Source organism: Natrinema hispanicum (assembly GCF_900111485.1).
In the GTDB taxonomy this organism is placed as follows: Archaea; Halobacteriota; Halobacteria; order Halobacteriales; family Natrialbaceae; genus Natrinema; species Natrinema hispanicum_A.
This window is the reverse complement of sequence record NZ_FOIC01000001.1, coordinates 281,583-338,162: the sequence shown is the minus strand read 5'-3', so window position 1 is coordinate 338,162 and position 56,580 is coordinate 281,583. Positions and strand designations below refer to the sequence as shown.

General features: G+C 62.5%; 56 protein-coding genes (2 of these 56 running past the window's edge). 31 read left to right on the top strand and 25 right to left on the bottom strand.

Going from position 1 to position 56,580, the window contains the following annotated elements; genetic code table 11:
- Positions 1-103: the final stretch of a hypothetical protein gene (locus tag BSG09_RS01685; protein WP_092929424.1), read on the top strand. 452 nt of this gene lie to the left of the window's left edge; the window shows 103 of its 555 coding nt (coding positions 453-555); its start codon lies off the left edge, out of view; its stop codon occupies positions 101-103.
- A gap of 61 nt (positions 104-164) precedes the next feature.
- Positions 165-815: a molybdenum cofactor guanylyltransferase gene (locus BSG09_RS01680; RefSeq protein ID WP_092929480.1), complete on the top strand. Its 651-nt coding sequence runs from the start codon at positions 165-167 to the stop codon at positions 813-815.
- Positions 816-824: 9 nt separating this feature from the next.
- Here the strand turns inward: BSG09_RS01680 and yqeC are convergent, their stop codons facing one another.
- Positions 825-1,571 (bottom strand): selenium cofactor biosynthesis protein YqeC, encoded by a 747-nt coding sequence (yqeC, locus tag BSG09_RS01675; RefSeq protein ID WP_092929422.1) that lies wholly within the window; start codon positions 1,569-1,571, stop codon positions 825-827.
- 127 nt (positions 1,572-1,698) lie between these two features.
- Here yqeC and BSG09_RS01670 point away from each other — a divergent pair, with 127 nt between their 5' ends.
- A complete protein-coding gene (locus BSG09_RS01670; RefSeq protein ID WP_092929420.1) occupies positions 1,699-2,280 on the top strand; it encodes a flavodoxin domain-containing protein in 582 nt (193 codons plus the stop codon).
- 108 nt (positions 2,281-2,388) lie between these two features.
- Positions 2,389-2,739 (top strand): winged helix-turn-helix transcriptional regulator, encoded by a 351-nt coding sequence (locus BSG09_RS01665; protein WP_092929418.1) that lies wholly within the window; start codon positions 2,389-2,391, stop codon positions 2,737-2,739.
- A gap of 34 nt (positions 2,740-2,773) precedes the next feature.
- Here the strand turns inward: BSG09_RS01665 and BSG09_RS01660 are convergent, their stop codons facing one another.
- The 3 genes from BSG09_RS01660 to BSG09_RS01650 form a co-directional block, all read right to left on the bottom strand.
- Positions 2,774-3,706 carry a glycosyltransferase family 2 protein gene (locus BSG09_RS01660; protein WP_092929416.1) on the bottom strand — a complete coding sequence of 311 codons (933 nt, stop codon included), beginning with the start codon at positions 3,704-3,706 and terminating at the stop codon, positions 2,774-2,776.
- Between the two features lie 56 nt (positions 3,707-3,762).
- Positions 3,763-4,209 (bottom strand): UPF0179 family protein, encoded by a 447-nt coding sequence (locus tag BSG09_RS01655; RefSeq protein ID WP_092929414.1) that lies wholly within the window; start codon positions 4,207-4,209, stop codon positions 3,763-3,765.
- Positions 4,210-4,304: 95 nt separating this feature from the next.
- A complete protein-coding gene (locus BSG09_RS01650) occupies positions 4,305-4,736 on the bottom strand; it encodes a DUF5820 family protein (protein ID WP_092929412.1) in 432 nt (143 codons plus the stop codon).
- Positions 4,737-5,428: 692 nt separating this feature from the next.
- Between BSG09_RS01650 and BSG09_RS01645 the strand changes: the two genes are divergently transcribed.
- The 7 genes from BSG09_RS01645 (at position 5,429) to BSG09_RS01615 (ending at position 15,551) form a co-directional block, all read left to right on the top strand.
- Positions 5,429-7,501, top strand: a complete 2,073-nt coding sequence (locus BSG09_RS01645; RefSeq protein WP_092929410.1) for a PrkA family serine protein kinase — start codon at positions 5,429-5,431, stop codon at positions 7,499-7,501.
- A 1-nt stretch (position 7,502) separates the two neighbouring features.
- The gene (locus BSG09_RS01640) at positions 7,503-9,791 is read left to right on the top strand and encodes a PrkA family serine protein kinase (protein WP_092929408.1); all 2,289 of its coding nucleotides are present in this window, start codon (positions 7,503-7,505) and stop codon (positions 9,789-9,791) included.
- On the top strand, positions 9,782-11,110 hold the full coding sequence (locus tag BSG09_RS01635) for a YeaH/YhbH family protein (protein ID WP_092929406.1): 1,329 nt from the start codon (positions 9,782-9,784) through the stop codon (positions 11,108-11,110). The genes BSG09_RS01640 and BSG09_RS01635 overlap by 10 nt, the downstream gene beginning before the upstream one ends.
- A gap of 47 nt (positions 11,111-11,157) precedes the next feature.
- Positions 11,158-13,188, top strand: a complete 2,031-nt coding sequence (locus BSG09_RS01630; RefSeq protein WP_092929404.1) for a SpoVR family protein — start codon at positions 11,158-11,160, stop codon at positions 13,186-13,188.
- A gap of 92 nt (positions 13,189-13,280) precedes the next feature.
- Positions 13,281-14,306 carry a HEAT repeat domain-containing protein gene (locus BSG09_RS01625; protein ID WP_092929478.1) on the top strand — a complete coding sequence of 342 codons (1,026 nt, stop codon included), beginning with the start codon at positions 13,281-13,283 and terminating at the stop codon, positions 14,304-14,306.
- A 64-nt stretch (positions 14,307-14,370) separates the two neighbouring features.
- Complete coding sequence (locus tag BSG09_RS01620) at positions 14,371-14,760, top strand: secondary thiamine-phosphate synthase enzyme YjbQ (protein ID WP_092929402.1); 390 nt, start codon at positions 14,371-14,373, stop codon at positions 14,758-14,760.
- Between the two features lie 56 nt (positions 14,761-14,816).
- Positions 14,817-15,551 (top strand): SDR family oxidoreductase, encoded by a 735-nt coding sequence (locus tag BSG09_RS01615; protein ID WP_092929400.1) that lies wholly within the window; start codon positions 14,817-14,819, stop codon positions 15,549-15,551.
- Between the two features lie 146 nt (positions 15,552-15,697).
- Here BSG09_RS01615 and BSG09_RS01610 read toward each other — a convergent pair whose 3' ends face one another.
- Complete coding sequence (locus BSG09_RS01610) at positions 15,698-17,050, bottom strand: sodium-dependent transporter (protein WP_092929398.1); 1,353 nt, start codon at positions 17,048-17,050, stop codon at positions 15,698-15,700.
- 157 nt (positions 17,051-17,207) lie between these two features.
- On the opposite strand from BSG09_RS01610, the gene BSG09_RS01605 reads away from it, so the two are divergent.
- Together BSG09_RS01605 and BSG09_RS01600 are read left to right on the top strand one after the other, a co-directional pair.
- A complete protein-coding gene (locus tag BSG09_RS01605) occupies positions 17,208-18,752 on the top strand; it encodes an acyl-CoA carboxylase subunit beta (RefSeq protein WP_092929472.1) in 1,545 nt (514 codons plus the stop codon).
- Position 18,753: 1 nt separating this feature from the next.
- Positions 18,754-19,110, top strand: a complete 357-nt coding sequence (locus BSG09_RS01600; RefSeq protein ID WP_092929396.1) for a hypothetical protein — start codon at positions 18,754-18,756, stop codon at positions 19,108-19,110.
- 196 nt (positions 19,111-19,306) lie between these two features.
- Here BSG09_RS01600 and BSG09_RS01595 read toward each other — a convergent pair whose 3' ends face one another.
- Positions 19,307-19,906 (bottom strand): methyltransferase family protein, encoded by a 600-nt coding sequence (locus tag BSG09_RS01595; RefSeq protein WP_092929394.1) that lies wholly within the window; start codon positions 19,904-19,906, stop codon positions 19,307-19,309.
- Between the two features lie 186 nt (positions 19,907-20,092).
- The gene (locus BSG09_RS01590) at positions 20,093-21,235 is read right to left on the bottom strand and encodes an SPFH domain-containing protein (RefSeq protein ID WP_092929392.1); all 1,143 of its coding nucleotides are present in this window, start codon (positions 21,233-21,235) and stop codon (positions 20,093-20,095) included.
- Between the two features lie 163 nt (positions 21,236-21,398).
- On the opposite strand from BSG09_RS01590, the gene BSG09_RS01585 reads away from it, so the two are divergent.
- Positions 21,399-23,234 carry an acetyl-CoA carboxylase biotin carboxylase subunit gene (locus tag BSG09_RS01585; RefSeq protein WP_092929390.1) on the top strand — a complete coding sequence of 612 codons (1,836 nt, stop codon included), beginning with the start codon at positions 21,399-21,401 and terminating at the stop codon, positions 23,232-23,234.
- Positions 23,235-23,403: 169 nt separating this feature from the next.
- On the opposite strand, the gene BSG09_RS01580 is transcribed toward BSG09_RS01585, so the two are convergent.
- Positions 23,404-24,537: a TIGR04053 family radical SAM/SPASM domain-containing protein gene (locus BSG09_RS01580; RefSeq protein ID WP_092929388.1), complete on the bottom strand. Its 1,134-nt coding sequence runs from the start codon at positions 24,535-24,537 to the stop codon at positions 23,404-23,406.
- Between the two features lie 148 nt (positions 24,538-24,685).
- On the opposite strand from BSG09_RS01580, the gene BSG09_RS01575 reads away from it, so the two are divergent.
- Both BSG09_RS01575 and BSG09_RS01570 read left to right on the top strand, forming a co-directional pair.
- Positions 24,686-24,997, top strand: a complete 312-nt coding sequence (locus tag BSG09_RS01575) for an Htur_1727 family rSAM-partnered candidate RiPP (RefSeq protein ID WP_092929386.1) — start codon at positions 24,686-24,688, stop codon at positions 24,995-24,997.
- On the top strand, positions 24,994-26,211 hold the full coding sequence (locus BSG09_RS01570) for a TIGR04347 family pseudo-SAM/SPASM protein (RefSeq protein ID WP_092929384.1): 1,218 nt from the start codon (positions 24,994-24,996) through the stop codon (positions 26,209-26,211). Before BSG09_RS01575 ends, BSG09_RS01570 begins: the two co-directional genes overlap by 4 nt.
- 92 nt (positions 26,212-26,303) lie before the next feature.
- Here the strand turns inward: BSG09_RS01570 and BSG09_RS01565 are convergent, their stop codons facing one another.
- Complete coding sequence (locus BSG09_RS01565; protein WP_092929382.1) at positions 26,304-26,714, bottom strand: MoaD/ThiS family protein; 411 nt, start codon at positions 26,712-26,714, stop codon at positions 26,304-26,306.
- Between the two features lie 433 nt (positions 26,715-27,147).
- Between BSG09_RS01565 and BSG09_RS01560 the strand changes: the two genes are divergently transcribed.
- Positions 27,148-27,429 (top strand): HalOD1 output domain-containing protein, encoded by a 282-nt coding sequence (locus BSG09_RS01560; protein ID WP_092929380.1) that lies wholly within the window; start codon positions 27,148-27,150, stop codon positions 27,427-27,429.
- Between the two features lie 154 nt (positions 27,430-27,583).
- Here BSG09_RS01560 and BSG09_RS01555 read toward each other — a convergent pair whose 3' ends face one another.
- Positions 27,584-28,336: a ribonuclease H-like domain-containing protein gene (locus BSG09_RS01555; protein ID WP_092929378.1), complete on the bottom strand. Its 753-nt coding sequence runs from the start codon at positions 28,334-28,336 to the stop codon at positions 27,584-27,586.
- Positions 28,337-28,434: 98 nt separating this feature from the next.
- Between BSG09_RS01555 and BSG09_RS01550 the strand changes: the two genes are divergently transcribed.
- The gene (locus BSG09_RS01550) at positions 28,435-29,178 is read left to right on the top strand and encodes a DUF7547 family protein (protein ID WP_092929376.1); all 744 of its coding nucleotides are present in this window, start codon (positions 28,435-28,437) and stop codon (positions 29,176-29,178) included.
- Here the strand turns inward: BSG09_RS01550 and BSG09_RS01545 are convergent.
- The 3 genes from BSG09_RS01545 to hflX form a co-directional block, all read right to left on the bottom strand.
- Positions 29,175-29,534, bottom strand: coding sequence for a nucleic acid-binding protein (locus BSG09_RS01545; RefSeq protein WP_092929375.1), 360 nt, complete (start codon positions 29,532-29,534; stop codon positions 29,175-29,177). The genes BSG09_RS01550 and BSG09_RS01545 overlap by 4 nt on opposite strands.
- Complete coding sequence (locus BSG09_RS01540) at positions 29,531-30,691, bottom strand: thiolase family protein (RefSeq protein WP_092929372.1); 1,161 nt, start codon at positions 30,689-30,691, stop codon at positions 29,531-29,533. Before BSG09_RS01540 ends, BSG09_RS01545 begins: the two co-directional genes overlap by 4 nt.
- 132 nt (positions 30,692-30,823) lie before the next feature.
- Positions 30,824-32,125, bottom strand: coding sequence for a GTPase HflX (gene hflX / locus BSG09_RS01535; RefSeq protein WP_092929370.1), 1,302 nt, complete (start codon positions 32,123-32,125; stop codon positions 30,824-30,826).
- 382 nt (positions 32,126-32,507) lie between these two features.
- Between hflX and BSG09_RS01530 the strand changes: the two genes are divergently transcribed.
- The gene (locus BSG09_RS01530) at positions 32,508-32,822 is read left to right on the top strand and encodes an FUN14 domain-containing protein (RefSeq protein WP_092929470.1); all 315 of its coding nucleotides are present in this window, start codon (positions 32,508-32,510) and stop codon (positions 32,820-32,822) included.
- Positions 32,823-32,837: 15 nt separating this feature from the next.
- Here BSG09_RS01530 and BSG09_RS01525 read toward each other — a convergent pair whose 3' ends face one another.
- The 7 genes from BSG09_RS01525 to BSG09_RS01490 all read right to left on the bottom strand — a co-directional run bounded on the left by BSG09_RS01525 (position 32,838) and on the right by BSG09_RS01490 (position 40,303).
- Positions 32,838-33,563, bottom strand: a complete 726-nt coding sequence (locus tag BSG09_RS01525; protein WP_092929368.1) for a ribosome assembly factor SBDS — start codon at positions 33,561-33,563, stop codon at positions 32,838-32,840.
- A 146-nt stretch (positions 33,564-33,709) separates the two neighbouring features.
- Complete coding sequence (psmA, locus tag BSG09_RS01520; protein WP_092929366.1) at positions 33,710-34,468, bottom strand: archaeal proteasome endopeptidase complex subunit alpha; 759 nt, start codon at positions 34,466-34,468, stop codon at positions 33,710-33,712.
- 4 nt (positions 34,469-34,472) lie between these two features.
- A complete protein-coding gene (locus tag BSG09_RS01515) occupies positions 34,473-34,958 on the bottom strand; it encodes an Rpp14/Pop5 family protein (RefSeq protein WP_092929364.1) in 486 nt (161 codons plus the stop codon).
- The gene (locus tag BSG09_RS01510; protein ID WP_092929362.1) at positions 34,955-35,587 is read right to left on the bottom strand and encodes a class I SAM-dependent methyltransferase; all 633 of its coding nucleotides are present in this window, start codon (positions 35,585-35,587) and stop codon (positions 34,955-34,957) included. Before BSG09_RS01510 ends, BSG09_RS01515 begins: the two co-directional genes overlap by 4 nt.
- Positions 35,571-36,275, bottom strand: a complete 705-nt coding sequence (locus BSG09_RS01505) for an RNase P subunit p30 family protein (RefSeq protein WP_092929360.1) — start codon at positions 36,273-36,275, stop codon at positions 35,571-35,573. The genes BSG09_RS01510 and BSG09_RS01505 overlap by 17 nt, the downstream gene beginning before the upstream one ends.
- Before the next feature lie 348 nt (positions 36,276-36,623).
- Positions 36,624-37,442: a transcriptional regulator TbsP gene (gene tbsP / locus BSG09_RS01500; RefSeq protein WP_092929358.1), complete on the bottom strand. Its 819-nt coding sequence runs from the start codon at positions 37,440-37,442 to the stop codon at positions 36,624-36,626.
- Positions 37,443-38,155: 713 nt separating this feature from the next.
- Positions 38,156-40,303, bottom strand: coding sequence for a hypothetical protein (locus BSG09_RS01490; protein WP_092929354.1), 2,148 nt, complete (start codon positions 40,301-40,303; stop codon positions 38,156-38,158).
- A gap of 261 nt (positions 40,304-40,564) precedes the next feature.
- On the opposite strand from BSG09_RS01490, the gene glyA reads away from it, so the two are divergent.
- Together glyA and BSG09_RS01480 are read left to right on the top strand one after the other, a co-directional pair.
- Positions 40,565-41,812, top strand: coding sequence for a serine hydroxymethyltransferase (glyA, locus tag BSG09_RS01485; protein ID WP_092929352.1), 1,248 nt, complete (start codon positions 40,565-40,567; stop codon positions 41,810-41,812).
- 276 nt (positions 41,813-42,088) lie between these two features.
- Positions 42,089-42,982 (top strand): bifunctional methylenetetrahydrofolate dehydrogenase/methenyltetrahydrofolate cyclohydrolase, encoded by an 894-nt coding sequence (locus BSG09_RS01480; protein ID WP_092929350.1) that lies wholly within the window; start codon positions 42,089-42,091, stop codon positions 42,980-42,982.
- Here BSG09_RS01480 and BSG09_RS01475 read toward each other — a convergent pair.
- Positions 42,979-43,701, bottom strand: a complete 723-nt coding sequence (locus tag BSG09_RS01475) for a DUF7117 family protein (RefSeq protein WP_092929347.1) — start codon at positions 43,699-43,701, stop codon at positions 42,979-42,981. The genes BSG09_RS01480 and BSG09_RS01475 overlap by 4 nt on opposite strands.
- 389 nt (positions 43,702-44,090) lie before the next feature.
- Here BSG09_RS01475 and BSG09_RS20585 point away from each other — a divergent pair, with 389 nt between their 5' ends.
- The 4 genes from BSG09_RS20585 to BSG09_RS01460 all read left to right on the top strand — a co-directional run bounded on the left by BSG09_RS20585 (position 44,091) and on the right by BSG09_RS01460 (position 47,762).
- Positions 44,091-44,237, top strand: coding sequence for a hypothetical protein (locus BSG09_RS20585; RefSeq protein ID WP_008010059.1), 147 nt, complete (start codon positions 44,091-44,093; stop codon positions 44,235-44,237).
- 449 nt (positions 44,238-44,686) lie between these two features.
- Positions 44,687-44,962, top strand: coding sequence for a PadR family transcriptional regulator (locus tag BSG09_RS01470; protein WP_008010057.1), 276 nt, complete (start codon positions 44,687-44,689; stop codon positions 44,960-44,962).
- Positions 44,963-45,065: 103 nt separating this feature from the next.
- Positions 45,066-46,364 (top strand): MgtC/SapB family protein, encoded by a 1,299-nt coding sequence (locus BSG09_RS01465; protein ID WP_092929345.1) that lies wholly within the window; start codon positions 45,066-45,068, stop codon positions 46,362-46,364.
- 39 nt (positions 46,365-46,403) lie between these two features.
- Positions 46,404-47,762, top strand: coding sequence for an aminotransferase class III-fold pyridoxal phosphate-dependent enzyme (locus BSG09_RS01460; RefSeq protein ID WP_092929343.1), 1,359 nt, complete (start codon positions 46,404-46,406; stop codon positions 47,760-47,762).
- A 20-nt stretch (positions 47,763-47,782) separates the two neighbouring features.
- On the opposite strand, the gene purD is transcribed toward BSG09_RS01460, so the two are convergent.
- The 4 genes from purD to BSG09_RS01440 all read right to left on the bottom strand — a co-directional run bounded on the left by purD (position 47,783) and on the right by BSG09_RS01440 (position 51,340).
- Positions 47,783-49,075, bottom strand: coding sequence for a phosphoribosylamine--glycine ligase (purD, locus tag BSG09_RS01455; protein WP_092929341.1), 1,293 nt, complete (start codon positions 49,073-49,075; stop codon positions 47,783-47,785).
- Positions 49,076-49,202: 127 nt separating this feature from the next.
- Entirely contained in the window at positions 49,203-50,015 is an 813-nt protein-coding gene (locus tag BSG09_RS01450; RefSeq protein WP_092929339.1) for a hypothetical protein, read from the bottom strand.
- Positions 50,016-50,141: 126 nt separating this feature from the next.
- A complete protein-coding gene (locus BSG09_RS01445) occupies positions 50,142-50,756 on the bottom strand; it encodes a hypothetical protein (RefSeq protein WP_092929337.1) in 615 nt (204 codons plus the stop codon).
- Positions 50,753-51,340, bottom strand: a complete 588-nt coding sequence (locus BSG09_RS01440; protein ID WP_092929335.1) for a hypothetical protein — start codon at positions 51,338-51,340, stop codon at positions 50,753-50,755. The genes BSG09_RS01445 and BSG09_RS01440 overlap by 4 nt, the downstream gene beginning before the upstream one ends.
- A gap of 133 nt (positions 51,341-51,473) precedes the next feature.
- Here BSG09_RS01440 and thyA point away from each other — a divergent pair, with 133 nt between their 5' ends.
- The 6 genes from thyA to acnA all read left to right on the top strand — a co-directional run.
- Entirely contained in the window at positions 51,474-52,490 is a 1,017-nt protein-coding gene (thyA, locus tag BSG09_RS01435) for a thymidylate synthase (RefSeq protein WP_092929333.1), read from the top strand.
- Entirely contained in the window at positions 52,487-53,029 is a 543-nt protein-coding gene (locus BSG09_RS01430) for a dihydrofolate reductase (protein ID WP_092929331.1), read from the top strand. The genes thyA and BSG09_RS01430 overlap by 4 nt, the downstream gene beginning before the upstream one ends.
- Positions 53,030-53,094: 65 nt before the next feature.
- On the top strand, positions 53,095-53,253 hold the full coding sequence (locus BSG09_RS21075; RefSeq protein WP_217650111.1) for a hypothetical protein: 159 nt from the start codon (positions 53,095-53,097) through the stop codon (positions 53,251-53,253).
- A 504-nt stretch (positions 53,254-53,757) separates the two neighbouring features.
- Positions 53,758-54,144, top strand: coding sequence for a calcium-binding protein (locus BSG09_RS01425; protein ID WP_223174675.1), 387 nt, complete (start codon positions 53,758-53,760; stop codon positions 54,142-54,144).
- 656 nt (positions 54,145-54,800) lie between these two features.
- Positions 54,801-55,403, top strand: coding sequence for a twin-arginine translocation signal domain-containing protein (locus BSG09_RS01420; RefSeq protein WP_092929327.1), 603 nt, complete (start codon positions 54,801-54,803; stop codon positions 55,401-55,403).
- 247 nt (positions 55,404-55,650) lie between these two features.
- Positions 55,651-56,580, top strand: partial view of an aconitate hydratase AcnA gene (gene acnA, locus BSG09_RS01415; protein WP_092929325.1) — the beginning only. Its footprint extends 1,806 nt past the window's final position; the window shows 930 of its 2,736 coding nt (coding positions 1-930); it begins with the start codon at positions 55,651-55,653; its stop codon lies beyond the right edge, outside the window.

Sequence of the window (56,580 nt, the reverse complement as noted above, 5' to 3'; positions counted from 1 at the left end):
ATCACAGTACGAAACCTACCTCGAGTGCTGTCGCTCGGTGGCTAAGCGACTCGACTGCGAGCTGTGGACGCTGTACCGGGCGCTCTGGCGGCTGTCGGCGTGAGCGGCGACGATGGGACGAGTACGACCGGAGCCTTTTGGCATCGCTCGACGAACAACCGATCATGCCCCTCGAGACCGGTCGAACCGAGCGCACAGGGGTCGTCCTCGCGGGCGGCCACTCGACGCGCTTCGGCCAGAAAGACAAGGCCGTCGCCGACCTCGCCGGGACGCCGATGATCCGCCGTGTCGTCGACCGGCTCGAGCCGCTCGTCGACGAACTGGTCATCAACTGCCGGGACGAGCAGGTGTCGGCGATCGAAACGGCACTCGACGGCGGCCCCGACGTCACGTTTGCGGTCGATCCGGTCCCCGACCGCGGCCCGATGGCGGGGATCATGACCGGCTTGCGTGCGGCCACGGGGGAGTACGCCGCTGTCGTCGCCTGCGATATGCCCTTCGTCGATCCCGACCTCATTGCACATCTCTTCGACCGCGCGGCCGGTCACGATGCTGCGGTCCCGCGACTCGACGACCAGTGGTTCCAGACCACGCAGGCCGTCTACCGGGCCGCACCGATGGCCGCCGCCTGCGAACGCGCACTCGAGCGCGACAAGCGAAAGGTCATCGAACCGCTGTTCGACCTCGACTATGTCGTCGTCGACGAAGCCGAGATTCGCGATCAGGCACCGCTTTCGACCTTCGAGAACGTCAACACTCGCGAGGAGTTCGAGGCGGCCGCTCGGCGACTCGCGAACGACGGCACAGACCGCTGATCCCGTGTCTTAGCGCTCGAGCACTTGGATCACCGGGTCGTCGTCGATCAGTCGTGCCAGGACCACGCGGGAGACGGCTGGCGCTCGCTCGAGCAGCGCCGTCGCGATTTCTTCGGCGTCCCGCCGGTGAGTCGCGTCGTCGACCTTATTGAGCAGTGGGACGACGATTGCGCCGTCCGGGACCCCTTTCAGTCCGCCGCGATCGCTTGCGAGCACGTCGGCGACATCCACGGGTCGGATCGTCTCACCGAGTTCGCGTCCCGTAATCGCCGCCACGTGCTCCGGTCGGTGGACGATGTCGGCCGAAAGGGGCTTTCCGACTGCCTGGACGCTTGCGATTGGGACCACCGTCGTGGTGCATTGGGGAAGTTGCGGTTCGTGCTCGCCCGGCGCTTTGAATTCACGCGTCCGCGCCCCGTCGGCTTTGACTAGCACGATGTCGGCGACATCGGCTGCCGCGAGTTCGTCGATCACCTCGGGGTCGTAGCCCACGTACCGATCCTCGCCCTCCCGATCTGGAACGACGCCGACCGGCCATGCGTCCGCGCGCTCGAGTGCTGTCACCGGTTCGTCGGTCACGACGACGTTCTCGACGTGGCGGTCGAAAATCGGGATCCGAACCGTCGCCGTCACGACTGCCCGGCGGCCCGCGCCACTGGCCCGCACAGCCAGCGTATAGAGGGTCGTCTTCTTGCCGCCGGCACCGACAACGGCGACAACGCCGGATTCGGCCCGAAGCGCCTCGCAAATATCCATAGCGGTGTTACCACAAACACCGTCTAATCGTTTGGGTCCACATCCGGTCGCGGCGACCGCCGTCAGCGGGGCCAGTTCGCCGACCGCCTTTATGAGGTTGCACAGCGTCTTCCATAGGGAGCCGCCAATGGTTTCGATTCTCGTCTGTTACGGTACCGGAGAGGGACAGACAGCGACGGTCGCCGACCGAATCGTCGCCGTCCTTACCGAGCGTGGCCACGATGCGACCGCGGTACGCGCCGACGATCTGCCATCCGGATTCGATCTCGAGGCGTTCGACGCCGTCCTCGTGGGCGCGTCAGTCCACATGGGGACCCACCAGCAGTCGGTTCGGACGTTCGTGACCGAGCATCGCGAACAACTGGCTGCCCGGCCGACGGGGTTTTTCCAACTCTCTATGTCCTCTGCAGTCGCCGACGGGTCGCGACAGTCAGAGGCGGCAGGGTACGTCGAGACGTTTCTCGCGGACACCGACTGGCACCCCGACCGCATCGTCCGCTTCGGTGGCGCGCTCCGGTACTCAAAGTACGGCTTTCTCAAGCGGCTCGTGATGAAACGGATCGCGAAGACGGCGACCGGCGACACGGACACGTCTCGAGACTACGAATATACCGACTGGGACGAAGTCGAAACGTTTGCCGCGGACTTCGCTTCGTTCGTCGAGGGTCGGCTCGGTGTGGGGCCACCGGAATCGACGGACGCAAACTGATGTCTGAGACGGGACGTGGCTAAGCCGGCGAATGCTATCGTTTCGTTAGCTGGTTCGGATCCGAACCACTAAGACCGACCGCCCGCTACGGATGGACAGGTCTTATCGATGTCATCCCCAGAGACGACGCCACACGAGCAAACCGCCGACGCCTGTCCCGTCATCGCCTCTCTCGAGCAGATCGGCTCTAAGTGGCGACTTGCCGTCTTGCACGAACTGCTGGACGGCGAACAGCGGTTTAACGAACTGAAGCGATCGACCGGCGCGAACGCGCGGACCCTCTCGCGTGTCCTCGACGACCTCGGCGAGATGGACTTCGTCGAACGCCGACTCGAGGAAGACGCCCCGATCGCCACCTACTACAGTCTCACTGCGAAGGGCGAATCACTCGAGCCCGTCTTCGGCGAGATCGAGTGTTGGGCCGGTTCCTGGCTCGACGAGGACGACCTCGAAGAATAACGTCCCACCAGCCACCGCCGACGTGTCGTGAGTGTCAGTGGTCACGATGGTCGACGATGTCGACGTCGAATTTGGTCCGCCAGCGGTACCGGCGGCCACTCCAGACGAACGTTCGCCGTGTCAGTACATACGCGAACAGTGGCGTCTGTACCAGCAAGACGGGATACGCGAGCAGGAACGTCCAGCGACGAACGCCGAAGAATGCATAGGTCCCACCGGCAAGCAGCGTCGAGAGAACCAGCGCGGGAATCGGGAAGAGAACACATCCGAGCGTAAGCAGGACGGTCACGAGCCCCATCTCGGTGGGGTTCTGAGGCCCGTGGTGGCGTACGATCCGAACGAATCGTACGTGCCGTTCCAGCGTCTCGCGGACGCGACCGCCGACCGCGACGCGACGAGCCTGCCGTAGCGCAGTTACGTCGAGATACTCGGCCAACAGCCCGTCATCGCTGATCGTTCGGCGGAGTTTCGCCACGAATCGCGCCTCGTCGATCTCGAGATCGTCGCGCTCGAAGAGTACGGCACCACCCCATGCGTTGTCGGTCCAGTAGACGCCGAGCGTCCCAGCGAGGGCGTACATCGGCTCGAGGAGGCGAGCGAGCGGGTCGCGACCGACGAAAAACGGGATCTCCGAGACGGGACCCTCGCGTTCGTACGCGGCGTGCAGGCGAGCGAGCCAGTCTGACGGCCGGCGGAAGTCGTCGTCCGTCCAGACGAGTCGGTCATGGCGTGCAGCGTCCATGCCTGCGGCGATGGCGTTGGCTTTCCCGGAGCAGGTCTCGGGTTCGCCGGCGACGACCAGTCGGGTTCGATCGGGAAGCCTATCGGCTCGATCGGCGATCGGATCGTCGCGGGTATCACAGATCACGAGGAGTTCGTCACCGGGCTCGAGTTGGGCTGCGACCGTTTCGAGGGCGGACGTCCACCGGAGAGTCGGCAGCAAGACGCTCGTCGGCGGCGCGGCCATACGACTCCTCTCGTGACGCGGCGGCTAAATACTTCGGTAAGCTGACTGGTTTCTCGTCAGTCGTCAGTCTCGAGTTCGACGAGTTCGAGCGACCGGTCGAGATGGCAGACCTCGTGTGGTGGCTCGCCGATGATCTTTCGAATGCGGTATTCCTCGTCGAAGGAGACGCCGTCAGGCTCGCAGTACTCGTGGCTCGGGCACGCAACGTACGGGCAGGGGCCGGGAAGACTCGTCTTGCTGCCGGCGAACGCGCCCTTCGATGTGATGTTCGCACGCGTGGGTGCGGGTTCGACCTCGACGGCACGGACCCCGTCGTCGTGCATCGCACATTCGAGCGTCTGTGCGTTCTCTCTGATCTCGGTGACGCGGTATTTTCTGCCCGGCTCGAGATTGAGACATTGACTGCGGTAGGGACAGCCGGCGCAGGCGTCGGCTTCGCCCTCGTAGACGAACTCGGTTCCCGGTTCGGCCAGCCGGGAGCCGATGAGCGTAACGGTCGACATAGGAATCGGTAGTCGCCACTGGCGGTTAAGGGTCACGTCCTGACGGGCCAGTCGTTGACCCGGCACGCAACACGCGGACGCGACTCGTGTGCAGCTCAGTCGTCACCATCGCCGCCGGTCAACTCGTCGAGGCGCTCGAAATACGTCTCTCGTGGCACCTGATACAGCTCGCGGTAGTCGATCTCGCCGGCGTCGAACTGCCGAGCGAGTTCGGTGGTCCGTTCGACGGCTGCCTCACGGCTCGGGACGCGGATGGTCTCGTCGAGCGAGACGTCCGGCTCGAGATAGAGCGTGACGAACCAGTCTTCGGAATCGGCGGTGTCGGCGGGGTTGACGCCTGGACGCCGGGTTCGCTTGCCGTGTGTGAGATACAGCGTCGGCAGACACGGCGCGGGGAAGTCCGCGGCGTTGAAGACGTCGGGCCGATACGCGAGGACGAGCCGGCCATCGGCCCCCTCACTCCAGACCTCCCAGCCGTCCGGCACGCTCGAGCGATCGATTCCACCGTTTCCGTCCGAATCCGACATGCCGGTCGGTAGGCGTGCCGGCCGTATATACTGCCGGACACCGGTCCGTACCCACCCGATCGTAGGCGACCCATCTGATGTGCAAGGCGGCCATCATCCGTCACCGTCACTGGTGGGGACCGACCGCTGGCTCGTCATGATGAAGCCGAATCGAGCGGCTCGCAGACCAGTGGACTGGCGCGCGCGAGCCAACACGGCCATTGCAGGCCCACAACTTATGTGATAGATCGCCGAATGTGGGGTGTGATACCTACCATCAGCATAGGCTTCTGGCAGTATTTTCCTGGAATTAAGTCCTGACAAATACCTTTTGGGGCTAAGGCTAAGTAGCTGGATTACTCACTCATTAAATACTATCGGTATCCGTTCGCCGGACCGATCCACTCCGCGCCCGTCCCCGGCGCACCGTTGCTTGATTCCCCGTGAGGGTGTCACGCGACGGAAAGTGGTGATAGGTGACACATGACACACCAGATAGCCGCCCACGACAGGGCCACGCTCCCCGGGACCCCGCTCGAGGAGCCAGCAGCAATTCCATCGACACGAGGCGAGCCGACCCCGTCACGCCGGGTACCGCGACGGAGTTCGACAGTTCAGCCACGAGACGGCTCGGTAGGTCGACCGACGTCCGCTTTCACGTCCCGTGCGATCACGGACGACCGCAACCGGGGGAACCCGCATCCAATGATACTATGACCGGTGACATCGAGACACTCGAGCAGCTCAGTACGGATTACAAGGAATCGATGCCCGCAGACCTGCGGGAAACCAAGTCCTTCGACTGGTACTTAGAAGCCGTCTACGAGGACCCGAAGATCGCCCGCAACGCCCACCAGCGCGTCGCGGACATGTTCGACTACTACGGCACCACCTACGACGAGACCGAAGGGATGGTCGAGTACCAGCTCGCAAGCGAGGATCCGTTGGGCGATGGCGAGAACACCTTCTACGGGAAGGTGATCCATCAGTCGATCCACGAGTTCGTCAACAAGGTCAAATCGGGTGCCCGCCGGTTGGGTCCCGAACGCCGGATCAAGCTCCTGCTCGGGCCGGTCGGCTCCGGGAAGTCCCACTTCGACAAGCAGGTCCGTCGGTACTTCGAGGACTACACGCTCCGCGATGAGGGCCGGATGTACACCTTCCGGTGGACCAACCTCTGTGACGTCATCCAGGACCAGGACCCGGCCGACGACGTCGTCCGCTCGCCGATGAACCAGGACCCGCTCGTCTTGCTCCCGCTCGAGCAGCGCCAGCGGGTCATCGACGACCTCAACGAGAACCTCGATGCACCCTACACCATCCAGAACGAGCAGGCGCTCGATCCTGAAAGCGAGTTCTACATGGACAGGCTGCTCGCGTACTACGACGACGATCTCCAGCAGGTCTTAGAGAATCACGTCGAGATCATCCGCTTCGTCGCCGACGAGAACAAACGCCAGGGACTCGAGACGTTCGAGCCCAAGGACAAGAAAAACCAGGACGAGACCGAACTCACTGGCGACGTCAACTACTCGAAGATCGCCATCTACGGCGAATCGGACCCGCGCGCGTTCGACTACTCGGGGGCGTTCTGTAACGCAAACCGCGGGATCTTCTCCGGTGAGGAACTGCTCAAACTCCAGCGGGAGTTCCTCTACGACTTCCTGCATGCGACCCAGGAACAGACGATCAAGCCCAAGAACAATCCGCGGATCGACATCGACCAGGTGATCGTCGGCCGCACCAACATGCCCGAGTACAAGGATAAGAAGGGCGACGAGAAGATGGAGGCCTTCAACGACCGCACCAAGCGGATCGACTTCCCCTACGTCCTCTCCTACGAAGACGAGGCCAGCATCTACAACAAGATGCTGAACAACGCCGATGTCCCCGACATCAACGTCGAGCCACACACCTTGGAGATGGCGGGCTTGTTCGGCGTCCTCACGCGCATCGAAGAGCCCGACACCGAGACCGTCGATCTGCTCTCGAAGGCCAAAGCCTACAACGGCGAGATCGACGAGGGCGACGACATCGACGTCAAGAAGCTCCGCGAAGAGGCCGAAGGGAAAGCCGAGATCGGCGAGGGGATGGTCGGCGTCTCACCCCGGTTTATCGGCGACGAGATCGCCGAGGCGATCATGGACTCGAAACACCGCCAGCGTGGCTTCCTCTCGCCGCTGACGGTGTTCAACTTCTTCGAGGAGAACTTAGAGCACCACGGCTCCATTCCGGAGGATAACTTCGAGCAGTACTACCGCTACCTCGAGACGGTTCGCGAGGAGTACCGCGAGCGTGCCATCGAAGACGTTCGCCATGCCCTCGCGTATGACATCGACGAGATCCAGCGCCAGGGCGAGAAGTACATGGACCACGTGATGGCCTACATCGACGACGACACCATCGAGGACGAACTCACCGGCCGCGAACAGGAACCCGACGAGACGTTCCTCCGGTCGGTCGAGGAGAAACTCGACATCCCCGAAGATCGCAAAGAGGACTTCCGCCAGGAAGTCTCGAACTGGGTCTCCCGACGCGCTCGCGAAGGCGAGGCGTTCAACCCACAGGACAACGAGCGCCTGCGTCGTGCCCTCGAGCGCAAACTCTGGGAGGACAAGAAACACAACATCAACTTCTCCGCGCTGGTCAGCGCCAACGAGTTCGACGACGACGAACGCTCGTCGTGGATCGACGCGCTGATCGAACAGGGCTACTCCGAGGAAGGAGCCAAGGAAGTACTCGAGTTCGCCGGCGCGGAGGTCGCCAAAGCCGAGATGGAAGACTAACATGCCACGAGGAACCGACTACGTCCGTGACGCCGACCGCACCCTAGAGGAGACATACGAGGAGCCGATGACCCTCGCGGCGTACGTCGACCGTATCTTCGAGAACCCGTCGATCGCCTCCCACGCCTCGAAGTATCTGCTCGAGGCGATCGAAGCCGCCGGCACCCGGACCGTGGTCGAGGAAGGCGAGGAAAAAGAGCGGTATCGCTTCTTCGACGATCCGCACAACGACGGCGAACACGCCATCCTCGGTAACACCGAGGTACTCAACGGGTTCGTCGACGATCTGCGGTCGGTTGCCGCCGGCCGGGCGAAAGACGAGAAGATCATCTGGTTCGAGGGGCCGACTGCGACCGGGAAGTCGGAGCTCAAGCGCTGTCTGGTTAACGGACTGCGCGAGTACTCGAAGACGCCCGACGGCCGCCGATACACCGTCGAGTGGAACGTCACGACCGCCGACGCCGGCGAGCGGGGGCTGAGCTACGGCGGGGACGCCACCGCAGCCGACGAGCAAAACTGGTACGAAAGCCCCGTGCAGGCCCATCCGCTGTCGGTATTCCCCGAAGACGTCCGCGCGGACCTGCTCGCACAACTCAACGACGAACTCGACGATCACGTCCCGGTCCAGGTCGACGCACAGCTCGACCCGTTCTCCCGAGAGGCCTACGATTACCTCGAGGAACGGTACCGCCGAGAAGGCGAGGACGAGCTGTTCTCGGCGATTACCGACGAGGACCACCTCCGCGTGAAAAACTACGTCGTCGACGTCGGTCAGGGAGTCGGCGTGCTCCACAGCGAGGACGACGGCCGTCCAAAAGAACGGCTCGTCGGCTCGTGGATGCACGGGATGCTCCAGGAACTCGACTCGCGCGGGCGCAAGAACCCGCAGGCGTTTAGCTACGACGGCGTCCTCTCGCAGGGCAACGGCGTCCTCACCATCGTCGAGGACGCGGCCCAGCACGCCGACTTGCTCCAGAAGCTGCTGAACGTCCCCGACGAACAGTCGGTGAAACTCGATAAGGGAATTGGAATGGACGTCGACAGCCAGCTGCTGATCATCTCGAATCCCGATCTCGAGGCCCAGCTCAACCAGCACGCCGACCGCAACGGGATGGACCCGCTGAAGGCCCTGAAACGGCGGCTGGACAAACACCGGTTTGGCTATCTGACGAACCTCTCGCTCGAGACGGAGCTGATCCGGCGCGAGCTCACGGGCGAAACGGCAGTCTGGGAGGCAGACAGCTACGACGAACTCGCCGATCGGATCCGCGAGCCGGTGCGAGTAACGGTCAAAGACCGTGACGGCGAGACGCGCGTCCAGGAGTTCGCACCGCACGCGATCGAGGCGGCCGCGCTGTACGCAGTCGTCACGCGCTTAGACGAGGAAAACCTCCCGAACGGGCTCGATCTCGTCGACAAGGCGCTGATCTACGATCAGGGCTACCTCCAGGAGGGCGACAGCCGCCGCGAGAAAGAGGAGTTTGACTTCGACGACAACGGGACGGACGGCGACCACGGGGTTCCCGTGACGTACACGCGGGACACGCTCGCGGAGTTGCTGCAAACCGACCGCGATCGCCACCACGCCGATCTGCCGGTCGAGGATATCGTCATGCCCCGCGATGTGCTAAACGCCATGGTCGAGGGGCTGGCCGACGCACCGGTGTTCTCGGCGGGCGAGCGCTCGGAGTTCGAAAACCGCGTCGTCCCCGTGAAAAACTACGTCTACGACCAGCAGGAGAGCGACGTCATCGAGGCCATCATGCACGACAAACGCGTCGACGAGGAGACCGTCGCCGAGTACGTCGAACACGTCTACGCCTGGGAGACCGACGAGCCGCTGTACAACGACCGCGGCGAGCGCGTCGAGCCCGATCCGCTGAAGATGAAGCTGTTCGAGGTCGAACACCTGGGGCGGTTCTCCGAGGCCGAATACGAGGGGAACCTCCCCCGCGAGAGCGTCCGGAACTTCCGGCGCGAGAAGGTCATCACGTCGCTGAACCGCCACGCCTGGGAACACCGCGACGCGGACTTCGCGGTCGAAGACGTCGACCTGACGGCGATCCCAGTGATCAAGACCGTCCTCGAGAGCCACGACTGGGACGACGTCGAGCGCACCTTCGAGGACTTCGACCCGCGCCAGTGGGATGACCCACCAAGCGGGACCGAGACGGCGGCGGTCAAAGACGACACGATCGAGACATTGGTCTCCCTCTTTGGCTACTCGGAGGCGTCGGCCGAACTGACAAGCAGACACGTTATGGGACAGGTGAGCTACCGATGGGACTGAGAGACGACCTCGAGCGATTCCGTGAAGTCGGCGAACAGCGCCGCGAGGATCTGGCCGACTTCATCCAGTACGGCGAACTCGGCAGGAGCGGTCCGGGCGAGATCAACATTCCGGTGAAGATCGTCTCGCTGCCGGAGTTCGAGTACGACCAGCGCGACAAAGGCGGCGTCGGACAGGGGGAAGACGGCACGCCGGATACCGGCCAGCCGGTCGGCCAGCCACAGCCCCAGCCTGGCGACGACGACGGCGAGGACGGCGAACCCGGCGAAGAAGGCGGCGAGCACGAATACTACGAGATGGACCCCGAGGAGTTCGCCGAAGAACTCGACGAAGAACTCGGGCTCGATCTCGATCCGAAGGGCAAGACGGTCGTCGAGGAGAAGGAGGGGCCGTTTACGGACCTCACCCGGACCGGGCCGAACAGCACGCTCGACTTCGAGCGGATGTTCAAAGAGGGGCTCAAGCGCAAGCTCGCGATGGATTTCGACGAGGAGTTCCTGCGCGAACTCTGTAAGGTCGAGGACATCTCCCCGCGCGAGGTCTTCGAGTGGGCCCGCGGCGAGAACCTCCCGGTGTCGATGGCCTGGATCGAAGAGGCCTACGCGGACATTCCCGACGAGGAACGCGGAAAATGGGCCTCGATCGAAGCGGTCGAAGACCACGTCGAGCGCGAGGACGTCCAACAGAAGATACGCCGCGAGGGGATCGACCACGTCCCCTTCCGCCGCGAAGACGAACGCTACCGCCACCCCGAGATCATCGAAGAGAAAGAGAAGAACGTCGTTGTGGTCAACATTCGCGACGTCTCGGGCTCGATGCGCGAGAAGAAACGCGAGCTCGTCGAGCGGACGTTCACGCCACTGGACTGGTATCTCCAGGGCAAGTACGACAACGCCGAGTTCGTCTACATCGCCCACGACGCCGACGCCTGGGCAGTCGAGCGCGACGAGTTCTTTGGCATCCGCAGCGGCGGCGGGACCAAAATCTCGAGCGCCTACGAACTCGCGAACGAACTGCTCGAGGAGTACCCCTGGAGCGACTGGAACCGGTATGTCTTCGCTGCGGGTGACTCCGAGAACTCTTCAAACGACACCAGCGAGCGCGTGATCCCGCTGATGGAGGAGATTCCGGCGAACCTCCACGCCTACGTGGAAACCCAGCCAAGCGGCAACGCGATCAACGCCACCCACGCCGAGGAACTCGAGCGCCACTTCGGCACCGACGCCGACGACGTCGCAGTGGCCTACGTCAACAGCAAAGACGACGTCACCGACGCGATCTACGAGATCCTCTCGACGGAGGGTGAGACAAATGAGTAACGAAGCAAACGCTGTTCGCTTCGAACTCAGGAAAAGCGGTGGTTTTCATGAGTAAACGTAATTCTAACGCGGATCGCTTCCGCAAACAGGCGATCGCAGCCGATCTCGAGGAACCGGTCACGGAGGCTCGAAATCTCGCACAGAAACTCGGCCTCGAGCCGTATCCAGTCAAGTACTGGATCATCGACTACGACGAGATGAACGAACTCATCGCCTACGGTGGGTTCCAGAGTCGCTACCCACACTGGCGGTGGGGGATGCAGTACGACAAACAGCAAAAGCAGGGCCAGTACGGCGGCGGGAAGGCCTTCGAGATCGTCAACAACGACAACCCCGCCCACGCGTTCTTACAGGAGTCGAACACGGTGGCTGACCAGAAGGCCGTCATCACCCACGTCGAGGCCCACTCCGATTTCTTCGCGAACAACGAGTGGTTCGGCATGTTCACCCGCGGGCAATCCGACGAGGGCCAGGTCAACGCCGCCGCCATGCTCGAACGCCACGCGCGGGCGATCGACGAATACATGTCTGATCCCGAAATCGACCGCGCCGACGTCGAAAAATGGATCGACCACTGTCTCAGCCTCGAGGACAACATCGATCAACACCAGATCTTTACCCGCCGCCTCGACGTCGACGGGCCGGCCGGCGCGGAGCTCGACGAGGACCTGGCGGAGAAGTTAGACGAACTCGAGCTCTCCGACGAGATCAAAGGCGAGGTGTTCAACGAGGAGTGGATCGAGAAACTCGAGGACGAGGACATCACCGCCAACTTCCCCGAACAGCCCCAGAAGGACGTGCTGGCCTTCGTCCGCGAACACGGCAAGCAGTACGACGAGGAGACCGGCCGGGGAGTCGAGATGACGGAGTGGCAACGCGACATCCTCGATATGATGCGCGCGGAGGCCTACTACTTCGCCGCCCAGAAGATGACGAAGGTGATGAACGAGGGGTGGGCTGCCTACTGGGAGTCGACGATGATGACCGACGAGACCTTCGCCGGCGACGACGAGTTCTTGAATTACGCCGACCACATGGCGAAAGTCCTGGCGTCGGGCGGGCTCAACCCCTACAGCCTCGGGATGGAGCTCTGGGAGTACGTCGAGAACACCACGAATCGGCGGGAAGTCCTCGAACGGCTGCTTCGCGTCGAGGGCATCTCGTGGCGCAACCTCACCGACGTCGTCGACTTCGACGAGGTGCTCGAGACGCTCGAGCCGCCGACGGCGCTCGCGACGATCACCCCCGACACGCTCGACGATCTCACAGCCGTTCGAAACGAGTGGGTCGACCATGAGTCGCTCGAGCGGGCCCGCGCGGGCGAGATCGACGTCGAGGCATATCCCTGGAAGGTACTGACCTACGAGGGACTGGCCCGACGACATTACTCGCTGGTCAAACGGCAGAACCGTGGCTTCCTCGCGCGTGTCAATCAGAACGAACTCGAGCGGATCGGCCGCTACCTGTTCGACGACGCCCGGTACTCGTCGGTCGACGAGGCGCTCGCAGATGTCGACTTCACCGCCGGCTGGGATCGGTTGTTCGACGTCCGGGAGAGTCACAACGACGTGACGTTCCTGGATGAGTTCCTGACCCAGGAGTTCATCACCGAGAACAACTACTTCACCTACGAGCACTCGCAGGCGACCGGCCAGTTCCACGTCACGAGCGATGCGGCCGAAGACGTCAAAAAGAAGCTGCTGTTGCAGTTTACCAACTTCGGGAAGCCGACCATCGCGGTCTACGACGGTAACTACAACAACGCCAACGAACTCCTGCTTGGTCACCAGTACAACGGCGTCATGCTCAATCTCGGACAGGCCAAAGAGACCCTCAAGCGGATCTTCGAGCTGTGGGGGCGGCCGGTGAACCTGCTGACGATCGTCAAGGAGGTCGACGACCACGATATCGAGGTGGCAAAACGGCGCAACCGCGAGCCAGAACCCAAAGAGCAAGGCAAGCTCATCCGTTACGACGGCCAGACGGTGACGACCGAAGACGTGCCCTGGGACGAAGTCGAACATCTCGCAGCCGACGACATCGATTACGACACCAAGCCCGACGAGTGGCTCGCCTAGAGCAGCCGACTGCCGGTCGTCCGTGTCGACGTGTCTCGAGGCGTCGGTCAGCCAGAATGTTTTTACCGGTTATCCTCCATGCAGAGGACACAATGAACCGGGAAGGGGGAGAGACCGTCGAGCCTGGTGGTCGGGGGGCTGCCAGAGCCGATCTCCCGTCGGTTCTCGCACAACTCGACGGTCACGTCTCGGCCGACCAGCGCGCTGCCGTGCGCCGGATTCGAACCGCAATCGAGGACCACGAACGGGCCGCGGCGTACGTCCCGACGGTGCCGAAACTCCGGGCACTCCTTGAGCAGTCGGAACACGACTTTCACGACGAGATCGCTGCCTGTCTCGCCGCACTGGCAGCCGAAGCACCCACCGACGTCGCGCCCTCGAGTGGGACGCTCGTGACCGTCGCCCGCGAGCGTGCCGACCAGTCGATCGCGTGCGATCTCCTCCACGCCCTCGCAGCTGTCGCAGCCGAGCGACCGGACGTCATAGCCGAGCACGCCGACGCAATCGCCGACGTCCTCGAGCGTCGCCGTGGCTACGATCGCTGTGGGCTCGAGGCGATCGCACACGCCTCGGAATACGCGCCGACGGCAGTCGAACCGGTGGGCTCGGTCCTCGTCGACGCACTCGCAGTGAATCCGACCGAGAACGGTGGGCCGGCGCTTCGCGCGCTCGGTCGGTTGGCCCGTTCCGAGGCGACGCTGCCGTCGCTCGAGTTCGTCACCGACGCGGCCGCGCTCGTGGCCCACGACGACCGATCGCTGCGACACAGCGCGATCGGCTGTCTCGACGATGTCGCCCACCGTGATCCTGCCGCGGTCGCGTCGGTCGCCGCCGAGTTCGAGGCGGCGCTTTCGTTTCCCGATCCCGACACCCGGGCACTGGCGGCGGCTACGATCGGCCATGTCGCTGCCGACGTCAACACAGCCATCGAACCGATACGATGGGAGATATTCGAGTTACTCGCGGACGACCATCCACACGTCCGCGCACGCGCCTGCGTCGCGCTCGGTCACGGGCGCGTCGACGCGGCCGCGCCACGACTGCGAGATCTCGCGCGCACGGATCCGGTCCCGACCGTCCGCGATCGGGCGGCGTGGGCTGTAGGTCAGCTGTCGTAATTTTGCCATCCCTGGATCGAATACAACCGGAACGTAATCGACCGTCGCGGTCGAAGCCTCGCATATGACGTTTTCCGTCGACACCGACGCACGGCTGACGACCGTCGACGTGACCGATCAGGTCGCCGCCGCTGTCCCCGACGACCTCGAGTCAGGGCTCTGTACGGCCTTTGTCAGGCACACGACGGCCGGGCTCGTCATCCAAGAGAACGAGCCGCGGCTTCGGGGCGACATCGAGACGTTCCTCGGAGACCTCGTCCCCGACGAGGGACACGCCCACGACGAACTCGATGGCAACGCGGACTCGCATCTCCGGGCGGCGCTAGTCGGGCCGGACGTGACGATTCCGGTCGAGAACGGGCAGTTGGCACTGGGGACGTGGCAGTCGGTATTGCTGCTCGAGTGTGATGGGCCGCGCACGCGGACGGTCTCCGTAACGACCGTCAGCGACTGACGAACTGCGATACGTGAGCCCCGCCTTTGATGCAGTCGAATGATGTATGTGGTCGCATGTCATTGACAACTTCGTTCGATGTCGACTTCAGCGACACCGTCGCGATAATCACCGGCGCGAGCGGCGCGCTCGGTAGCGCCGCCGTCGATCGGTTTCTCGAGGCGGGCGCGACGGTCTGTGCCGTCGACGTGATCGGGCCTGACGACGAGGATAGTTTGCTCGAGCGTGATCCGGCCACCGAATCCGACCTCGCGTTCTACGACGCGGACCTGACCGACGAAGACGACGTGGCGGGTCTCGTTGACTCCATCGTCGACGATCACGGGCGGATCGATCACCTCCTGAACATCGCCGGCACCTGGCGCGGCGGCGACCACATCGAGGACACCGATCTCTCGGAGTTCGACCTCCTGCTGAATATCAACCTGAAGACGGCCTTTCTCGCCGCGAAACATGCCTTACCACACCTCCAGGAGACGGAAGGCTCAATTGTCAGTATCAGCGCGCGGTCTTCGCTCGAGGGCGGCGAAGGTGACGGTCCCTACCGAATCACGAAGGCCGGGATTCGGCTGTTGACGGAGACACTCGCCGAAGAGAACCGTGGCACGGTGCGCGCCAACTGTGTGATGCCGAGCGTGATCGACACGCCGATGAACCGCGAGATGATGCCCGACGCGGATCACGAGTCGTGGGTCGAGCCGCTCGAGATCGCCGACGTGATGGCCTTCCTCTGTAGCGACGGGGCAGCAGTGACGAGCGGGGCCGCAGTGCCGGTGTACGGCGAGGCTTGAGACGAATCGCTGTTCTGAGTCCCTGGTGTGCACGCAGTACGGTCGCGAGTGCGCCGGCACTGACTGACAGCGGTCTATATGAGGCTCACCCGTAACGCGTTCAAAAAAGCGGTCGGCGATCGATCGAAGCGAGGTTCGATAGCCGGTTAGAGGTTCGTGTTCAGCCAGTCAGCGAAGTCGCCGGTCAGGAACCCGAAGTAGTCCCACGCGTTCAGCGCGACCAGAACGATCAGCGCGAGAACGACCGGGATCCGGACGAACCAAAGCCACGTCGAGCCCAGCGAGCCGACGTTTCTGATCCCTTTGCTGATCTCCTCGAGCGCGAGGTCTGGAACGATCCAGCCGACGAAGATCGACAACAGGAGACCGCCGAGCATGAGCAGGATGCTGTTGGCGAAGCCGTCGTAGAGGTCAATGAAGACGAGGTCGAGCGCGGCCGGCGTTCCGACGAGGAACATGGCCACGCCCAGTGCAGCCGTCGCGGGAACGCGACCGATGCCACGTTCGTCGATCAGGTAGGAGACGACGACCTCCATAATACTGATCGCACTCGAGAGTGCAGCGATAGCGACGGTGCCGAAGAAGATCGCGCCGAGGAGGCCTCCGAGCGGGAGTTCGGCGAACGCCGCAGCGAGACTCACGAAAATGAGCGCCGGACCGGACGCGCCGGGCTCGATCCCCGCCGCGAACAGAATGGGGAACGCGATCAGCCCGGCGGTAAAGGCAATAAAGGTGTCGAGGACGGCGATGATACCGGCGTCTTCGGCGAGATTCCGGTCCTCACCGAGGTAGGAGGCGTACGTGATCATCACACCCATCCCGAGTGACAGCGTAAAGAACGCTTGTGCGGCTGCTGCCGGGAGAATCGTCGTCCAGTTCGACGCGATGGTGCTGAAGTTCGGCGAAAGGTAGTACGCGTATGCCTCGGTCGCTCCGTCGAGGGTAAACGCGTACGCGGCGAGACCGACCGAGATGATGATAATCGCGGGCACCATCAACTTGACAGAGAGTTCGATCCCACGCTCGATACCGAGTGCCACGATCGCGATAACTGCGGCCATGAAGATCGCGTGCAGGACGACAGCGTCCATACCGCTTGCGGCCCCGAGGAACTGATCGAGTGCCCCATCAGCCGTGTAGTTCCCTTGCAATCCGAGGAGAACGTATCTGAGCGTCCAGCCGGCGACGACGCTGTAGTACGAGAGGATAACGAACCCAGCCGTGACGAAGACCCAGCCGATCTTTGTCCACGCGCCGCTGCCGATCCGTTTCAGTGCTCCAACGGGATTTCGTTCGGTGTTCCGGCCGACGACGAACTCGACGAGGATCACTGGGAAGCCGATCCCGACGATCAACAGGAGGTAGATGAAGAGGAATCCTGCCCCTCCCTGTTCGCCCACCTGATACGGGAATCGCCAGATGTTACCTAATCCGACTGCGCTGCCGACCGCAGCCAGGATGAACCCTGTTCGCGTTGCCCATGATTCGCGTTGTGCCATACCCGCAGTTATCTATGATACGCCCATATAGCTTTCCGTGGCCGGTCGGATATGTATCGACTCTCGGTCAATAATCGTGAAGGAGTTACGGAATCCTTTTGCAGTTGGTCCTCACACAACGCGGTATGAATCGCGCAGGGGTGTTCCCAGCATGACGATGGAGGATCGCATCGACGAACTCGAGGAACTCCGCGAAGAGGCCCGCAAGGGTGGTGGCGAAGAGCGAATCGAAAAGCAACACGACAAGGGGAAGATGACCGCCCGCGAGCGGATCGACTACTTCCTCGACGATGGCACGTTCACGGAGTTCGACCAGCTCCGGACCCACCAGACGAGCCAGTTCGGCATGGAAGAGAAGAAAGTGCCGGGCGACGGCGTCGTCACGGGCTACGGTGAGGTCAACGGACGGACCGTGTTCGTCTTCGCCCACGACTTCACCGTCTTCGGTGGCTCGCTTGGTGAGGTCTTCGCCGAGAAGATCTGCAAGGTCATGGACATGGCGATGGAAGTCGGCGCGCCCGTCATCGGACTCAACGACTCCGCTGGCGCGCGCATTCAGGAGGGTGTCAAGAGCCTCGCCGGCTTCACCGAAATCTTCCGGCGCAACCAGGAAGCGAGCGGTGTCATCCCCCAGATTTCGGGGATCATGGGGCCGTGTGCTGGTGGGGCGGTCTACTCACCGTCGATCACCGACTTCATCTTCATGGTGAAGGACACGAGTCACATGTACATCACCGGGCCCGGCGTCACCAAGACCGTCACCGGTGAGGACGTCACCCACGAGGAACTCGGTGGCGCGATGACCCACGCCGACAAGACCGGCGTCGCGCAGTTCGCCTGCGAGAGCGAGGAACAGGCGCTCGACGACATCAAGCGGCTGCTCTCGTATCTCCCGCAGAACAACGTCGAGGACCCACCACGCGTCGAGCCGTGGGACGATCCCGACCGCCGCGACGAGAAGCTCAACGACATCGTCCCGCCGAGCCCACAGAAGCCCTACGACATGAACGACGTCATCGACTCGGTCGTCGACGAGGGCTCGTTCTTCGAGGTCGCGGACAACTTCGCCCAAAACATCGTCGTCGGCTTCGGCCGTCTCGACGGCCGCTCCGTCGGGATTGTCGCAAACCAGCCGCGTGTCAACGCCGGCACGCTCACCGTCGACGCGTCGATGAAGGGGTCGCGGTTCGTCCGCTTCTGTGACTCCTTTAACATCCCAATCGTCACGTTCGTCGACGTGCCCGGCTACATGCCCGGCACCGACCAAGAACACCGTGGGATCATCCGCCACGGCGCGAAACTGCTGTACGCCTTCTCCGAGGCGACGGTGCCGCTGCTGACCGTCATCACGCGGAAAGCCTACGGTGGTGCCTACTGTGTCATGGCCTCGAAGAACCTCGGCGCGGACGTCAACTACGCCTGGCCGACCGCCGAGATCGCCGTCATGGGCCCACAGGGCGCGGTCAACATCCTCTACCGCAACGAACTCGAGGAGGCCGACAACCCCGACGAACTCCGCGACGAACTCATCGAGGAGTACCGCGAGGAGTTCGCCAACCCGTACACCGCAACGGACAAGGGCTTCCTCGACGACGTCATCGTTCCAACCGAGACTCGTCCGCGACTGATCGACGACCTGAAAATGCTCGAGTCCAAGCGCGAGGACAAGCCCGACAAGAAACACGGCAACATCCCGCTGTAGTATGACCACACAGCAACAGACCACCGCTGACGGCGCACCTGCGTCAGCGGACGAGACGGCCACAGCCGATGGCGACGGGGCCGGCCTCGAGGCAGCCCTGCCCGGCGATGTCTCCCTCGAGTTGCCCGACGACGCCGACGACGAGGAGGCCGCGGCGATCGCGGCTGCCATCGGTGCCCACCTCCACGATCACGCGCTCGCGGTCGCCGCAGCGGCGGCCGGCGGCGAGGAGACGTGGGACGACAAGCGCTGGGCCTTCGCCGGTCGAGTGCGCGCACAGCAACACCGGACCGTTCGCGTCCCGCGTGACGCGCCGACGAACGCGTGGGCGGCAGCGGGACGGACCGAACGGTTCTGAACGCACTGGTAGCCTTTTTTCGAGACGGACGCAGCTCGGGACCTGTTTCGACGGCGTGTTTCAGTTACACATCTGTGAGTCACCCAGAGCGTGGAGTAGATCAGTTCGGTAGTGAGCGCGAGTGCTCTTGCATCTGCCTCGACCCCAGAGGAGGGACAACGGCTGCTCGAGTTCTGCCGCCAGAAAAACAGTCTTCTCACCACACGTAGGGAATCAGCCGGTAGGGCGTGCGGTTCAGAAACTGCCGATATGGCTCGCCGAGTTCTTCGGAAAGCGCGCGTTCCTCGATGCGAATACGGTAGACGTACGCTATGACGAGCGCGCCGACAATCGTGACGAGACTTACCCAGTTGCCAAGGACGAGGCCAATGCCAGTGTGTTCGAGGAGGCCCCCAGTGTAGGATGGATGTCGGACCCACCGATAAGGGCCTGTCTCGACGACCTGTTGGTCTTCGTGTATTGTGATCGTGGACGTGAAGTAGTCATTCAACGTCCATACTGCATACTGTCGGATGACACCGCCAACGAGCAGGACGACGATTCCTGCAGCGAACACGAGACGAGGCTGCCACAGGATTGCCAGTGAGGGAACCAGATAGACGGCGGCAACGCCTGCAAGGATACCGCCGCCACTGGCAACGCCGATAACCCGTTTCGATCCCTCATCTCGTGTCACGGCGGCCCCGGTATCGTCACGGCGACGACGGACCTCCCGTAGAATGTCCGGTCCCATCGCCACAGCCACCGCCACGTAGAAGACGAGAACATATACTGGGTCGTTGAGCAGTGGTTCCATATGATGGTGGATTCGATCTGAGAACTGTTTAATTTTACCTATTGTCTACATCGATTAGATACTCCGTCCCTGGCATCGTCTCGCGTTTGTTCCTCCGTCCGTACAATCGCCAATACGCTCTGATCGTACTCTCATACCGCATTTCAATAGAAATGGAGACACACCACTCGAGAGAAAAACAGCCGTCTACTCCGATTCCGGGGTCGACTCCGAGTCGGCAGTCGTCGACGGGTCGGAAATGTCGATTTCCGTTCCCACATCGCCGCCCTCTTTGATTGCCCGTGCCTGCTCTTCCATCGCCTCGACATCCATCTCCGCCTGCTCGTCGATTTCGCCAATGATGTCGGCGATGTCGTCAAGCCCGATCAGTTCGCGGGTCTCCTCATCGAACTCGAGGCTCTCGAGTTCTTCCCCATCCGCTTCCACGTCGCTGCCCGAGAGGTGCTTGCCGTAGCGGCCGACCAGCGAGGACAGTTCCTGGGGCAGGACGAACGTCGTCGACTCGCCCTGGCCGATGTCGGCGAGCGTCTCCATGCCCTTGTCAATGACGGCGCGTTCGCCCATCGATTCGGCCGAGCGCGCGCGCAAGACAGTCGAGATCGCATCTCCCTGTGCCTCGAGGATCTGACTTTGCTTTTCACCCTGGGCGCGGATGATGTTCGACTGTTTCTGGCCTTCGGCCTTTTCGATGGCGCTGCGGCGTTCCCCTTGGGCCTCGAGGATCATCGCCCGGCGGCGGCGCTCGGCGGAGGTCTGTTCTTCCATCGCGCCTTTGACGCCCTGAGAGGGGGTGACCTCGCGGACCTCGACTGATTCCACACGGATTCCCCATTCGTCGGTCGGTTCGTCGAGTTCGGTGCGGATCCGCTCGTTGATGAGCTCACGCCGGCTGAGCGTATCGTCGAGTTCCATGTCGCCGATCACCGCGCGCAGCGTCGTCTGGGCGAGGTTCGAGACTGCTCGTTGGTAGTCGTCGACCTCGAGAAACGCGCGCTTGGCGTTCATCACTCGGATGTAGACGACAGCATCGGCCGTCACGGGGGAGTTGTCCCGCGTGATCGCCTCCTGGCTCGGCACGTCGATCGTCTGGGTCCGCATGTCGAACGTGTAAAGCCGCGAGACGAACGGCGGGACGATGTTCAGGCCCGGTTCCAGGAGCTCGCGGTACTCGCCGAAGACGGTCAGCGCGGCTCTGTCGTACGCATCCACGATCTCGACCATCTGCCAGACCGTGATCACGACGAGTAAGAGCCCGATCGACCCGACGAGCAGGATCGGATCCTCGAGCACCGATTGTGTCTGGAGTGGACTGGCTACCAGCTCGTCCATCATCCAACTCAGGGGCTCAGTTCGGATAACGCTTGTCCATAACTACCATGGAACACACCACGTCCAGCCCGCGATAATGGTTCGGTAAGTAACAAATGCACCCTGTCGCGACGAATCAGTTGCGAAAAAGTAACGTAGGCCCCTCACGACGGTTTCGACAGGAATGTTCAGGAAGGTTCTCGTGGCCAACCGCGGGGAGATCGCCGTCCGCGTCATGCGGGCGTGTGAAGAGTTGAATATCGGGACTGTCGCCATCTACTCCGAGGCCGACAAGGACTCGGGGCACGTCCGCTACGCGGACGAGGCGTACAACGTCGGTCCGGCACGAGCGGCTGACTCGTATCTCGATCACGAGGCCGTGATCGAGGCTGCACGCAAGGCCGACGCCGACGCCATTCATCCCGGCTACGGCTTCCTCGCCGAGAACGCCGAGTTCGCCCGGAAAGTCGAGGAGACTGACGGCATCACCTGGATCGGCCCGTCGGGTGACTCGATGGAGGCGCTGGGCGAGAAGACGAAAGCCCGAACGATCATGAACGAGGCCGACGTGCCGATCGTCCCCGGGACGACCGACCCCGTGACCGACCCCGAGCAGGTCAAGGAGTTCGGTGAGGAACACGGCTACCCGATCGCCATCAAGGCCGAAGGTGGCGGCGGTGGCCGCGGGATGAAGGTCGTCTGGGAGGAAAGCGAAGTCGAAGACCAACTCGAGAGCGCCCAGCGTGAGGGTGAGGCCTACTTCGACAACGACTCGGTCTACCTCGAGCGCTACCTCGAGAATCCGCGTCACATTGAAGTCCAGATCGTCGCCGACCAGCACGGCAACGTGCGCCACCTCGGCGAACGTGACTGTTCGCTCCAGCGCCGCCACCAGAAGGTCATCGAGGAAGGCCCCTCGGCGGCACTCTCGGATGAACTCCGCGAGAAGATCGGCGAAGCGGCCCGTCGCGGTGTCTCGGCCGCCGACTACACCAACGCCGGCACCGTCGAGTTCCTCGTCGAAGAGGACGCAGGCCGCGATGGCCCGCTCGGTCCCGACACCAACTTCTACTTCCTCGAGGTCAACACGCGGATTCAGGTCGAGCACACGGTCACCGAGGAGATCACCGGCATCGACATCGTCAAGCGCCAGATCCAGATCGCCGCCGGCGAGGAACTCGACTTCGCACAGGAGGACGTCGAGATCGACGGCCACGCGATGGAATTCCGGATCAACGCCGAGAACGCAGCCAACGACTTCGCGCCCGCGACCGGTGGCACGCTCGAAACCTACGACCCGCCAGGCGGGATCGGCGTCCGGATGGACGACGCGCTCCGACAGGGCGACGAGCTCGTCACCGACTACGACTCGATGATCGCGAAGCTGGTCGTCTGGGGCGAGGACCGCGACGAGTGTCTCGAGCGCTCGCTGCGCGCGCTCCGTGAGTACGACATCGAGGGCATCCCGACGATCATCCCGTTCCACCGGTTGATGCTGACCGACGAGGAGTTCGTCGCGAGTACCCACACCACGAAATATCTCGACGAGGAACTCGACGAGACGCGCATCGAGGAAGCCCAAGAGCAGTGGGGCGGCGACACCGGCGACGGTGCCAGCGAAGACGACGAGGAAGCCGTCGAACGCGAGTTCACCGTCGAAGTCAACGGCAAGCGCTTCGAGGTCGAACTCGAGGAACACGGCGCACCCGCAATCCCGGCCGGCGACATCGACGCCGGCAGTGCACAGGCCAGCCGTCCGGAGCCGGCAGGTGGCTCCAGCAGCGACGAGGCCGACATCGCAGGCGACGGCGAGACCGTCGACGCCGAGATGCAGGGCACGATCCTCGACGTCGAAGTCGAGGAAGGCGACGAGGTCGCCGCCGGCGACGTGCTGGTCGTCCTCGAGGCCATGAAGATGGAAAACGACATCGTCGCCTCGCAGGGCGGTGAGGTCACGCAGATCGCCGTCGAAGAAGGCGAGAGCGTCGATATGGGCGACACGCTGGTCGTCCTCGAGTAACGCACGAGCGACTGCGATTGCGACTCGTTTTTTGCGATCCGTCGCGCTCGGCGTGAGCCACATCGCCGTCTCGTCGACTGTGCCGGTCATACGGACTACTGTCAGTCTGTTCCGGTGGGCCCGCGACCCGCACTGCGGGACCACCGAAACATCGTGACAGCAGACCGTATCAGTCACCGCTCGAGACGCCGCGAGCCCCGCCGTCCGCGTCGTCCCAGGGGAGGGGGCCGTCGTAGCCCTCCGGGACGAACGGACAGAGCGGATCGCTCGCGAGTGGATCGCCGGTGTGGGCAAACGCCCGCGAACGGCTCCCGCCGCAGACGTGGCGGTACGGACAGGCCCCGCATTTGCCCGAGAGCCGGTCACGGTCGCGCAGCGACTGGAACAACGCCGAATTTCGGTAGCTATCGGTGACCGGCTGGTCGCGGACGTTCCCCGCGGATTCAGGGAGGAACCCCGAGGGGAACACCTCACCCGTATGACTGACGAACGCGAAGCCGTCGCCTGCGACGATACCGGTCCGGCGCTTGACGCCTGAGTCGGGCGCGGCTCCCGTCTCGCCGTCATCGGCTGTTTCTCCCTGTCGTTGCATCACGACCCGCCGATACTGCGGGGCTTCGGTCGTTTTGACCCCGAAAGGCTCCGTCTCGCTGACCTCGGCCAGCCATGCCATCACCCTGTCGGCCCGCTCCGGTGTGATCGGCTCGAGGATCCGGCCGCGGCCGACGGGGACGAGGAAGAAGACGCTCCACATGACGGCCCCGAGCTCGGTCAACAGCTCCCGAATCGCGGGGAGTTCGTCGACGGTTTGCTGGCAGACCGTCGTATTGATCTGGACCGGCAGACCGGCCGCGCGGGCGTCCTCGACGGCCTGGACCGTCTCGGCGAAGCTGCCCTCCTCCCCGCGGAAGGCGTCGTGAGTCTCAGCTGAGGCACCATCGAGGCTGACGGCCATACGCTTGAGGCCGGCGTCGACCATCGCCTCGATGCGGTCTGCGGTCAGCGAACCGGTCCCACTGGGCGTAATCGTCATCCGGAGTCCGAGATCGTCACCGTAGGCGATCAGTTCCTCGACGTCGTCGCGGACGAGCGGGTCGCCGCCCGAGAGGACGACCAGTTGGCCGTCGCCGAATTCGGCCGCGTCCTCGAGCAGCGCCTTCCCCTCCGCCGTCGAGAGTTCGTCGGGATGACGTTGGGGGTTGGCGTCGGCTCGACAGTGATTACAGGCGAGGCCACAGGCCTGGGTGAGTTCCCAGATGAGGACGAACGGTCGCTCGGCTGTCTCGAGTGTGCCAGGACGCATATCGGGGGCTGGGTGTCAGACAGCCGAAAATACGACCCGTCGTTCCCGATGGCTGAGAAAACGGGAAGATGTTCGACCGGGGAGAGATGTGTTCCCACACACTGGGAGGTCACGGAACGGCCTTCGGTATCGTCTCGTAGGTGTCAATATGGTCGAGAAAGCACGCCGGTCTCTCGTCGAGAGCGACGAGCGAGGGAACCCGACCCCTCAGTGGGAGGTCTTCGTTCGCGCCGAGGCGGCCGACCCGATGCGCCACGTCGGCAGCGTCGCCGCCGCGAGCGCGACGGAAGCCCACGAACACGCGTCCCGCCTGTTCGGCTGGGATGCCGCCGACGTCTGGCTCTGCCCGGCCGAGGCAGTCGAACGGTACTCGACGCGCGGACTCGCAACCGACACCGAGGACGAGGAATCGCGCGTCAGCGAAGGGGCCGACGGAAAACCGGAGGTGCAAGACGCGTGATTTCGATCAGCAAACTACTCTGTGATCTCGACGCGGAGGGCGACGGACTCCGCTACGACGCGGCCGAGGGCTCTAAGAAACCACAGATCACCGAAAAGAAACAGCGGCGGCCGGTCGTCGTCTGGAACACGACCCGCCGGTGTAACCTCTATTGTTCGCACTGCTATGCGGGTGCAGACCTCGACCCCGCGTCCGGCGAGTTCACGACCGCCGAAGGAAAGGCGTTTCTCGACCAGCTCGCCGACTACGGCGCGCCGGTCGTGCTCTTCTCCGGCGGTGAACCGCTCGTGCGCGACGATCTGGTCGAACTCGTCTCCTATGCGGCCGATCAGGGACTCCGACCGGTGTTGTCTTCGAACGGCACCCTGATCACCCGCGAAAAGGCCGCGGCGCTGCGCGATGCCGGGCTCCAGTACGCCGGCATCTCGGTCGACGGCCTCCCCGAGCGAAACGATCGGTTCCGCGGCGAAGAGGGCGCGTTCGACGCCGCCGTCCGCGGCATCGAGAACTGTCTCGAGGTCGGCCTCAAGACCGGCCTGCGATATACGATCACCGAAGCCAACGCGCCCGACCTCGAGGGAGTCGTCGATTTACTCGCCGAGAAAGGGCTCGATCGGTTCTGTTTCTACCACCTCGACTACGGCGGTCGCGGGGCCGAGATCGTCGACGCTGATCTCTCCCCACAGGAGAAACGCGAGGCGGTTCGCCGTGTGGCGGACATGACCCTCGAGTATCACGACCGGGGCGAGGAGATCGAGACCCTGTTGGTTGGCAACTACGCCGACGCGGCCTTCCTCGTAGAGTACGCTCGCGAGGAGTTCGGCGAGGCGAAAGCACAGGCAGTCTACGACTACCTCGAGCGAAACGGTGGCGACCCCACCGGCGAGCGGATCGCCGACGTGGACTATCAGGGCAACGTCCACCTGACCCAGTTCTGGCAGGGCTATAGTCTCGGCAACGTCCGGGATCGGCCCTTCGGCGAGATTTGGGAAGACGAGTCGAACCCGCTGCTCGAGGCACTTCGCAACCGTGAGGAGCACCTGAAAGGAAAGTGTGCGGACTGCCAGTACCAGTCGATCTGTCGCGGGGCCTCGCGATTGCGCGCGTTGGCGGCGACCGGCGACCTCTTCGAGCCCGATCCGCAGTGTTACCTCACCGACGACGAGGTCTTCGGTACGGAGGCGGGATCGATGGTCGGCGGTGCCGCGGACTGAGACGGTCTGTTGTAACGCGTTACCGATGAGAAGGGAGGACGCCGGCGCTGGCTGACAGGAATCCGTATGCGCCTATCTGCCAGCACGTCCGTTCAACAGCAGAACATGAAGGGGTAGATCAGCGCGACACGGTCCCCGTCGGTCAGTTCCGTCTCGAACCCGCCGAGGTGTTCGTTGAACCGGCCATTGACACAGACCCGTGCGTACGGCCGCGTTTGCTCACCCTCCGGATTCTTCCGCCACGTCCCGGGCAGGTCGTCGGGTACCGGTGCCCACCCACTGTGGATCGCCTCGGACTCGGTTTCCGCGATGAGCATGTCTTCGAGGCCGTACTCCTCAAAAAAGGCCTCGAGGAAATCCCGGAGTCGGGTGCCATCGAACGTGAACGTGAGTTCGTGACTGCCGACGGCGTCGCGGACGTGGCCGGTACAGCGAACCGTCACCGTCGTCGTGCCATTGCTTCGACTGTCGGTCTCGGTGGCAGTGACTCGGTTAGCTCCCATACGTGAACGAGACGGCTCGCGCGTGTAAACACTCCATTGCGAACATATTCGGAGGGGAGCTGTGGCTGCCGGCAATCTACTGCTTCGAGATGCGAGCGATATGGTGGACCGCGTCTCACGTCCGGTGACTCGAGATGGATTTCACCAGCGCGGACACGAGGCGGACGATGAAGAAGTCCATGCCGAACATGTAACGCACCCGAATCGAACGAGACCGCAGGCTTGCGGTTTTCCTGCCGGTATAATCACTGATTGTCCGATAGATATCTATTCTTGAATAGTTTTGGATGTCGCGAAATAGTTTAAATGATTTATTTATAAAAGAGCAACTAATACGTTGTTGTACACATTCGAGCTATAACCGACAGAACTGGGTTTTGCAATCAGATTGAGGTCAGAGGATTTATACTGGATCGATGTAAGAGTCCGGCCAATGCTACTCTCAGTCGATCGCTCGGAACCGACAGTCGGGCAGTCAGTAAGTTTCGACGTGGTTGAGGCCGTCGCCGAGCGTGAAGGCGTCGATCCGCTCAACCTCGAGCCGCCTGAATACGATGCCCTCTACGACGTCATCAATCCCGAGGCGCTCGACGCGCTCTTTGCGACCCGCGAGAACGGCCGTGAGCGACCGACTGGCCGCGTCGAATTCTCCTACTGTGGCTACCGAATCGTCGTCACGAGCGACGGCGAGGTCGAGGTGTCCGACCGCGAGTGACGGCGTCCGTTTCTAAGCCTGCCCTGCGTTCACCACACGCGGGGTCGGCCGAGTAACCCCTCTGCAGTGACGAGCGGCCGCACGGTCGTCGCTATCCCCTTCTCTCGGAGCGAGGCCGATGCTGGCCAGTTCTCTCAATTTCACTGCGAACTGCTCACTCGTCAGCCAGCGCAGCCTCGAAGACGCGCTCGTGGAGCCGATCGGCGACGATCTCCATCAGCGGCTCGAGATTGGCCGTGTCCGCGCGGTTGTACTCGATAAGTGTCTCGAGGGCACCATCGTCGCCGCGTTCGTACTCGCGCCAGAGGCGCACCGCATCGCGACCGCTGATGTCGGGCATGTCCCGGTCGATCCCCAACTCCTGCTCGATCGGTTTCAGTCCGCCGTCGAGCCCGATTTTCTTACAGGGATACATGAGATCGACGTGGGGGACGTCAATGGTGACATCGAAACAGGTCTCGAGGAACGGGACGTCGAATCGCTGCCCGTTGAACGTGACAAGCAGGGCCGCTTCCTCGAGTTCACGTGTGAGGCGGTGGCTCGTCAGATCACGCTCTTTGACGAACGTCTTCGTCTCGCCATCCTGATGGAGGCTGACGGTCGTCACGTCGTTCGTCTCGGCGCTGAGGCCAGTCGTCTCGATGTCCAGAAAGCAGGTCTCGTCGCTGACGTTTTCATAGCACCGCCAGCGACTCGCGGCGGGCAGCGCCTCCGCAAAGACGGAGACGTTGCCACGATCAAGGTGGGTTCGGCCCTCATCGATGAACGTCTCGATCCGATCCGCAAGCGTCGAGCCGACGACACTGCCGTCGAACTCGTCCCAGTGAGTTACGCCGTTTTCCCACAGGCGTCGTTCGGTGGTTTCCCCGACGCCACGAACGGGAATGAAGCTGTTCTCGATTCGCACATCCGTTCAGCGGTTCGGTGGGGGTAAAAACGCTTGGATCGGCCGGAACTCAATACGCTGAGCGGCCGCTTTTTGAGCCGCGCGGCCGTAAGGCACGTATGACCGACCGTGACGACGAACTCGTCGACGCCGTTCGCGAACTGACGAGAACGATCGACGAGCTTCGGACGGAGCTCGACGAGCCACGCCGGCGCTTTCGGCCGCCGCTGCGACCGCCGACACCGCGAGAGTTGCTCCGACTCACCGACGAGGTGGCGCTTCCCGCCGCGCTGGCCATCCTCGAGGCGAACGTTCGCGCGCTCGAGGCGTTCCAGCGAGGCCTGCAGATCGTTAGAACTGAGCGGGCAGCTCGCGACCGGACGTCGACGGCCGCCGAGGCGACGAGCGACCGCGCAAGCGAGCTTCGACGGACGACGCTCTCACAACTCGATACGGTCCTGACTGAACTCAATCAGGCCGTCTCGGAGGGGAGTCTACCCGCAGACGAGGGGGCGCGCGATCTCCTTTCGGAGGCCCGCCAGCTTCGCGACGACGTCGACACGCGCCTTCGCGAAGCCACCGATCGGGCCTCCCAATCGAGCGCGTCAGAATCAGCGGCGGCGACCGGAATCTCGATCGACATCGACGACGGACCACTGAGCGACGCCGATGAAACGGCTACCGAGGATCGTGACGACTCCGACTCGGCCGTCGACGTCGACGCCGAACTCGAGACGCTGCGAGATCAGTACGGCGAGGACGCTGCCGACTCGAGTGCGAGCGATGATGGCGATGCTGACGACACTGACGCGTCAGACGCTGACGGGTCTGAAAAAAGCGGTGACGGAGACGAGCGTCCTTAGACCGGTTCGAACCGATAGCCGTCCCAGTCCTGACTCTCCGGTTCGCGAATCCCTGCGCCGGGTTCGCGAAGTTCGTCAACGTGGACCGGCTGGACCGTATCGCCGGTCTCGACATCGCCGGTCGTGAGCTGGCCGATCGCACGAACCGACTCGCCATCCACGTCGAACTCGACGATTGCGAGGTGGTTGGGCTCGCGGACGCCCGGCGGCGTCGCGGTGCTGGTCGTCCACGTGATGACCTCTGCGGTGTACTCGCTGAGATCGATCGTTTCCGCCGGATTCGAACCACCGGGACCGCGCGGGTGGCCGGGGTAGCTGATCGAACCGTTCTCGTAGCGTGTCGCGTCCATCGTCATTGTGCTGCCTCCATAATCGTAGTAATCACACAGTTGCCAAAGCCGCCGACGTTACAGCACAGGCCGGTCTCAGCATCGACCTGGCGCGGGCCCGCCTCGCCCATGAGCTGTTCGTAGATCTCGACTGCCTGTGCGACGCCGCTTGCCCCCAGTGGGTGGCCCTTCGACTTGAGGCCACCCGAGGTGTTGATCGGCAGTTCGCCGGTGTCTCGCTCGGTGTATCCCTCCTCGACGAGTTTCCACGCCTCGCCATGCTCAGCGAAGCCGAGTCCCTCCATCTGGAGGAACTCGAGGATCGTGAACATGTCGTGGAGTTCGGCGACGTCGATGTCGTCGGGTCCGAGGCCGCTCATCTCGTAGGCACCCTTGCCGCTCTCGACGACACCGCCCATCACGGTCGGGTCCTCGCGCTCGTGGACGACGTGGGTATCGGTCGCGCCGTCGATTCCCGAGATGACGACGTACTCGTCGGTATACTCCTTGGCGACCGACTCCGGACAGAGCATCAGCGCCGCCGAGCCGTCCGTAATCGGACAGAAGTCGTACAGTCGCAGCGGGTCCGCGATGATTGGCGACTCGAGGATCGTCTCGACGTCGACCTCCTTCTGGAACTGGGCCTTGGGGTTGTCGACGCCGTTTTTGTGATTCTTGGACGCGACTTTCGCCAGGCTCTCACGAGGCGCGTCGAATCGCTCGAGATAGTGGCGTGCGGTCAAGCCGGCAAACGACGGCAGCGTGACGCCGGTTTTGTACTCGGCGCGGTGGGTCAGTGACGCGATGACGTCGGTCGCCTCACCGGTGGTCTTGTGGGTCATCTTCTCACCGCCGACGAGCAGGGTCATGTCACTGGCCCCGCTGGCGACCGACTGCCAGGCGGCGTAAATCCCCGCACCGCCGCTGGAACTCGTCTGGTCGATCCGTTGTGTGTACGCCGGCATTGCATCGAGATCGTGTGCCAGCGCGTTCGGGACCCCCGTCTGTCCTTCGAACTCGCCGCTTGCCATGTTCGAGACGTACAGATGGTCGACGTCGTCGGCGTCGACACCTGCATCCCCGAGACACTCAATACCAGCCTCCGCAAGGAGGTCCGTGATCCACTCGCCCTCGCGTTGCCCGAACTGGGTCATCGAGGCACCAATGATTGCAACACGTTCCATATGCCAGGTGACTCTAGTCAGTGGTTTATATGTGGGGGGTCGTGACAGTGTTCGCTGCTTGACTCACTATTTCAACATAAGCCAACGATACCACCCACCAGTAATCGATCGTGGTCGACATCGACGCGAGGCTCATGCGGATTCGGCCGCGGCCGTCCGCAGCTCGCTCGCGCGCGAGCGCGCCTGCGAGACTATTGCTGGGCGAGCCTCGAAGGACACGACGACGTCTTCGTCCCCGTAGGTGACGTCGTCGACGTGTGCGTTGTCGTGGAGCCACGAGACGACGCTCATCGTATCGTCAGTCATCGGCAACAACAGCCGTTCTTCCTCCCAGTCTGGCAGTTCCTCGTCGATCCGCTCGAGCAACCGGTCGATGTGCTGTCCCTCCTTGGCGCTGACTGCGACTGGATTCGGCGCAAGCGACGAGAGGGCAGCCCGCTTTTCGGCCAGTTCCTCGTCGCTGACCTGATCGATCTTATTGAGAACGGTCACGATCGGGGCCTCGTTGCGTTCGTAGAGGGTGTCGTGGGAGGTGACCAGTTTCTCGTGAATCTCGTCGATCGGCTCGCTGACGTCGACGACGAGCAAGACCAGATCCGCTCGGTAGACCGAGTCCAGCGTCGACTTGAACGACTCGACCAGCCAGTGTGGGAGATCGCTGATGAACCCGACGGTGTCGGTCACCAGCACGTCCCGACGGTCGATATCCGCACGCCGGGTCGTCGTCCCGAGCGTGGTGAAGAGTTTGTCTTTCGATTCAGCCGTCGCGTCCAGATCAGGGTGAAGATCCTCGTTTTCGGAAACCTCGAGATCGGCCGCGAGGCGACGCAACAGAGTCGACTTCCCCGCGTTGGTGTAGCCGGCCAGCGCGACCAGATCGAACCCCGAATCACGCCGGCGCTCCCGGCGATGCTGTTCGGTCTGTTCGATCCGCTCGAGTTCGTCTTTAATCCGGCTGATCTGGGCTTTGATGTCCTGCTCGCGGCTCTCGTCGTACTCACCAAGCCCCATGAAGCCGGGGTGTTCCTCGCGTTTTGCGAGGCTGGTCTTTGCCTCCGCACGGGGCAGTTCGTAGCGGAGTTCGGCCAGTTCGACCTGGAGTTGGGCCTTGCGCGTCTGTGCGCGCTGGCCGAAGATCTCGAGGATGAGCGTGAATCGATCGATGACTTCGACGCCCTCGGGCAGGAGCTTGCCGAGGTTGTACGTCTGGTAGGGACCGAGTCGGTTGTCGAAGATGACGGTCGTCGCATCCGTTTCCTCGACTAACGCGGCCAGTTCCTCGGCTTTCCCCTCACCGATCTGGAGGGCCGGATCGGCCCGTCTGGACTGTGTGACCTCGCCGACGACGGTGTACCCCGCCGCCCGGGCCAGATCGCGAATCTCGCTCGTGTCGGGCGTACCTGAATCAACGCGTTTGACGATTATCGTGTTCATACAGAGAGAGCTGCGTCCGCCGGGTGCGGTCGGGCGTACTCACTCGAGTGCCATCGCTCGTCGAGCCGACGCGGCGACGGTTGCACGCGCCGAGCGACTCGACGAGACAGACACTGCCATAGTGACCCGGTTCCGCTAACGATGCCGGTCGGACACCTCCGTTGGACGGACGTGGCTCATAGCCGCTCGTACGTGACGAATCGTCTTGAATCCAGTGCCCGCACCGATCGTCCGATTCGCTCGAGGGGGTGCGTGGAAGCGATACGGTGACAGGGCCGCCGCATCTCGGCTCTAGTCGCCACTGAACGTCACTGCAGACGCGGTCACACAGCCGTCGTGCGATCACAAAAGTCATAGGAAGCGACTCGAATTGATGCGGGTGATGATCGATCTCGATCCGGCCGCACTCGGCCTCGAGTTCGGGGGCGGTGCCGTTATTGGCGGCCTCATCGGCTTTGCGGCCAAAAAGATTGCAAAACTGCTTGCGGTTATCGCCGGCGTTCAGCTGATGCTCTTTCGCTATCTCGAGTCCCAGGGCATCATCACCGTCGACTGGAACCGACTCTCGGCGGGCATTCTGCACACACAAGCACAGGCACAGGACACAGCGACCAGCGTGGTTCAGTCACTCATCTCGACACTATCACTCGGCGCGGGCTTTACCGGCGGCTTCGTGATCGGCTTCAAACGAGGATAACGCGCCGCCAGAGCGCTATTGGGTCGACAGGTCGTCTTTGTCCTTGATGATCTCCGTTTCGGCTTCGCCGCTGGTGTATTCGTTGACCTCGTTGTAGAACTCGTTTTGCAGTCCTGCTGGGAACGTGAGCACGCCGATCCACGAGCCGTCGTTTTGCCACTCTTCGCGTTCTAAGTCACCGAACTGACGGATCTGTGCTTGTGCGCTGCCGGCGTAGTCAGCCGGTACCTGAACCGCAACAGTGACCTCTTCGAACCGGATCGGGATAACCGGCCGAAGGGCATCGAGCGCGTCGTCGACCTGCGCCTGCACCGGCTCCATCGGATCGACGGTGAAGCCAGCCTCCTCTAAGGCGTTCTCGATCCGTTCGGGCGGATGGGGCGCGTTGTCCATCTGCGGGTTGACCGCGTTGCGCGTGATCGTGTCGATCAACTGCTTTCGCTTCTGTTCTTGCATCTCGCGGCGCTGATCGGCCGTGATCTGGATCTCACCCTCCTTGATCACCTCGGGAATGATCTCGAGTGGCTCCGTCGTGTCGAAGACCTTCTCGAGATCGTTTTCGGCCGGTCGATCGCCGCGAGAAGCGTTCTCGAAGACATCCTCGGCTGCGATGACGTCCTCTAAGTCGCCATCGAACTCGTCGCGTTTGATCGACAGTGCTGCGTCCGGATCGACTAACACTTCGAAGCGCGCCCCGTGTGACTCGAGTCGCGCCGTCACCGCCTCGTCGAGCGAAATCATACCTCACGATTCCCTCGCCAATTTAAAGAGTGTTTCCCGACGAGCGACCTCGGTCGGATGGGCATGGGCACGGCATCGGTGCGGCGAGAATCAGAGACAGGTGACTCGAGGGGTGGTGACGAACGCGAAAACGGATTCGTGAGGCGTTACTCGTCGGCCGTCTCGTCGTCGCCGGTGTCGAGGAGGTCGTTCTCCTCGAGGTAGTCCTCGATCCGATCGCGGTCGAACTGCTCGAAGGTCTCGGTTTCGGCGTCGACGGTTGCCAGCCCCACTTCGTTGGGGAGCAAGGAACCATCGTTGACCGAGGCAAGTGCGTCGAGGGCAAGCTGGATGCCGCCGTCTAAGTCAGCCTCGTCGTCGTAGTTCTCTTCGAGATAGTTCTGGAGTTCGCCACGGTCGGCACCGACGGCCAGGGCCTTCCACTCGTAGGGCGTCCCCGAGGGGTCGGTCTCGAACAGTCGTGGTTCGCCGTTGTCGATGCCGCCGACGATCAGCGCGACACCGAACGGGCGGGCACCGCCGACCTGGGTGTACTGCTGGATGTGGTCGGTGACCTCCTTGGTCAGCGTTTCGACGCCGATCGGCTCGCCGTAGCGCAGCTGGTTGACCTGCGACTGGCGGCGTGCGAAGTCGATCAGCTGGCGGGCGTCGGCGACGTGGCCCGCACTGGCGATGCCGACGTGGTCGTCTGCCTTGTGAATCTTCTCGACGCTCGAGTCCTCGAGCAGCGGGGAGGGGACTCGTTTGTCGACGGCGAGTACGACGCCATCGTTCGTTCGAACGCCGATACTGGCCGTGCCTCGCTTGACCGCCTCGCGAGCGTACTCGACCTGGTAGAGTCGGCCGTCGGGCGAGAAGATCGTGATGCCACGGTCGTACGCCTGCTGTTGGGCTTGTCCCTGCATAGTATCACGCTAAATCGTAATCGAGGTCTGTCGCGCCCGCGAACGCCTCATCGAGTCGGACATCCCCAACGCAATCCCGGAGGACAGCGACTCGCTCCTCGTTCCCGAACACGACGTTTCTCTCTTCGGAATCTTGCCCGCGTCGCCGTAAATAGTTTTCTTCAGCGGCACGGATCGTACCACTGATACCCCGGACGCAAATCCCGACGGGTGCACCATCGATCTCGTCGAGACATGCAAGCGCCGCGCGGGCGGGCTCGGTCTCGCCGCGACGGACCCTGACGATCGCCTCGCCCTGTCCGTCGGCGAACGAAAATCGCATGACTGTGAGATCGGCGTCGGCGCTACCCGGATCGCCGAGCAGGTTCTGGCCTGCATACCACAGTTCGCGCTGGAACGACCGCCTGCCGATCCGCTCGTCCGGCCACGTCTCGAGGGAAACGGCGAGATAGCGCCAGCGCGGCCGGAGATGTTTCGGGAGGTGTTTCATTCGTCGGTCGCCACGTCGCCGCCAGTTGGATTCCGTTCGGCGACCAGCACGCCCACCTGGTCGTGGACGCGTTCGACCGCCGTCAGCGAGAAGCCGGCGTCGGTAAAGGCGTCAGCGAGGGTGCCGACAGTCGCCGGATCGTCGACAGCAGGCGTATAGAAGGGGTCGTCGGGGTTCGGATCACCGAAGAACATCACGTCGCCGAGGACGAACTTTCGGGGCTCGAGGGCGGCGATGACCCCGATCGCCTCGCGTTTTTCCTCGTCCGAGAGGTGGTGGAACGCGAAGTTCGTGGTGATTATGTCGACCGGGCCGTCGTACTCTGGCTCTCGGAACGTGCCGTGACCGAATGCGACGTTCTCGAGGCCCGCCTCGTCGGCCTTCTGGCGGGCTTGCTCGAGCATACCATCGCTGATATCACGGCCGACGACGTGCGCTGCATCGGGAGCGAGTGCAAGCGCGATTGCTCCCGTTCCAGTACCGAGATCGAGGACGACGTCGTCGGATTCGGGTGCGGCGTGCTCGACGACCAGATTCGCACAGGCGTGGTACTCCTCGGACTTCGAGTCGTCGTACTCGCCGGCTTTCTCGTCGAACCGGGCGGCATGTTCTTCAAGACTCTTCTTCATACCTGCCCCGTTCGACGCCGGGCTCAATGAACGACTCGGAGTGGATGTGGCGGTTTCGCTCGGCGAGCCGTCCCCACTCCGCGAGCCCGTCTTCGATGAACTCGCGTGTGAAACCGAGCTCTTCGCCGAGTGCCTTGAGTTCGCGGGGAGCCCGCACCTCGAGGTGTGAGGTCGGCTCGGCGCTGACGACATACGGCGCGTCGTAGTGGTCGACGATCTCCCGGAGCTTTCGCAGTGACTGTAGCGTTCGGACGCGGCGACCGCCGCTTTGTCGGAGGACCCCCGAGAGGTCGAACTCGAGGCGGACGCCGTTTTCGACGGCGGCTTTGACAAGGACATGGTTGATATCGCCGTCGCCGGCCATCGGATGGGCCAGCACGTCGACTTTCGCCTGTTCGACCGCAAACCGGTTCATGGCGTTCGTCCCGCCGTGGACCGCGACGATCGTCTTGGTGGTCCGGTAGTTCCCCACCGCACCGCTGGCTGATTGTCGATCGTCGGTCCGAATCTCGACACCCTCGACGACATCAATCCCGTACTCGTCGCGAATTCGCTCGGGGTCGTACTCGGCTCGAGCGTCCGCGTGATTACGCACGACCACGCCCTCGAACCCGTAATCGGCCGCCGTTTTCGCGAGTCTGGCGACCGTGCTCTGTCCGTCGGGGTGGGCGTGGACGGCCTCGTACATACTCGAATCGTCTCACGGGGTCGACTTGGGGTTTGCGCCATGCGATAGCGCAAACAAGCAACTAAATACAGACCACCGTGGCCGGGAGCGCGTCCGAACAATAGTGAGGGCGCGCGACTCGGGGGAGGGCAGGCCGTTACCCGACCTCACCGCGAGCGACCGCAGGGAGCGAGCGGGCCGACGACCGACCCAACGGGGAGGGAGGAGTGCTTTTGATCAACCCTAAGCGGGAGCGAAGCTCCCGCGAGGTCCGAGAGAGCTTCGCTCTCTCGAGATTTTACCGAGTGACGGCAGGCTGTGCGACAGCTACGCTGTCGTCAGCCTGCCAGAACGCAGTGTAAAAGGTTGTTAGTTGAGAATCGACTGGGCCACCGTCGCGAGCTGGCCGTTGTCGGCTTCTTTGAGGCGGTCGTCACCGATCTTGAGGCGGAGTCGCGGGCGACCGACGTCGATCGGGACCTTCTCGGTGTCGATCAGGCCCATGTCCTCGAGTTTGGTTTTCGTCCGCGAGAAGGTCGCCTTGGAGGCGATCCCGACGTCCTCGCCCCACTTGCTGATGTCGTAGAGCAGGGCCTCGTTTTTGGCGGCAACGAGCAAGGAAATGGTGACCTCATCCAGCCCATCGCCGTCGCCGCGGGCTGTCTCGAGCGAGTCGAGAATTGCCGTGAAGTCGCCTTCAGCGTCGGGGCTGATCTCGTCGGCGAGCGTTTCGCGGACGTCCGTGATCGGCGGCGTCCGAAGGTTAAATTCGGACGCGTCGGCCCAGCGATCCTCGTAGGTCTCGTAGGTGTCTGCGACGAAGTCCGCTTCATCAGTGACGAGGCCGCCGACGCGGTCACCGGCGTGAACGACGGCGACGACGCGGTCCTCAGTGATCAAAAGCGAGTTCTCGGGGGCCTGCTCGAGCGTTCGCAAGGCGAGTGCGCCCTCGCTGATAAGGTCGGCCGCGTTCGAGGCGACGATGAAATCGCCCATGATGTCTTTCAGCGTTCGCTCGTCGGCGAGCATATGTACTGCGGGAAGGTCGCCGTCGAACGTGGTGGCGACGGAGACGAAGTCTTCGATGGCATCATGCGATGGATTTACCATGAAGATATCACCGCTTGCATCCTCGAGCACTGACTCGAGAATATCGTCAATCTGATGGTTGAGTAAATTCGAGGTCATGCCTATACAGAAGTAATTGAGAGCACAGTACTTAATTTTGGCGGCCATCTGGGCGGCAGAACTTCTCGTATCGTATCTAAAACGGTAATTTTTGTCCAGAACACGTTAGTTCGCCAACGGAATATCGATATCTCTTATACACGTATGGGTTGATAGAGCTATACTTGGAAACGGGTATTGGTAATAGAGCGGGTGAGGACGGGTTTTCGTTACTAGTACCAATAACTATAAACAACCAACGTGTTACTCTGCTATCGTATGTGCGTTCGACAGAGCCAACTATGGTGGGGCGTTCGAGCGGTCATTGCTCGAGGTGGCCTCGAGTCGGACCGGATTCGATCGTCACGGAGTACTGTGCGGGCAGAACGGGTCAGCACGTACGGCGGTCCTTGACATTCATCCGCGCCTAACATCACGGGAATCCCGTCTGCGTTGGGATCGTACAGTTCGCGGGTGACGACCTGTTCGCGTCCAGTCAAGATGAGTAGCCTCGCGAGATGGGGGGAGGGGACCGTCACGCTTTATCTTTTGTGGAGTGGGATCCGTCTTCGTTGAGTATGCCGCCGGATACAACACGGATGCACCACCGACCGAGACGGCGGCGAAGTTGCAAATCTCGAGATCAACACCAGCCACTTCGTCTCCCGGTGGTTCCGAGTCGATAGTGAGTCGACAGCCGAAGTGACGCTGCCACTCATCGTACGTGTCGGCGGTTATCGATCAAATCGTGGCCAGAGTGCGTCCGACCAGTATACGTCCCCGTCGTAGATCACGGCTGCGTCCGTTTCTTTGAGCATCGTCACCAGTTCCGATCGTGTCAACGTAAACGTCGAGTCGTTCCCGCAGAGGTAGGCATACTCGTTGGTCTCGGTGTGCGGGAAGTAGTATGAGCCGGCTGCTCGCATCGAGTAACAGTCGAGACACAAGAGATACTGTGTTTCACGGCCGTCGGCTTCGACTTCCTCGAGTCGTGCAGTGGTCGGTGGCTGGTCGCCCTGGGTGAGCGAGTGGGTTCCGTCGCCAACGACAGTGTAGTCTTTCCCCATCATGATGCGCCGGCGGGCGAGATCTATCGCTCGCTCGATGCTGAAGCCATGAACCAGCAGTTTGGCGAACGTCGAGCCGACCTTGATGGCGTGGTCGTTTAGGACTTTGGTGAACGTCACCGCGCCGGCGACGCTGCCTTTCTCGATCAGGGTCTGTCCCTCATGGAAGGAGCCACACGCGTTGAGAAAGAATGTCTGGACATTACAGCACTCGAGGCTCGAGGCTGCGAGCGTGCCATCGGGACAGCGCAGCCCGTCGGTTTCGCAGTGGCCGATGTAGTGGACGAAATCGTGGTCGGTCTCGAAGACGCGGGCGAGAGCGGCTGTCTCGAGTGATTCCTCGACGGAGAGGTCGATCGTCAGTTCTTCAGAGCGCTGGCGATAGATCTCGGCAACACGGTCGTGTTCGCCGGCCATCTCCGGATCGTTGAGGACGACACAGATCGAGATCGCGTCGTTCGCTCGCTCGAGATAGTCGAGGCGGTTGTCGTAGGCCTCGGGTGCGGATTTGAAGGCGTCGATCGGGACGCCGTCGGCCAGCCAGCCGTGGGTGCGGCCGCTCCGGAGGTCGGGTTTGACGATGTCGACCGAGGCGACCTGCCCGGTGGTGGCCCTGGCCGCAGACGGCACGCACTGCCGATCGGTCCAGCCGTGCCCGGAATCGAGGCCACGATAGAAATCCTCGAGCGAGCGTTCGACCAGTTCTCGTCCCTCGAGCTCGGAGCTGCGTGGGGTATAGATCATGCTCAGTCGGTCGAGCAGGAACGGCAGCGTTTCGACGCTCTCGTACGCCGGTGTGACGTACGTCGAGAGATGCCACTCGGGGAGTCGGTGTTTGATAGCCGCGTAAGGCACGTCGAGATAGGCTGCAAACCGATCCTGTGGTGAGGCGTCGTACAGCGTGTCAGCGTCGAGGTCGAGGGACTCGAGCAGACTGTATTCAGCGAGCGTCGTTCCGTAGGGGCCGGCATTGCGGACGAGACAGTCGAGCAAGAACGTTTTCCGGAGTAGCCGTGCGACGTCGTGCTCTAACTCGGGCATCGATGAGAGCGCCACGTCGCGCCCTCGGTCGACGAGTCGGAGTCGCGGACGGGCTGAACCCGGACTGGATGGGACGTGACGGCAGTCGTCGGTCGTCCGGACTGTTGCCTGAAGATAGTAGGCAAGCGGCGCAGTGACTAACAGCGACTCGTAGTTGGGTGGCACGACGAGTTCGATCCCGTGATCAGGAGTCCCAGACCGGATGCAGTCGTCAATCTCGAGGGAATCGCCGTGCTCGATCAGTGCCGGATGGCCCCGGAGTGTGGGATACGACCGATCGGGGCCGTCGGTCTTGTGTGAGGCAGCCATATGTGTGATGGCGTCGGCGATCGCAGACGGGCGGTCGGGGACAGTAATCGTTCCCACAGGGAACTCGTGTCGACACCGGAGGCCGAGGATGACACGCGTTCGCGTCGGAAAGGAGATGATAACCTCCTCGTAATCGGGCGTCCGTTCGATCGTCGCCGCGCCGGAAAATCGGAGGTAGGACTTGATCTCGGTATCAACGTCGACGATATACTCCCCGGGCGGCAGTGACAGCGGCTCGCCACCAGGGTCGAGTTCGCGGTGATCATCACAGGTGAGCGAGAACGCGTACACGACCGCGTGCGGGAAACGAAGCTTGCTAGTCGTTACGGCGACAGTCTCGTCAGCGGGACGCTGGATGTCGACGCTAGCGTTATTGACGGCGGTATCAACCCCCTCAACCGTCAACTCGGCGTTGTCAGCGTCGGTGACGTGAAGGACGTCGCCATCTACCTCCCACCAAATCATTTGGTTAGCCGAATGTCACTCAGATAAGTTAGTTGTATCGGGATATTATAAGTATATAAGCCCGTCAGCGGGACTGGCCCCTTTATAAGCTGGACTCGAACGCCCGGCACTGGCTGCGTCTCTGCGGGTCCGACGACGAGCCGCGCCTCTCGTCCGACGGGTGCTCGGCTGCCGGGTCGGCCTCGTCGTGATGGGGGCCAGTAGTGGCTCGACTTGCCGGGGAAGGGTACACTTATACAGCCGCCAGACCGCAATTCGGATATGGACCACGACAAGGTACGGGACGTCGATCCCGCCGTCGCCGACGCCCTCGAGGGCGAGGTACAGCGCCAGCGAGAGACGTTGCAGATGATCGCCAGCGAGAACCACGTCAGCGATGCCGTCCTCGACGCGCAGGGCAGTGCCCTGACGAACAAGTACGCCGAGGGGTATCCCGGCGAGCGCTACTACGGCGGCTGTGAGTACGCCGACGAGGTCGAACAGCTCGCGATCGACCGCGCGACGGAGCTGTTCGGCGCAGAGCACGTCAACGTCCAGCCCCACTCGGGCACGCAGGCCAACCAGGCCGTCTACTTCGCGATGCTCGAGCCCGGCGACAAGATCCTCTCGCTTGATCTGACCCACGGCGGCCACTTAAGCCACGGCCACCCGGCGAACTTCACGGGCCAGCTCTATGAGGTCGAGCAGTACGAGGTCGACGCCGAGACGGGCTATCTCGACTACGAGGGGCTCGCCGAGCACGCGGCCGAGTTCGAGCCAGACATCATCGTCTCGGGCTACTCCGCGTACCCGCGTGAGGTCGAATGGGAGCGAATTCAGGACGTCGCCGACGACGTCGACGCGCTCCATCTCGCGGACATCGCGCACATCACGGGGCTCGTCGCCGCCGGCGTCCATCCCTCGCCGGTCGGTGTCGCCGACTTCGTCACCGGCAGTACGCACAAGACGATCCGCTCGGGCCGGGGCGGCATCGTCATGTGTGACGAGGAGTACGCCGACGACATCGACGCCGCCGTCTTCCCCGGTGGCCAGGGCGGCCCGCTCATGCACAACGTCGCCGGCAAGGCCGTCGGCTTCAAGGAAGCCCTCGAGCCTGAATTCGAAGAATACGCCGAGCAGACGATTGCAAACGCGAAGGCCCTCGGCGAGCGACTCTCGGAACACGGCTTCTCGCTGGTCTCTGAGGGCACCGACAACCACCTCGTGCTCGTCGACCTCCGCGAAAGTCATCCCGATACAACCGGCGGCGACGCCGAAGAAGCGCTCGAGGAGGCCGGCATCGTCCTCAACGCGAACACGGTGCCCGGCGAGACGCGCTCGGCGTTCAACCCCAGCGGCATCCGTGCTGGCACGCCGGCACTGACTACGCGTGGCTTCGACGAAGACGACTGCCGGACGGTCGCCGACCTGATCGCTCGCGTCGTCGACAGTCCCGACGACGAGAGCGTCCTCGCGGAGGTTCGCGAGGAAGTCGCGACGCTGTGTGACGAGAACCCGCTGTACGAATAGCTGACGACGCATTCGTTTTCGCTGCTGCTTTCTCGCTGTCAGACGGTCTGTTATCACTGTGTACCGGCCCACCCGCGACCGTCGTGTGTGCGCCGGAACTGACTGAGAGGCGTCCGTACCATTCGCGAGCAGCAGGAACGGCCATCAGTGCGATCTGGCTGAGTCGACGAGCAGTTCGACGATGATATCCATAGACGTGTATATTCGAGTCGAATTGAGGGCGATTCTACGCACGAATCCGGGGATTAATGAGTCTCGCGGTCGCCCACTCGAGTAATGACCGAGATCATCGACGGCAACGCGGTTGCGAGTAACATTCGAGACGAGTTGACTGAGGCGATCGAGACACTCGCAGACGCGGGCGCACGGCCGGGGCTGGCAACCGTCCTTATGGGCGACGATCCGGCGAGCCAGACCTACGTAAACATGAAACAGCGCGACTGTGAGGAGGTCGGCATCGAGAGCCACCACGTCGACGTCGACGGCGACGCCCCAGCCGAGGAACTGTTCGACACCATCGCGGATCTCAACGACAACGACGACGTCCACGGATACATCGTCCAGGCACCCGTCCCGGACCACGTCGACTACCGCGACGTGATCCGCCGGGTCGATCCCGCGAAGGACGTCGACGGCTTCCACCCCGAGAACGTCGGCCGACTCGTCGCCGGTGACGCTCGCTTCCGACCCTGTACGCCACACGGCGTCCAGAAGCTGCTCGAGTCGGCTGACGTCGACACCGAGGGCAAGGACGTAACGATCGTCGGCCGGTCTGACATCGTTGGCAAGCCGCTGGCGAACCTGCTGATCCAGAAGGCCGACGACGGCAACGCGACGGTGACGGTCTGTCACTCCCGGACCGAGAACCTCGCCGAAAAGACTCAGCGTGCAGACATCGTCGTCGCTGCCGCTGGCGTCCCGGAACTCGTCGACGGCTCGATGATCACGGAGGGGACGGTCGTAATCGACGTGGGCGTCAACCGCGTCGACGCAGACACCGAGAAGGGCTACGAACTCGTCGGCGACGTCGAGTTCGAGAGCGCAAAGGAGAAAGCCAGCGCCATCACGCCGGTTCCCGGCGGCGTCGGCCCGATGACGCGCGCGATGTTGCTATATAATACCGTCAAAGCCGCGAGCCTGCAGGAAGACGTCGCCGTGGATCTGCCCTAAGTTTCGCCGAACTCGAGGCTCGTCAGCCGCTCTTGGGCCTGCGAGAACGCCATTTCGTCGCCACGCAGGCCGTTCGTCAGATCGCGAGTCGCCGTGATCAGCTGTTCGGCGGCCTGTGGCTCGATGTCTCCGTCGAGCATCCGAACCCGCGTGACGTGTTCGCCGAGGGTCTCGAGTGCCCCTCGTTGGCTCGTAGTTAGTTCTCGATCCTCGGCCCACGTACGGATGTCGCGACGGTATTCGCGGACGGCGTTTGCGTACGCGAGTCCGCGAGCGGCACGAAGCGATGTCGGAACGTCTTCGACAGGTGGGCGCTCGCCCTGGTCGGCATCGCGGAGCAGGGCAAGGAAGTACAACTCTTCGCGTTCGTCGAGGTGGATCTCGCGGGCGACGATGTCGGCGACGTGGAGCAACTCGGTCGCGGCCAGATAGGTATCGTCGAGTTCGCGGAGGGTACCGGCGTTGACGAACCCGCGGCGGCGAACGTAGTCGCGACACCGATCGCGGGCTCGCTCGGCGAGATCGTCGGATTCGACCTCGTCGACCGCGTTTCGGACGGGAGTCAGATCGAACGCGACCTGCATGTCAGTGTGTTCGGTTCGTTCGTCGACGCCAACGCTCTGAAGGCTACCACAGGCGGGACAGCCCACGCTCCCAGTTTCATAGTACGACCAGCGGGTCCCACACTCCGTACATTCGCGCTCGCCCCGGATTTTCATGGGTCTCGCTACGGACGGCGCACAAAAAATCTCACCGGACCCAGTTTGCGAACGTCACTGTCACTACGCCCGTGAGACGAAAGAGACGGTCCAAGGCGGTGTCCGGGCGGCCGAACGCAATGGGAAGACCGTCGCTCAACAGCCAATTAACGCCAGCAACGACACGTCCCAGCAAACCAATCCAAGGAGGTGGTCTGTGAGTGCTATTCAAGTGGGCCCGTTCGACGATCGGCTACAGTAGACAGAGACACACGCTGTCGTTCCATATCGTTTCGTCCCGAAAGACAGGTGTTTCCATATGAAACGGTATGTGGGTTCGCCCGTCGTGAAGCGAGGGCGATTGATATGGTGTGGCGGCGCTTTTCCGTGCTCACCTGATAGTGACGAGTATGCGAGACGAAGCCGAAATCCGCGAACAGTACGAGTTCCTCAAAGAGCACTTAGAGAGCGACGAGATGCGCCACGACGGCGTCGAAGAGATGTTTACCTACTACAAGCGAGCACTCGGCTGGGTACTCGAGGAGGAACACATTTAGACGAGGCCCGGATCAGTGGCCGCGTCTGCTGTCAGCACTGCCGTTACATTTAAGTACACACAACGTAGTTTTCTACGTGACGCTTCGCTTGGAGGGCCGAAGCGTCAGCGGGGACCAATTCAGGGCGGCAAGCGATCGCGTGACATTTTTCCGTCACGCGATCTGCTTTCCTGTTTCACTGTGATACTGTCAACTGATGAGACTTGTCTGTACTCGCTCGAGTCGAAGTCTCTAGTGATGGATCATCCCATATAATTGTGTCGAAACAAACTATCTGGACTGTAAACATGAACCGCACATTATGGGAGCATCACCGACCGATTCGTCATCGGCATTATGGGTCTCTCGCAGCCGAAACGACACGTCTCGCTGGTAATAACCCTCTTTCGATCGAAACAACCCGATAGCCTTATTAAAATTCGACAGTAAGTGTGATTGGTACTTTCCCAATGTACGACCTGACAGGATTCCAGCGTGACTTGCTCTACGTCATCGCTGGCGAGGAGGAGCCCCACGGACTGGCGATCAAAGACGAACTCGAACAGTACTACGAGAAAGAGATTCACCACGGTCGGCTCTACCCCAACCTCGACACCCTTGTCGATAAGGGACTCGTCGAAAAGGGCCGACGCGACCGCCGAACGAACTTCTATACGCTCACTCGCCGTGGCCGGCGCGAACTCGAGGCCCGCCGCGAGTGGGAAGAACAGTACGTCGACCTATAGTCTGGGTCCGTGTTTCGTCGAGTGCCTACGATAGCGGCGCTCGAGGCCAGGTCGCGTTTCCATCGGCGGGTTGCTTATATGCGACCATGATGAACGGTCGGGGGTGAACGAGGTCGCGCTGCAGGTCGCTGAGACGCCGTTCGAGGAGACGGTCGTGCGGATCGCACTGGCCGGTGCGCTGGGGATGTTCCTCGGGCTCGAACGCGAGTGGTCTCAGAAGTCCGCCGGCATTCGGACGTTCTCGCTGATTAGTCTGCTCGCTGCCGTCTTTACCGTCCTCGCCATCGAGACCGAGTCGGCCATCGGCGAGGGGCTGTTGGTACTCGGTGGCGTGCTCGTGATCGTTCAGGGAGTGTTACTCGCCGTCCAGGGACTCATGAGCGAGGACGAAACGGGACTCTCACTGACGACGTCAGTCTCGATGCTCGTCGCCTACGGTGTCGGGGCACTGGTCGCCGTGGGCTTCATTCTCGAGGGGGTCACCGTCGCCGTGCTCTCGTCGCTGTTGCTCGTCTTGAAGCGCGAACTCCACGAGTTCGCGTGGGGACTGTCCCACGAGGAGATGCGCTCGACGATCGAGTTCGCCATCCTCGCGTTCGTCATCTACCCGATCCTCCCCGCGGAAACGACCGTCGAATTCGCCGGGCTGGCGATCCCCCTCGAGCCGCAGGTCATCTGGCTGATGGTCGTTGCCGTCGCGGGGATCGGCATCGCCAACTACGCGATCGTCACGACCTACGGCGGTCGCGGGATCGCGATCACGGGCTTTTTCGGCGGGCTGGCGTCCTCGACGGCCGTCGTCGGGACGATGCTCGATCACGTCAGGCAACGGCCCGAAGCAGCCTCCTATGCCGTCGCCGCGATCTTGCTTGCAAACGCCGCGATGGCGACACGCAATCTCGCGATCGCGGTCGGCTTTACGGCTGGTAGCGACTCCGAAATCCTCGTCGAGGCGATCGTGCCGCTCGGAGCCGTGATCGTCCTCGCGTTCGCCGTCGCCGCGCTCACTGCCGACTGGGACGAGTCCGGCCCGATGGAACTCGAGAGCCCGTTCTCGTTGCGAAACGCGCTCGGGTTCGGCGTCGTCTTCCTCGGCGTGCTCGTCTTCGGCTCGCTGGCCGAGACGTGGTTCGGCACGCTGGGCTTCTACGCGACGGCCGTCGCCAGCGGCTTCGTCTCGAGTGCCGGCGCGACCACATCGGCGGTCGTCCTCTACCGGGGCGGCCAACTGGGCGGGCCGGAGGCCACCGTCGCCATCCTGCTTGCGACCGTCTCGAGCATCGTCGTCAAGGCTCTGTTAGCATCGACGTCGACGAACACCGACTTCCGAAACCGGGTCACAGCCTACAGCGCAATCCTCCTGATCGGCGGCACGCTCGCGTCGGTGCTCGTCGTTGTGTAGGCATTAGTACCTTTATTTATCCGTGTCTAATGGTACCATATGGACCGCGCAACGGTCGAACCAGCGGTAGACGACCTCCCCGGCGAGCGGGCCCGCCAGTGGGTCAACTACCACCACCGATTTGCTGCCCCGAGTACGTACGTCTACGAGTTCGTCTGGGATGTCAGCCGTGAGGCAGTCGGCCCGTTCTGTACCGACGTCGACGGCAACATCCTGCTCGACTTTACGAGCCACGTCGCCGCCTCGCCGCTTGGCTACAACAACCCCACCATCCGCGAGCGCCTCGAGACGTTCGACCTCGTCGACCCGCTGAAGATCGCCGGGCAGGACTTCTACGTGAGCGGCGGTGGCCCGCCCGATGATCCAGAGTTCCCCGGCCCAACTCAGCTCATGGATCGACTGGTCGCGATGACGGACCACTATAACATGGATCGGGTCTTCCTCTCGAACTCCGGGGCCGAGGCTGTCGAAAATGCAATCAAGATCTGCTACGCTGCCGGCGGTCACCGGGCGTTTACCTTCGACGGCGCGTTCCACGGCCGAACGCTGGGCGCGCTCTCGCTCAACCGCTCGAAATCCGTCCACCGAACCGGCTTTCCCGAAATTCCGGGCGTCGTCAGCGCCCCCTATCCAACCACTGACGAGGAATACGACACTCGATGGCGAACTGACGGCCCCGGTGGCAACGTTATCGCCGACGCACTCCACCCAGACCGCGGCGTGATCGACCCCGACGAAGTCGCCTACGTGATCATAGAGCCGATCCAGGGCGAAGGCGGGTATCGCGTCGCTCACCCTCAGTTCGCCCGCGATCTCGAGGCGCTTCGCGAACGCTACGGCCTTCGAGTCATCGCCGACGAGATCCAGTCCGGCCTGGGCCGCACCGGCGAACTGTGGGCCGTCGACCACCTCGAGCTTACGCCCGATGTCATCACGAGTGGGAAGGGCCTCCGCGTGGGCGCAACGATTTCTCGGTCCGACGTGTTTCCCGCCGAGCAGAGCCGACTCTCCTCGACATGGGGTGCCGGCGACATCATCGCCGCTATGCAGGGTGTGCTCACGATCGACGTCATCCACGAAGACGATCTGCTCGCGAACGTCCGCGAACGGGGGAGCCAGCTTCGAGCGATTCTCACAGACGCCGTCACCGATGGCGACGCCCCAGGCGTGATCGACGTTCGCGGTCGTGGCCTGATGCTCGCCGTCGAGTTCGATACCAAAGCGCGCCGGGATACGGTCCTTGAGACGGCGTTCTCACGCGGACTGCTGACGCTTGGCTGTGGCTTCAAGACGCTGCGATTGCTGCCGCCACTGGACGTGACCGAACGGGAGATCGAACTCGGGGCGGGGCTGTTGCTCGAGGCGATCGACAGCGTTGCAGACGGCACTGACCGCTAAAATAGACCGAGAGCGCGGTGTTACTCGCTGCGGAGTTCGTTCATGTGGTCGATCCGGCGCTGAACGAGGTCGGCTTTGCCGATGTCGTGGCGCATGTGCAGCCCTTCGTCGCCGGCAACTGCGAGGGCGTCTTCGGCGATTTCCTCGGCCTCGTCGATCGAGTCGGCGACGCCGACGACGGCGAACGACCGGGAGGTCGTCGTGTAGATGCCGTCGTCGCGCTCGTCGACGCTGGCATAATAGAGCAGGGCATCGCCCGCGCTCTCTTCGTCGACCTGCACCTTCGCGCCGGCCTCGGGATCGGTCGGGTAGCCCTCCGGCACGGCGTACTTACAGACCGTCGCCTGGTCGGCAAACTCGAGTTCGGGCGGGGCCTCGCCGTCCCGTGCTGCGGTGAGCACGTCGAGGAAGTCCGTCTCGAGGACGGGCAGCGTGTTCATCGCCTCGGGGTCGCCGAAGCGAGCGTTGAACTCGATGACACGGGGGCCGGTCTCGGTCAGCATGAACTGGCCGTAGAGGATGCCACGGTAGTCCTCGAGAGCGTCGACGGTCGCCTCGATGATCGAGACGGCCTCCTCGTAGTCGTCGTCGCTCATGAACGGGAGGTCGTTCGTCGCGTCGGAGTAGCTCCCCATGCCGCCGGTGTTCGGCCCTTCATCGCCCTCGTAGGCGCGTTTGTGGTCCTGCACTGCGGGTGCGGTCTCGAACGCGCCGTTGGCGACAAATGCCTGGATCGTCACTTCCTCGCCGATCAGCCGTTCCTCGAGGACGATCCGGTCGTAATCCGATTCGCGGATGTATTCTTTGCCCTCCTCGGGCGTGACCTGATCGCCGATAACCTTGACGCCCTTGCCGCCCGTGAGGCCGGCGGGCTTGATCGCGAGGTCGCCGTCGTACTCGTCGATGAACTCGCAGGCGGCGTCCATGTCGTCGAACGTCTCGAAGTCCGGACAGCCGGGAATGTCGTTGTCGGCCATAAAGCGGCGCTGGAAGGCTTTGTCCGTCTCGATGCGGGCGTCGGCTTCCTTCGGGCCGAAGGCGTAGACGCCCGCGTCTTCGAGCGCGTCCACGACGCCAGCCTCGAGATACGATTCCGGGCCGACGACAGCCAGCGTCGCGTCGATCTCCGCAGCGTAGTCGACGACGGCGTCGGGATCGGTCGTCTCGAGCGTCTCGAAGCCCGCCGCGATGCGGGCAATGCCGGGGTTTTTGTTGCCGGCACAGGCATAGAGGTCGGCCTCGCTATCCTCGAGCGCGCGGGCGATGGCGTGTTCGCGGCCGCCACCACCGATCAACAGAACGTTCTCTCGCATGGTCGATAGCGGAACGCACGAACCTGTAAGCGTTGCTCTTTCGGCGGCCGGAAGTATCCACGTTCATGGGGTATTCGCCCGAAAATGGACGCGTTCAACGCTGCCGGCACAGATAACCTGTCGTCGGTCACGTCCGAGTGCGGAGGAACTCGTCGTCGAAGGTGAGACTGTCCTCGTCGACGGGGCTGAACTCGGCAGCCACGAGCTTACCGGCCGGATCGAAGATTTCGGATTCGTCGCGCATCACGTAGAGCTGTCCCGTGTTCGTCCCCGCAGCCTCCTGGGGAAAGAGGAGAAAGCGCTGGTTCGTGCCAAGGTACCTGGCGTGGACAGTGTTGTAATCGGTGAACAGACCGCTCTGTTCGATGTCTTGGGGAACCCAGCCCTGCGCGCCGGAGGTGATCTCGAACAGCGCACTCGAGTAGAAGTCGTCTGGACGGACGGCCGCCTCGCCACCCCCGCCCTCGAAGTACTCGAAGTCCTCGTCCTCCTCCATTTTGAAGGGCAGCTCCGCCTGCGTGACCGGTCGGTACTCGACTCGAATGAGGTTCGTGGCCGGAAGTTCCGGCGCTCCCGATCCCAGTCGGTCGTCGAAGACGTAGACCTGTCCGCGCTCGATCTGTGCGTTCGGTGGCAGGAAGAGGTATCCCTCCTCGTTCGTGTTGAAGTACTCGATGACGCGCACGCTGTGATTCCGTACCGGCTCTGCGTTTTGTACCACAGGGGCGTTCTCGAGCGGCGGTGAGACGACCCTGAAGATCGCACCGGAAAAGTACGTCTCGCGGGTGGAGATCGCGTCGCGGAAGGAAACGTCGGCTGTTTCGTCCCCGGATTCCTGGGCCGTCGTGCTCCCCGTCACTCCGAACGTAAGCGCGCCCACGGTCGCCGCACCCGTCCCGATGAATCTCCGTCGCGTCTCGAAGCGTGGTGTGTCAGTCATTGTGATCAGTCGTCTTTTCAGGCCGTTCCTTCAGCCCGTCTGTGGATAGGTTTCAGGCCGGAGTTTGCAGCCATCTCTGAACGACTGGCGTCTCGGCGGTCTCGAGACGCCGACGGCGGCGATCGGTTACTGATCGGCATTGGATCGGAGTCGATCCCGGAGGAATCCGACGAGACCGCTGACATGGCCTGCTCCCCAGATCGCTACGATCAGGCCACCGATCGCGTTGAACACGAAATCGGTGGCGATGTCGTCGACTCCGTAGACGGGAACCAGATCGCCAAGGGCGTACTCGAACGCTTCCCACAGGACGCCGGCAGCAAGGACGAAGACGATGATGAACAGCGATCGAAACGCCGACGGAACCGCCACGTCATCAGAGTGAACCTCGAGCGCCCGGAACGAAGCGTATCCGAACCCGGCGACGACAGTCGCCGAGACGGTGTGAGTTATCTCATCATACCACTGATACTGTTGGTAGATGCCGATCGAGCCGATGGAGTGGAGGAACACAGCAACGGTGATCCAGAGGACAAGCCCAGCGTCCATCGAGTACTCGTACTCCCGGCGCAACGCCGCCGGGAGGAGCGTGATACCGAGCGCGATGCTGGCCGTCACGGAAACTGAAGCCGATCCCGTTACTGCCCCGTAGCCGATTAGCCCGACCAGTGCGAGCTGTAGTATCCACACGAGGTGTCGCTCCCAGGTGTCGGACAAGCCGAGTGAATCGTCGAGCGTCATGTTGGTCCCGTGCTGTTGGTCGATCGACCGGCGGACCCGGGGGGCTCGAACTGCACGACGTACCACTCGAAGAGTCCGCCCAAGACGAAGCCGACGAGCGTGACGATGACGATGTCCTGCTGGAGTTCGGTCTGCGATCGCAGAAACGCAGTTCCGAACCACCGATCCGAGAAGAACTGGGCGACGGTCCAGAGCGCCTGCAGCGCCATCGTCGTCATGACCGCGAAGGCGACGGCGAAGCGACGGCTCAACTCGACCGACGTGAAAACCTCGAGTTCGACGACGACCACAAGCGCCAGCGCCGCGACGATGAGATACCCCGCAGCCTCGAGACCCAGCCCGGCCGTCCTGGCGACCACGGCGATGGCAGCGACCGATAGCACGGGCCAGGGAAGCATCGCCGTCCAGTCGCGGGTCGCCAGCGCCGGCAGCGACGCCACGACGACCACCAGTAACGCGAGCCCGCGCCAGAGGATGGCAGCCGTGAGCACGCTCCCGATGGCACTCAGAGCCACGATGCCGGTCAGTGACCAGCCGATAATGGCGTTCGCTCGCTGTCCGTGGACGAGGTCCTCGAGCGTCACCACTCTTAGTGACACGCGATCATACTAAAAGCCGGAGCCGGCGTAACAACCGCTACACAACGCGACCAAGCCGCCCAGCACAGAGCGTTTTTATCGACACGGTCTTGTCGACACAGTCTGAACGTGACTTCTAATGCGACAGTACCTCGAGCTCGTCGACACGGTTCTCTCGACGGGGACCTACAAACCCAATCGGACCGGCGTCGACACGATTTCGTCGTTTAGCGAGCACTACGAGGTCGACTTACAGGACGGGTATCCGCTGTTGACGACCAAAGAGATGGACGGCTATCGCTGGAATTCGATGCTCCACGAGGTCTGCTGGTATCTCTCCGGCGAGGAACACATCCGGAATCTCCGCGAGGAGACCAAGATCTGGGACGCGTGGGCTGACGATGAGGGGCGACTGGATACGGCCTACGGTCGCTTCTGGCGGCGGTATCCGATTCCCGAGGATGACGCCCAACTCGAGGGTGAGTCCTGGCCCGATTCGGCCCACCGGTGGGTCACCGAGGAAACTGACGGCCGACGGACCTTCGACCAGCTCCAGTACGTGATCGATACGCTTGCCGAGTCGCCGAACTCGCGGCGGCTCGTGGTCAACGCCTGGCATCCGGCGAACGCAGCCGTCTCGACGCTACCGCCCTGTCACTACTCGTTTGTCTTCAACGTGCAGGGAGATCAGCTGAACTGCCATCTCACCCAGCGGTCGGGCGATACCGCACTCGGGATCCCGTTCAATATCGCGGCCTATTCGTTGCTGACGAAAGTGATCGCCCAGCAGACCGACTTCGAACCCGGCACGTTCGCCCACACCGTCGTCGACGCCCACGTCTACTGCGGGCGCGGCGCGCGCGGGGAGTGGTACGCCGACAACCTCGAGACGCTGCAATCGAAGCTTGCGGCAGTCGACGACCGCGAGGAGTACCGCGAGATCAAAGCATGGCTCGAATCGGAAGCCCCACCCGAGGCAGAGGGTGACGAACGCCTTGACCACGTCCCCGGCCTGCTCGAGCAGCTCTCGCGGGAGCCACTCGAGCGCCCGACGCTCGAGGTGGCGGACGTCTCGATCGACGATCTCTCGTACGACGATGTCGAGCTTCGGGACTACGAGTCACACGACGGGATCGACTTTTCGGTGGCCGAATGAGCGGCGATCGAAACGGATCCCCACTGGAGACCGACCGCGAGCTCGTCGCGATCGTCGCCGTCGCCGACAATGGCGTGATCGGCAAGGACGGCGACATGCCCTGGCATATCCCCGCCGACCTCACGCATTTCAAGGAGACGACGATGGACCACCCGGTCATCATGGGCCGGGTCACGTACGAGGGGATTCTCGAGACGCTCGGCGAACCGCTCCCTGGCCGGACGACGGTCGTGTTGACGAGTCGGGACCTCGAGACACCTGCAAACGCCGTCGTCGCACACGACCTTGCGGATGCGCTCGAAACGGCTGAAGCCGCTGCACAGGAGCGCCACGACGACGCCGACCGGATCTTCGTCGCCGGCGGCGCGACGGTGTACGAGCAGTTTCTGCCAGCGGTCGATCGGCTGATCGTCACCGAGGTTCACGACGACCCGGACGGCGATACGTATTTCCCGGACTGGGATCGAAACTCGTTTCGAGAAGTGTCGCGGGACGAGCGTGACGGGTTCGCGTTCGTGGAGTATACCCGGCGCGAATAATGTTTCGCTGGTGGGAGTATTCGGACACACAGTCGGTGGCTGCTCCACCGAGAGGAGCGGACACGGTGGAAACGAAATCGAAACGGTGTGGTGCGTTTACGACGACACAACAGCCAATTTTGAGCGACGACCCACACCGTCTCACGCAGCGCAAGCCCGTCGGACAGCAGTCGCCTCGACAGCGGTCACGAACGGCAGTCACTGCTGATGGGGCTGCTGGCTGAGAGCAGTGGTCGATGACTGCCGCTCGAGGCTGTAAACGACTCCGAACCGGACGCCGAAGTCCGTACTACCGTTTCAGGAGAGTACCCGAAGAAAGTCATTGTTTTGCTAGATAAATCGAAGTGCCACGTTGTCGTCATATCCCCGTCAGAGTCGGCAACGCGCCGTAATCACGTCTCGCTGGCGGCCCATCGTGACCGAACTGGCCCGAAATGGTGTCCCGCTAGCACTGTGTGTAACCGGTACAAATCCCACGCCCAATAGTTGTTACGTCGACATATAGTATCGCAGTCGGCTTTCGCTTGGCAGCGCAGTTCCTGCCGAAACCGTATTACAGAGATCCCTAATAGCCCAGTTCTTCGGGTATAGCCGATCTTAGACGATGAAACAATGGAGATAACTTATGCAAAATTGGGTCAAGAATCGTCCACCCCGACAGGGGAGCACAGGTGAGAGACATGACTGATAAAGATACTGAACAAGTAGATAACTCGAGACACTCGATCGTGAAAAAAGGGGCACTCGCCACGACGGCGCTTGCCATTGGTGCAGGCGCGACGTCGGGGACTGCCGCCGCCCAAGACGACGAGAACGACACGGTAGTGGTGTTCGGAGATCACTATCGACCTGGCGTCGACTTCGATGTCATCTCGGAGTTGAACCCACAAACGAGAGATGAATTGATCGACGATTCCGGGGCGGCAGACGACGTGTTCGACGAACCGGACGACTGGGACGCATATGTCATCAGCTACGATATTGGTGAAGAAGCCCCGTCGTGGGGTATCTTGCTGACGGAAGAGGTTGACCTCGATGTCGGCGACAGCGAGACGATGGGGGAGAACGGACAGTTCCGTGACGCTGCACTGGATCTGGTCGAGGCCACTCTGTGATCCCCAGCTGACCCAGTCGAGCGGTTCGTTTTATTCACATATATTGGGCGCACGGCGGCTGTGCGATCGCGTGTGCAGTGACGGGCAGTGGCTCCGATAGTGACGCGACGTTCACTTCCGTTGATAGCGATTCGATCGACCCACAGTCGAACGACGTCGGGCGCGTCGATAGTTCGTCGGTACTCGAGAGCCACTGCAGAACGTCTATTGATCAGTAAACACGCAGAGGCCGTGATCAGTTCTCCATGGTGATTTTCGCACAGACAGTCCACGGAAATCAGTTGTTTTACTATATGAAACGTTGCAGGCATCCCATCGCCGGTGTCGCAAATAGCCAGAGCAACCGATGCAAGTCCCGGCATTGCGTCTCGCCATGTGGGACCCATCGTAATCGAGTCGGAGCATGTTCGACTTCCATCAGTCACAACCATTACCTGACCGAAGTGTGGGCTTCGACGCCCGTTTCGGTCGATAAACAACCATTGCTGACATCTTTCACCCAGAATATCGTGAAGTGCCGAAATACGGCCGTATAGGTGCATGAAACGACTATCTCGTGACTTCAATTTGTCTTAGGCAGTGAAACAATGGGGCTGACTTATGCGAAAATTGGGTCAAGGACTGTCCACCCCGAACAGGGGACTTAGGTGAGAGACATGACAGATGACGATAGCGGACTATTCGACGACTCGCGGCGTTCGTTCATGAAGAAAGGAGCGGCCGCCACGACGGCACTCGCCCTTGGCGCAAGCGCAACGGCCGGGACTGTTTCCGCCCAGGACGACGGCGACGGCGTTGTGCTCGTGTACGGCGATGACTACCAGCCTGGTACTGACTTCGAGGTCATCTCGGAGCTGAACACCCAGACGAAAGAAGACCTGATCGAAGACTCCGGCGCGGAGGACGAAGTGTTCGACGATCCGGACGACTGGGAGGCGTACATCATCAGCTACGATACGGGCACTGACGCCCCGGACTGGGGCTTCCTGCTGTCAGAGGAAGTCTCCCTCAGTTCCGGCGACAGCGACACGATGGGTGAAGACGGTGAATTCCGTGAACCTGCAGTGGACCTGATCGAGGCGACCCCCGGTGAAACCGCCAACGGCGGTAACGGCGGTAACGGCGACAACGGCGACAACGGCGATAACGGCGATAACGGTGGTAACGGCGACATGGGCGCAGACGGTGGCGACGGCGGTGACGGCGGTGGAGCCGGTGGCGGCGGCAACGAAACCGGTGCCGGTGGCGGCGGAAACTAACGCGACACACCGACTCTGTTTTTTAGCGCGAGGCCGAACACGCCACTGCTCGAGAGACAACTCGCCGATCGATGTGACAACTGCCACGTGACGACTGATAGTGCGTTCTATTATCACGCACTATACTTGGTGATTGGTAGCACCTTACAACCACGACACTGTAACACATTCTGATTAGTGATGGGTATATAATGGTTCTTCAGACAATTCTCGGGAGATTGAAAACCCCCCGGTTCGAAGGCGACGTATGGCAATCGACCAGTTCTCGGATGCGATCCGGGAATTCGAACACGACGGAGAAACGTACAAGATGGCGGATCTTACGGTTCTCGAGGAGCAGGGCCTCTGTGACCTCGATAAAATGCCCGTGAGTATCCGCATTCTGCTCGAGTCGGTGCTGCGCAACGCCGACGGCGAGACGATCGACGCCGACGCCGTCCGCGCGGCGGCCTCCTGGGAACCCGACGTGCCGGACGCCGAGGTTCCGTTTACGGTCTCGCGTGTCGTCCTGCAGGACCTGACTGGCGTGCCGGCAGTCGTCGACCTCGCGGCGCTGCGCTCTGCGGCCGACCGCAAGGGCGTCGACCCGACGGTCGTCGAGCCCGAAGTCCCCTGTGACCTCGTGATCGACCACAGCGTGCAGGTCGACCACTTCGGCAGCGAGGACGCCTACGAAAAGAACGTCGAGATCGAGTACGAGCGCAACGAAGAGCGCTACCGCGCGATCAAGTGGGCTCAGCAGGCGTTCGACGAGTTCAACGTCGTCCCGCCAGGAACGGGTATTGTCCACCAGGTCAACCTCGAACACCTCGGTCGCGTCGTCCACGAGCGCGAAGTCGACGGCGAGCAGTGGCTCGTCCCCGACACGCTCGTCGGCACTGACAGCCACACCCCGATGATCGGCGGCATCGGTGCCGTCGGGTGGGGTGTCGGTGGCATCGAGGCCGAGGCCGCACTGCTCGGTCAGCCGATCAACATGAGCCTGCCGGAAGTCGTCGGTGTCCGCCTCTCGGGCGAACTCCCCGACGGCGCGACCGCAACCGACCTCGTGCTCCACATCACGGAAAAACTGCGCCAGGTCGGCGTCGTCGACAAGTTCGTCGAGTTCTTCGGCCCCGGCGTTGCCGAGCTTTCGGTCGCCGACCGCGCGACCATCTCGAACATGGCCCCCGAACAG

Bases quoted from the DNA above. Each gene is read 5' to 3' on its own strand.
- BSG09_RS01530 (WP_092929470.1), top strand. From the start codon at position 32,508: ATGATCGATCTCGATCCGGCCGCACTCGGCCTCGAGTTCGGGGGCGGT.
- BSG09_RS01445 (WP_092929337.1), bottom strand. From the start codon at position 50,756: ATGACGCTCGACGATTCACTCGGCTTGTCCGACACCTGGGAGCGACAC.
- BSG09_RS01480 (WP_092929350.1), top strand. From the start codon at position 42,089: ATGACCGAGATCATCGACGGCAACGCGGTTGCGAGTAACATTCGAGAC.
- BSG09_RS01615 (WP_092929400.1), top strand. From the start codon at position 14,817: ATGTCATTGACAACTTCGTTCGATGTCGACTTCAGCGACACCGTCGCG.
- tbsP (WP_092929358.1), bottom strand. From the start codon at position 37,442: ATGACCTCGAATTTACTCAACCATCAGATTGACGATATTCTCGAGTCA.
- glyA (WP_092929352.1), top strand. From the start codon at position 40,565: ATGGACCACGACAAGGTACGGGACGTCGATCCCGCCGTCGCCGACGCC.
- BSG09_RS20585 (WP_008010059.1), top strand. From the start codon at position 44,091: ATGCGAGACGAAGCCGAAATCCGCGAACAGTACGAGTTCCTCAAAGAG.
- purD (WP_092929341.1), bottom strand. From the start codon at position 49,075: ATGCGAGAGAACGTTCTGTTGATCGGTGGTGGCGGCCGCGAACACGCC.
- BSG09_RS01670 (WP_092929420.1), top strand. From the start codon at position 1,699: ATGGTTTCGATTCTCGTCTGTTACGGTACCGGAGAGGGACAGACAGCG.
- BSG09_RS01600 (WP_092929396.1), top strand. From the start codon at position 18,754: ATGACCACACAGCAACAGACCACCGCTGACGGCGCACCTGCGTCAGCG.
- BSG09_RS01595 (WP_092929394.1), bottom strand. From the start codon at position 19,906: ATGGAACCACTGCTCAACGACCCAGTATATGTTCTCGTCTTCTACGTG.
- BSG09_RS01550 (WP_092929376.1), top strand. From the start codon at position 28,435: ATGACCGACCGTGACGACGAACTCGTCGACGCCGTTCGCGAACTGACG.
- BSG09_RS01565 (WP_092929382.1), bottom strand. From the start codon at position 26,714: ATGGGAGCTAACCGAGTCACTGCCACCGAGACCGACAGTCGAAGCAAT.
- BSG09_RS01420 (WP_092929327.1), top strand. From the start codon at position 54,801: ATGACAGATGACGATAGCGGACTATTCGACGACTCGCGGCGTTCGTTC.
- BSG09_RS01635 (WP_092929406.1), top strand. From the start codon at position 9,782: ATGGGACTGAGAGACGACCTCGAGCGATTCCGTGAAGTCGGCGAACAG.
- BSG09_RS01450 (WP_092929339.1), bottom strand. From the start codon at position 50,015: ATGACTGACACACCACGCTTCGAGACGCGACGGAGATTCATCGGGACG.
- BSG09_RS01505 (WP_092929360.1), bottom strand. From the start codon at position 36,275: ATGTACGAGGCCGTCCACGCCCACCCCGACGGACAGAGCACGGTCGCC.
- BSG09_RS01605 (WP_092929472.1), top strand. From the start codon at position 17,208: ATGGAGGATCGCATCGACGAACTCGAGGAACTCCGCGAAGAGGCCCGC.
- BSG09_RS01540 (WP_092929372.1), bottom strand. From the start codon at position 30,691: ATGGAACGTGTTGCAATCATTGGTGCCTCGATGACCCAGTTCGGGCAA.
- BSG09_RS01460 (WP_092929343.1), top strand. From the start codon at position 46,404: ATGGACCGCGCAACGGTCGAACCAGCGGTAGACGACCTCCCCGGCGAG.
- BSG09_RS01580 (WP_092929388.1), bottom strand. From the start codon at position 24,537: ATGCGTCCTGGCACACTCGAGACAGCCGAGCGACCGTTCGTCCTCATC.
- BSG09_RS01590 (WP_092929392.1), bottom strand. From the start codon at position 21,235: ATGGACGAGCTGGTAGCCAGTCCACTCCAGACACAATCGGTGCTCGAG.
- BSG09_RS01640 (WP_092929408.1), top strand. From the start codon at position 7,503: ATGCCACGAGGAACCGACTACGTCCGTGACGCCGACCGCACCCTAGAG.
- BSG09_RS01665 (WP_092929418.1), top strand. From the start codon at position 2,389: ATGTCATCCCCAGAGACGACGCCACACGAGCAAACCGCCGACGCCTGT.
- yqeC (WP_092929422.1), bottom strand. From the start codon at position 1,571: ATGGATATTTGCGAGGCGCTTCGGGCCGAATCCGGCGTTGTCGCCGTT.
- BSG09_RS01630 (WP_092929404.1), top strand. From the start codon at position 11,158: ATGAGTAAACGTAATTCTAACGCGGATCGCTTCCGCAAACAGGCGATC.
- thyA (WP_092929333.1), top strand. From the start codon at position 51,474: ATGCGACAGTACCTCGAGCTCGTCGACACGGTTCTCTCGACGGGGACC.
- BSG09_RS01625 (WP_092929478.1), top strand. From the start codon at position 13,281: ATGAACCGGGAAGGGGGAGAGACCGTCGAGCCTGGTGGTCGGGGGGCT.
- BSG09_RS01610 (WP_092929398.1), bottom strand. From the start codon at position 17,050: ATGGCACAACGCGAATCATGGGCAACGCGAACAGGGTTCATCCTGGCT.
- BSG09_RS01490 (WP_092929354.1), bottom strand. From the start codon at position 40,303: ATGATTTGGTGGGAGGTAGATGGCGACGTCCTTCACGTCACCGACGCT.
- BSG09_RS01680 (WP_092929480.1), top strand. From the start codon at position 165: ATGCCCCTCGAGACCGGTCGAACCGAGCGCACAGGGGTCGTCCTCGCG.
- BSG09_RS01655 (WP_092929414.1), bottom strand. From the start codon at position 4,209: ATGTCGACCGTTACGCTCATCGGCTCCCGGCTGGCCGAACCGGGAACC.
- BSG09_RS01525 (WP_092929368.1), bottom strand. From the start codon at position 33,563: ATGATTTCGCTCGACGAGGCGGTGACGGCGCGACTCGAGTCACACGGG.
- BSG09_RS01475 (WP_092929347.1), bottom strand. From the start codon at position 43,701: ATGAAAATCCGGGGCGAGCGCGAATGTACGGAGTGTGGGACCCGCTGG.
- BSG09_RS01560 (WP_092929380.1), top strand. From the start codon at position 27,148: ATGCTACTCTCAGTCGATCGCTCGGAACCGACAGTCGGGCAGTCAGTA.
- BSG09_RS01430 (WP_092929331.1), top strand. From the start codon at position 52,487: ATGAGCGGCGATCGAAACGGATCCCCACTGGAGACCGACCGCGAGCTC.
- BSG09_RS01470 (WP_008010057.1), top strand. From the start codon at position 44,687: ATGTACGACCTGACAGGATTCCAGCGTGACTTGCTCTACGTCATCGCT.
- BSG09_RS01620 (WP_092929402.1), top strand. From the start codon at position 14,371: ATGACGTTTTCCGTCGACACCGACGCACGGCTGACGACCGTCGACGTG.
- BSG09_RS01660 (WP_092929416.1), bottom strand. From the start codon at position 3,706: ATGGCCGCGCCGCCGACGAGCGTCTTGCTGCCGACTCTCCGGTGGACG.
- BSG09_RS01650 (WP_092929412.1), bottom strand. From the start codon at position 4,736: ATGTCGGATTCGGACGGAAACGGTGGAATCGATCGCTCGAGCGTGCCG.
- BSG09_RS01645 (WP_092929410.1), top strand. From the start codon at position 5,429: ATGACCGGTGACATCGAGACACTCGAGCAGCTCAGTACGGATTACAAG.
- BSG09_RS01545 (WP_092929375.1), bottom strand. From the start codon at position 29,534: ATGACGATGGACGCGACACGCTACGAGAACGGTTCGATCAGCTACCCC.
- BSG09_RS01575 (WP_092929386.1), top strand. From the start codon at position 24,686: ATGGTCGAGAAAGCACGCCGGTCTCTCGTCGAGAGCGACGAGCGAGGG.
- hflX (WP_092929370.1), bottom strand. From the start codon at position 32,125: ATGAACACGATAATCGTCAAACGCGTTGATTCAGGTACGCCCGACACG.
- BSG09_RS01585 (WP_092929390.1), top strand. From the start codon at position 21,399: ATGTTCAGGAAGGTTCTCGTGGCCAACCGCGGGGAGATCGCCGTCCGC.
- BSG09_RS01510 (WP_092929362.1), bottom strand. From the start codon at position 35,587: ATGAAGAAGAGTCTTGAAGAACATGCCGCCCGGTTCGACGAGAAAGCC.
- BSG09_RS01515 (WP_092929364.1), bottom strand. From the start codon at position 34,958: ATGAAACACCTCCCGAAACATCTCCGGCCGCGCTGGCGCTATCTCGCC.
- psmA (WP_092929366.1), bottom strand. From the start codon at position 34,468: ATGCAGGGACAAGCCCAACAGCAGGCGTACGACCGTGGCATCACGATC.